Annotated in this window: 51 protein-coding genes (2 of these 51 only partly in view); 29 read left to right on the top strand and 22 right to left on the bottom strand. The window is 59.9% G+C overall.

Features of this window, described 5'->3' with window-relative positions:
- Both rhlB and PPUTUW4_RS22610 read right to left on the bottom strand, forming a co-directional pair.
- A protein-coding gene (gene rhlB / locus PPUTUW4_RS22615; RefSeq protein ID WP_015096727.1) for an ATP-dependent RNA helicase RhlB crosses the window boundary here: on the bottom strand, nt 1–1,430 show its 5' portion. Its footprint begins 61 nt before the window's first position; 1,430 of the gene's 1,491 nt are visible here — the first part of the coding sequence; its start codon is at nt 1,428–1,430; its stop codon lies off the left edge, out of view.
- 109 nt (nt 1,431–1,539) lie between these two features.
- On the bottom strand, nt 1,540–2,196 hold the full coding sequence (locus PPUTUW4_RS22610; protein ID WP_015096726.1) for an alpha/beta fold hydrolase: 657 nt from the start codon (nt 2,194–2,196) through the stop codon (nt 1,540–1,542).
- A gap of 468 nt (nt 2,197–2,664) precedes the next feature.
- On the opposite strand from PPUTUW4_RS22610, the gene PPUTUW4_RS22605 reads away from it, so the two are divergent.
- From PPUTUW4_RS22605 to PPUTUW4_RS22580, 6 genes are all read left to right on the top strand, one after another.
- The gene (locus PPUTUW4_RS22605) at nt 2,665–3,696 is read left to right on the top strand and encodes an amino acid ABC transporter substrate-binding protein (protein ID WP_015096725.1); all 1,032 of its coding nucleotides are present in this window, start codon (nt 2,665–2,667) and stop codon (nt 3,694–3,696) included.
- Between the two features lie 65 nt (nt 3,697–3,761).
- Nucleotides 3,762–4,943 carry an amino acid ABC transporter permease gene (locus tag PPUTUW4_RS22600; RefSeq protein WP_015096724.1) on the top strand — a complete coding sequence of 394 codons (1,182 nt, stop codon included), beginning with the start codon at nt 3,762–3,764 and terminating at the stop codon, nt 4,941–4,943.
- 10 nt (nt 4,944–4,953) lie between these two features.
- Nucleotides 4,954–6,051 (top strand): amino acid ABC transporter permease, encoded by a 1,098-nt coding sequence (locus PPUTUW4_RS22595; RefSeq protein WP_015096723.1) that lies wholly within the window; start codon nt 4,954–4,956, stop codon nt 6,049–6,051.
- Between the two features lie 10 nt (nt 6,052–6,061).
- Nucleotides 6,062–6,826, top strand: coding sequence for an amino acid ABC transporter ATP-binding protein (locus PPUTUW4_RS22590; protein WP_007972685.1), 765 nt, complete (start codon nt 6,062–6,064; stop codon nt 6,824–6,826).
- A 276-nt stretch (nt 6,827–7,102) separates the two neighbouring features.
- Nucleotides 7,103–7,762 (top strand): FadR/GntR family transcriptional regulator, encoded by a 660-nt coding sequence (locus PPUTUW4_RS22585; protein ID WP_015096722.1) that lies wholly within the window; start codon nt 7,103–7,105, stop codon nt 7,760–7,762.
- On the top strand, nt 7,752–9,056 hold the full coding sequence (locus PPUTUW4_RS22580) for a CynX/NimT family MFS transporter (RefSeq protein WP_015096721.1): 1,305 nt from the start codon (nt 7,752–7,754) through the stop codon (nt 9,054–9,056). Before PPUTUW4_RS22585 ends, PPUTUW4_RS22580 begins: the two co-directional genes overlap by 11 nt.
- Before the next feature lie 14 nt (nt 9,057–9,070).
- Here PPUTUW4_RS22580 and PPUTUW4_RS22575 read toward each other — a convergent pair whose 3' ends face one another.
- The 5 genes from PPUTUW4_RS22575 to PPUTUW4_RS22555 form a co-directional block, all read right to left on the bottom strand.
- A complete protein-coding gene (locus PPUTUW4_RS22575; protein WP_015096720.1) occupies nt 9,071–9,721 on the bottom strand; it encodes a DUF1120 domain-containing protein in 651 nt (216 codons plus the stop codon).
- An 85-nt stretch (nt 9,722–9,806) separates the two neighbouring features.
- A complete protein-coding gene (locus PPUTUW4_RS22570) occupies nt 9,807–10,418 on the bottom strand; it encodes a DUF1120 domain-containing protein (RefSeq protein ID WP_015096719.1) in 612 nt (203 codons plus the stop codon).
- Nucleotides 10,419–10,504: 86 nt separating this feature from the next.
- A complete protein-coding gene (locus tag PPUTUW4_RS22565) occupies nt 10,505–11,647 on the bottom strand; it encodes a DUF1120 domain-containing protein (protein ID WP_015096718.1) in 1,143 nt (380 codons plus the stop codon).
- Between the two features lie 10 nt (nt 11,648–11,657).
- Complete coding sequence (locus PPUTUW4_RS22560) at nt 11,658–14,141, bottom strand: fimbria/pilus outer membrane usher protein (RefSeq protein WP_015096717.1); 2,484 nt, start codon at nt 14,139–14,141, stop codon at nt 11,658–11,660.
- Between the two features lie 110 nt (nt 14,142–14,251).
- Nucleotides 14,252–14,980 (bottom strand): fimbria/pilus chaperone family protein, encoded by a 729-nt coding sequence (locus tag PPUTUW4_RS22555; RefSeq protein WP_015096716.1) that lies wholly within the window; start codon nt 14,978–14,980, stop codon nt 14,252–14,254.
- Between the two features lie 471 nt (nt 14,981–15,451).
- Here PPUTUW4_RS22555 and PPUTUW4_RS22550 point away from each other — a divergent pair, with 471 nt between their 5' ends.
- From PPUTUW4_RS22550 to PPUTUW4_RS22535, 4 genes are all read left to right on the top strand, one after another.
- Nucleotides 15,452–16,075: a response regulator gene (locus PPUTUW4_RS22550; protein WP_015096715.1), complete on the top strand. Its 624-nt coding sequence runs from the start codon at nt 15,452–15,454 to the stop codon at nt 16,073–16,075.
- 110 nt (nt 16,076–16,185) lie between these two features.
- Entirely contained in the window at nt 16,186–16,656 is a 471-nt protein-coding gene (locus PPUTUW4_RS22545) for a nuclear transport factor 2 family protein (protein ID WP_015096714.1), read from the top strand.
- Nucleotides 16,657–16,696: 40 nt separating this feature from the next.
- Complete coding sequence (locus PPUTUW4_RS22540) at nt 16,697–16,981, top strand: GIY-YIG nuclease family protein (protein WP_015096713.1); 285 nt, start codon at nt 16,697–16,699, stop codon at nt 16,979–16,981.
- A gap of 84 nt (nt 16,982–17,065) precedes the next feature.
- Nucleotides 17,066–18,001, top strand: a complete 936-nt coding sequence (locus PPUTUW4_RS22535) for a glutathione S-transferase family protein (protein ID WP_015096712.1) — start codon at nt 17,066–17,068, stop codon at nt 17,999–18,001.
- A 107-nt stretch (nt 18,002–18,108) separates the two neighbouring features.
- Here PPUTUW4_RS22535 and PPUTUW4_RS22530 read toward each other — a convergent pair whose 3' ends face one another.
- Together PPUTUW4_RS22530 and yejK are read right to left on the bottom strand one after the other, a co-directional pair.
- Nucleotides 18,109–18,459, bottom strand: coding sequence for a glutaredoxin family protein (locus PPUTUW4_RS22530; RefSeq protein WP_015096711.1), 351 nt, complete (start codon nt 18,457–18,459; stop codon nt 18,109–18,111).
- A complete protein-coding gene (gene yejK / locus PPUTUW4_RS22525; RefSeq protein ID WP_008018580.1) occupies nt 18,459–19,463 on the bottom strand; it encodes a nucleoid-associated protein YejK in 1,005 nt (334 codons plus the stop codon). Before yejK ends, PPUTUW4_RS22530 begins: the two co-directional genes overlap by 1 nt.
- Nucleotides 19,464–19,859: 396 nt before the next feature.
- Between yejK and PPUTUW4_RS22520 the strand changes: the two genes are divergently transcribed.
- Nucleotides 19,860–20,141: an HU family DNA-binding protein gene (locus PPUTUW4_RS22520; protein WP_007905514.1), complete on the top strand. Its 282-nt coding sequence runs from the start codon at nt 19,860–19,862 to the stop codon at nt 20,139–20,141.
- Nucleotides 20,142–20,268: 127 nt separating this feature from the next.
- Nucleotides 20,269–21,291: an IS110 family transposase gene (locus PPUTUW4_RS22515; protein WP_015093890.1), complete on the top strand. Its 1,023-nt coding sequence runs from the start codon at nt 20,269–20,271 to the stop codon at nt 21,289–21,291.
- Between the two features lie 276 nt (nt 21,292–21,567).
- Here the strand turns inward: PPUTUW4_RS22515 and rlmF are convergent, their stop codons facing one another.
- From rlmF to ccsA, 5 genes are all read right to left on the bottom strand, one after another.
- Nucleotides 21,568–22,596, bottom strand: coding sequence for a 23S rRNA (adenine(1618)-N(6))-methyltransferase RlmF (rlmF, locus tag PPUTUW4_RS22510; RefSeq protein ID WP_015096710.1), 1,029 nt, complete (start codon nt 22,594–22,596; stop codon nt 21,568–21,570).
- 264 nt (nt 22,597–22,860) lie between these two features.
- Nucleotides 22,861–25,707, bottom strand: coding sequence for a valine--tRNA ligase (locus PPUTUW4_RS22505; RefSeq protein WP_015096709.1), 2,847 nt, complete (start codon nt 25,705–25,707; stop codon nt 22,861–22,863).
- Between the two features lie 239 nt (nt 25,708–25,946).
- Nucleotides 25,947–27,263, bottom strand: a complete 1,317-nt coding sequence (locus PPUTUW4_RS22500) for an MFS transporter (protein WP_015096708.1) — start codon at nt 27,261–27,263, stop codon at nt 25,947–25,949.
- Nucleotides 27,264–27,524: 261 nt separating this feature from the next.
- Nucleotides 27,525–28,757, bottom strand: coding sequence for a transporter associated domain-containing protein (locus PPUTUW4_RS22495; RefSeq protein WP_015096707.1), 1,233 nt, complete (start codon nt 28,755–28,757; stop codon nt 27,525–27,527).
- A 12-nt stretch (nt 28,758–28,769) separates the two neighbouring features.
- Nucleotides 28,770–29,582 (bottom strand): cytochrome c biogenesis protein CcsA, encoded by an 813-nt coding sequence (gene ccsA, locus PPUTUW4_RS22490; protein WP_015096706.1) that lies wholly within the window; start codon nt 29,580–29,582, stop codon nt 28,770–28,772.
- Nucleotides 29,583–29,792: 210 nt separating this feature from the next.
- On the opposite strand from ccsA, the gene ffh reads away from it, so the two are divergent.
- The 11 genes from ffh to PPUTUW4_RS22435 all read left to right on the top strand — a co-directional run bounded on the left by ffh (nt 29,793) and on the right by PPUTUW4_RS22435 (nt 40,240).
- The gene (ffh, locus tag PPUTUW4_RS22485) at nt 29,793–31,169 is read left to right on the top strand and encodes a signal recognition particle protein (RefSeq protein WP_015096705.1); all 1,377 of its coding nucleotides are present in this window, start codon (nt 29,793–29,795) and stop codon (nt 31,167–31,169) included.
- Between the two features lie 408 nt (nt 31,170–31,577).
- Complete coding sequence (gene rpsP, locus PPUTUW4_RS22480; RefSeq protein WP_007972721.1) at nt 31,578–31,829, top strand: 30S ribosomal protein S16; 252 nt, start codon at nt 31,578–31,580, stop codon at nt 31,827–31,829.
- 5 nt (nt 31,830–31,834) lie between these two features.
- Nucleotides 31,835–32,371 (top strand): ribosome maturation factor RimM, encoded by a 537-nt coding sequence (rimM, locus tag PPUTUW4_RS22475; RefSeq protein ID WP_007972729.1) that lies wholly within the window; start codon nt 31,835–31,837, stop codon nt 32,369–32,371.
- 2 nt (nt 32,372–32,373) lie between these two features.
- The gene (gene trmD, locus PPUTUW4_RS22470; RefSeq protein ID WP_007897583.1) at nt 32,374–33,126 is read left to right on the top strand and encodes a tRNA (guanosine(37)-N1)-methyltransferase TrmD; all 753 of its coding nucleotides are present in this window, start codon (nt 32,374–32,376) and stop codon (nt 33,124–33,126) included.
- A gap of 45 nt (nt 33,127–33,171) precedes the next feature.
- Entirely contained in the window at nt 33,172–33,522 is a 351-nt protein-coding gene (gene rplS, locus PPUTUW4_RS22465; protein WP_003175895.1) for a 50S ribosomal protein L19, read from the top strand.
- Between the two features lie 98 nt (nt 33,523–33,620).
- Nucleotides 33,621–34,517, top strand: a complete 897-nt coding sequence (gene xerD / locus PPUTUW4_RS22460) for a site-specific tyrosine recombinase XerD (RefSeq protein WP_015096704.1) — start codon at nt 33,621–33,623, stop codon at nt 34,515–34,517.
- 153 nt (nt 34,518–34,670) lie between these two features.
- On the top strand, nt 34,671–35,402 hold the full coding sequence (gene dsbC, locus PPUTUW4_RS22455; protein WP_015096703.1) for a bifunctional protein-disulfide isomerase/oxidoreductase DsbC: 732 nt from the start codon (nt 34,671–34,673) through the stop codon (nt 35,400–35,402).
- A gap of 133 nt (nt 35,403–35,535) precedes the next feature.
- A complete protein-coding gene (locus PPUTUW4_RS22450) occupies nt 35,536–36,840 on the top strand; it encodes a homoserine dehydrogenase (protein ID WP_008053502.1) in 1,305 nt (434 codons plus the stop codon).
- A 66-nt stretch (nt 36,841–36,906) separates the two neighbouring features.
- Nucleotides 36,907–38,316, top strand: a complete 1,410-nt coding sequence (gene thrC, locus PPUTUW4_RS22445) for a threonine synthase (RefSeq protein WP_015096702.1) — start codon at nt 36,907–36,909, stop codon at nt 38,314–38,316.
- Nucleotides 38,317–38,435: 119 nt separating this feature from the next.
- Nucleotides 38,436–39,791 carry a transporter substrate-binding domain-containing protein gene (locus PPUTUW4_RS22440; RefSeq protein ID WP_015096701.1) on the top strand — a complete coding sequence of 452 codons (1,356 nt, stop codon included), beginning with the start codon at nt 38,436–38,438 and terminating at the stop codon, nt 39,789–39,791.
- Between the two features lie 161 nt (nt 39,792–39,952).
- Complete coding sequence (locus PPUTUW4_RS22435; RefSeq protein WP_015096700.1) at nt 39,953–40,240, top strand: DUF3509 domain-containing protein; 288 nt, start codon at nt 39,953–39,955, stop codon at nt 40,238–40,240.
- 170 nt (nt 40,241–40,410) lie between these two features.
- Here PPUTUW4_RS22435 and PPUTUW4_RS22430 read toward each other — a convergent pair whose 3' ends face one another.
- Both PPUTUW4_RS22430 and PPUTUW4_RS22425 read right to left on the bottom strand, forming a co-directional pair.
- Nucleotides 40,411–41,379: a TIGR02285 family protein gene (locus tag PPUTUW4_RS22430; RefSeq protein ID WP_041474950.1), complete on the bottom strand. Its 969-nt coding sequence runs from the start codon at nt 41,377–41,379 to the stop codon at nt 40,411–40,413.
- Nucleotides 41,333–42,532 carry a CaiB/BaiF CoA-transferase family protein gene (locus PPUTUW4_RS22425; protein WP_015096698.1) on the bottom strand — a complete coding sequence of 400 codons (1,200 nt, stop codon included), beginning with the start codon at nt 42,530–42,532 and terminating at the stop codon, nt 41,333–41,335. Before PPUTUW4_RS22425 ends, PPUTUW4_RS22430 begins: the two co-directional genes overlap by 47 nt.
- Before the next feature lie 147 nt (nt 42,533–42,679).
- On the opposite strand from PPUTUW4_RS22425, the gene PPUTUW4_RS22420 reads away from it, so the two are divergent.
- From PPUTUW4_RS22420 to PPUTUW4_RS22410, 3 genes are all read left to right on the top strand, one after another.
- Entirely contained in the window at nt 42,680–43,222 is a 543-nt protein-coding gene (locus tag PPUTUW4_RS22420) for a YaeQ family protein (protein WP_007971297.1), read from the top strand.
- A 66-nt stretch (nt 43,223–43,288) separates the two neighbouring features.
- Entirely contained in the window at nt 43,289–44,998 is a 1,710-nt protein-coding gene (gene recJ, locus PPUTUW4_RS22415; RefSeq protein WP_015096697.1) for a single-stranded-DNA-specific exonuclease RecJ, read from the top strand.
- Nucleotides 44,999–45,278: 280 nt separating this feature from the next.
- On the top strand, nt 45,279–46,385 hold the full coding sequence (locus tag PPUTUW4_RS22410; protein WP_015096696.1) for an NADH:flavin oxidoreductase/NADH oxidase: 1,107 nt from the start codon (nt 45,279–45,281) through the stop codon (nt 46,383–46,385).
- Between the two features lie 67 nt (nt 46,386–46,452).
- Here PPUTUW4_RS22410 and glpD read toward each other — a convergent pair whose 3' ends face one another.
- From glpD to PPUTUW4_RS22390, 4 genes are all read right to left on the bottom strand, one after another.
- Nucleotides 46,453–47,991 carry a glycerol-3-phosphate dehydrogenase gene (glpD, locus tag PPUTUW4_RS22405; protein ID WP_015096695.1) on the bottom strand — a complete coding sequence of 513 codons (1,539 nt, stop codon included), beginning with the start codon at nt 47,989–47,991 and terminating at the stop codon, nt 46,453–46,455.
- Nucleotides 47,992–48,283: 292 nt separating this feature from the next.
- Complete coding sequence (locus PPUTUW4_RS22400) at nt 48,284–49,039, bottom strand: DeoR/GlpR family transcriptional regulator (RefSeq protein ID WP_007971301.1); 756 nt, start codon at nt 49,037–49,039, stop codon at nt 48,284–48,286.
- Nucleotides 49,040–49,134: 95 nt separating this feature from the next.
- Entirely contained in the window at nt 49,135–50,640 is a 1,506-nt protein-coding gene (gene glpK / locus PPUTUW4_RS22395; protein ID WP_015096694.1) for a glycerol kinase GlpK, read from the bottom strand.
- A gap of 74 nt (nt 50,641–50,714) precedes the next feature.
- Nucleotides 50,715–51,566 (bottom strand): MIP/aquaporin family protein, encoded by an 852-nt coding sequence (locus PPUTUW4_RS22390; protein WP_015096693.1) that lies wholly within the window; start codon nt 51,564–51,566, stop codon nt 50,715–50,717.
- A gap of 348 nt (nt 51,567–51,914) precedes the next feature.
- On the opposite strand from PPUTUW4_RS22390, the gene ybaK reads away from it, so the two are divergent.
- Nucleotides 51,915–52,385, top strand: coding sequence for a Cys-tRNA(Pro) deacylase (ybaK, locus tag PPUTUW4_RS22385; protein ID WP_007971306.1), 471 nt, complete (start codon nt 51,915–51,917; stop codon nt 52,383–52,385).
- A gap of 94 nt (nt 52,386–52,479) precedes the next feature.
- On the top strand, nt 52,480–53,262 hold the full coding sequence (locus tag PPUTUW4_RS22380) for a PhzF family phenazine biosynthesis protein (RefSeq protein ID WP_015096692.1): 783 nt from the start codon (nt 52,480–52,482) through the stop codon (nt 53,260–53,262).
- Between the two features lie 114 nt (nt 53,263–53,376).
- Here the strand turns inward: PPUTUW4_RS22380 and PPUTUW4_RS22375 are convergent, their stop codons facing one another.
- Nucleotides 53,377–54,486: an ABC transporter ATP-binding protein gene (locus PPUTUW4_RS22375; RefSeq protein WP_015096691.1), complete on the bottom strand. Its 1,110-nt coding sequence runs from the start codon at nt 54,484–54,486 to the stop codon at nt 53,377–53,379.
- Nucleotides 54,483–55,403 (bottom strand): ornithine carbamoyltransferase, encoded by a 921-nt coding sequence (gene argF, locus PPUTUW4_RS22370; RefSeq protein ID WP_015096690.1) that lies wholly within the window; start codon nt 55,401–55,403, stop codon nt 54,483–54,485. The genes PPUTUW4_RS22375 and argF overlap by 4 nt, the downstream gene beginning before the upstream one ends.
- A 562-nt stretch (nt 55,404–55,965) precedes the next feature.
- Here argF and PPUTUW4_RS22365 point away from each other — a divergent pair.
- Nucleotides 55,966–56,344 carry the 5' end (the start) of a molybdopterin oxidoreductase family protein gene (locus PPUTUW4_RS22365; RefSeq protein ID WP_015096689.1) on the top strand. It continues 1,730 nt past the right edge of the window, so only the first 379 of its 2,109 coding nucleotides appear in the window; it begins with the start codon at nt 55,966–55,968; the stop codon falls past the right edge of the window.

The raw sequence follows: 56,344 nt of genomic DNA, 5'->3' as shown, positions 1-56,344 counted from the left end.
ATCTTGCGCCCCAGTTTTTCCTCGATGGACGGTAACTGGTAGGAGTCGTCTTCACCGGCAAAACTGATGGACACACCGTCGGCGCCAGCACGACCGGTCCGTCCGATGCGGTGCACGTAGTCGTCCGGCACTTCCGGCAGGGTGAAGTTGATCACGTGACTGATGCCGTCGATGTGGATACCGCGACCGGCCACGTCGGTGGCGACCAGGACGCGGATCTTGCCTTCGCGGAAACCTTCGAGGGTCTTGATGCGCTTGTGCTGCGGCACGTCGCCGGACAGTTGCGCAGCGTTGATGCCGTCGCGCACCAGGCGTTCTTCGATGCGTCGCACTTCATCCTTGCGGTTGGCGAACACGATCACCCGTTCCCAGCCATTGTCGTTGACCAGGTTGTAGAGCAGCTTGTACTTGTCGGCAGCGGCCACGGCGTAGATGTGCTGTTCGACGTTTTCGTTGGCCACGTTGGTGACTTCGATTTCGACGATGGCAGGGTCGGTGGTCCATTGCTTGGCCAGGTTCATCACGTCTTCGGTGAAGGTCGCGGAGAACAGCAGTGTCTGGCGCTCGGCCTTCGGCGGCGTCTGGCGAATGATCTGGCGCACTTGCGGGATGAAGCCCATGTCGAGCATGCGGTCGGCTTCGTCCAGCACCATCACTTCGACCATGTCCAGATGCACGTCGCCGCGCTGGTTGAAGTCCAGCAGGCGGCCCGGCGTGGCCACCAGGATGTCGCAGTGGCGGGCTTCGAGGTGTTTGAGCTGCTTGTCGAAGTCCATGCCGCCGACGAAGGTCATGACGTTGAGGCCGGTGTACTTGGTCAGGTCGGCGGCGTCCTTGGCGATCTGCACCACCAGTTCGCGGGTCGGCGCGATGATCAACGCCCGTGGCTCACCCATGTAGCGCTCTTTCGGCGGCGGGGTTTGCAGCAACTGGGTGATGATCGAGATCAGAAAGGCAGCAGTTTTACCGGTACCGGTCTGGGCGCGGCCGATGGCGTCTTTGCCGGCGAGGGTGAAACCCAGCACCTGTGCCTGGATCGGCGTGCAATACGGGAAGCCCAGGTCCTGGATGGCGTGCATCAGTTCAGGAGCCAGCTTGAAATCGTGGAAGCGGGTTTTGCCTTCCTGTGGCTCGACAACGAAGTCTTCGAGTTTCCATGGGATGACCGGCGCCTTGGGCTTGGGTTCGCGGCGCGGTTTGGCGGGTTTCGGTGTTTCGCTGAGCGGCTGTTCCGGGGCTGCTATCGCCACAGGCTGGGCAGCGGGTGCGGGCTTGGGCTCATGCTTGGGTGCCGTCGTGGTGGCGGTCCGTTCAGGCTGATTACCGTCGGTGCGGTGGCTGGGAGCGTGAGACGGAGCGCTGGGGACTGGCGCGAGTTGCTCAGTCTCGCTTTTACCGAACATTTTCTTGAGTGCTTTGAGCACGGTCATCTCATCAATTGGTTAAGGAATGTACGCCGGCCAGTGTAATGCAAGAATCGGGCGCGGCGTAGTGGGATGGATCAAAGGGACCTTTAAACAAAGAAAGGAACCTGAAGGATTAACGCAAGCGCTCGGTGAGCCAGGTGCCGATGTCGCGAATTTCCTCGGGTAACACTTCGTGGCCCATTGGGTATTCCTGCCATGTCACGGTGACACCACTATGCTTCAAGTGCTCGTAGGCGCTGCGTCCCATCGAGTTCTGCACCACGTCGTCGTATTGGCCGTGCATCGACAGTACCGGAATGCGCTGCTGGCTGGCGGACAGTTGCAGTTCGTCGCTGAAGGTCGGTGCATAAGTAGAAAGGGCAACGACGCCACCCAGCGGTCCCTGCCACTTCAGAAACGCGGTGTGGAACACCACGGCACCGCCCTGGGAAAAACCGGCCAGGAAAATCCGCGAGGCGTCTATTCCGCTGGCCTTCTGCGATTCGATCAGTTCGATGATCCAGTCGGCAGACTCTTCCAGTTGCTCGCGGTTGATCGCGCGCGCGGGGCTCATGGCCAATATGTCGTACCAGCTCGGCATCTCGTATCCGCCGTTGATGGTGACGGCGCGGCTCGGCGCCTGGGGCAAAACAAAGCGGGTGCTCAACAGGGATTCCTGCAGGGCTTCGGCCACTGGCAGGAAGTCGTAGCGATCGGCACCCAGGCCGTGCAGCCAGATAACGCAGGCGTCTGCGGTCTTGACGGGTTCAAGAATCAAGGGGTTGGTCATGGCTGCTCCAAAAGTGTGCGTGCGCTCTCATTGAGTGCGAGGGCTGAGTGCGTGTGTGGTTGATCAGTTACGAAGATGTCGCAAGGTTACAAGTTTTGCTATTGACCTGCAGCTGAACCGCTTCGGCGAGCGGTGTGGTACGGGCTTTGCTATGGCGAACTCTGTATGAAAAATCCTACGCCTGTCGGTAACACTATCAGGCCGAGGTTGTTAGTGGGATTGAAAAGAATCCGGTGATGGATGTTCGCCAAAGGCCGATACGGGGCTTCGCGAACGTGAAAGGGCTACAGCCCGTTCGGCCGACTGGTGAGAGCGAGTTTTCCATGACGTGGATTTTCTCCTACTAGACTCATAGCTAACGTCTTACGTCGGTTGACCCAAAAACAAGCCAACACGGGTCGACTACGCCTCAAAAGGGTGCGACAGGACTCACGCTCCGACACAACAAGAGCAAAACTGGAGGTTTGAATGAAGATGTTGAAATCCACCCTGGCTATCGTGACTGCAGCTGCAGCGCTCGGTGTCAGCGGGTTTGCCCAGGCGGGCGCAACCCTGGATGCAGTGATGAAGAAAGGTTTCGTGCAGTGTGGCGTCAGCGATGGCCTGCCAGGCTTCTCGGTTCCGGATTCCACCGGCAAGATCGTCGGTATCGATGCTGACTACTGCCGTGCAGTGGCGGCGGCTGTCTTCGGCGACGCGACCAAGGTCAAGTTCAGCCAGTTGAACGCCAAGGAGCGCTTCACCGCGCTGCAGTCCGGCGAAATCGACATTCTGTCGCGCAACACCACAATGACCAGCTCCCGTGATGCGGGCATGGGCCTGAAATTCCCGGGCTTCATCACTTACTACGACGGCATCGGCTTCCTGGTAAACAACAAGCTGGGCGTGAAAAGCGCTAAAGAGCTGGACGGTGCAACCATCTGCATCCAGGCCGGTACCACTACCGAGCTGAACGTTTCCGACTACTTCCGCGGCAACGGCCTGAAATACACCCCGATCACCTTCGACACCTCCGACGAAAGCGCCAAGTCGCTGGAATCCGGTCGTTGCGACGTACTGACCTCCGACAAATCCCAGCTGTTCGCCCAGCGCAGCAAGCTGGCTTCGCCGAAGGACTACGTGGTTCTGCCGGAAACCATTTCCAAGGAGCCTCTGGGCCCGGTCGTGCGTAATGGCGACGACGAGTGGCTGGCCATCGCGCGCTGGACTGGCTACGCCATGCTCAACGCTGAAGAAGCCGGCATCACTTCGAAGAACGTCGAAGCCGAAGCCAAGGGCACCAAGAACCCGGATGTTGCCCGTCTGCTGGGTACCGACGGTGAATACGGCAAAGACCTGAAAGTGAAGAAAGACTGGGTCGTGCAGATCGTCAAGCAAGTGGGTAACTACGGCGAAGTGTTCGAGAAAAACCTCGGCAAGAGCACTCCGCTGGAAATCGACCGCGGGCTGAACGCTCTGTGGAACGCTGGCGGCATTCAATACGCACCACCAGTGCGCTGATGGTTCTATCACCCGGTGGGCCAACCACCGGGTGATGTTCTGTTCCATTATTTCCGGGGCACTTCATGCAAAATTCAATCGGCGCACCTAAGCAGAGGCTCAGCCTCAGCGATCCACGAGTGCGTGCGTGGGTATTCCAGATCATCACGATTATCGGGGTGGTCTCGCTGGGCTGGTATCTGTTCGATAACACCCAGACCAACCTGCAGCACCGGGGCATTACCTCCGGTTTCGACTTTCTCGAGCGCAGTGCCGGTTTCGGCATCGCTCAACACCTGATCGACTACACCGAAGCGGACACATACGCCCGGGTGTTTGTCATCGGCCTGCTCAACACGCTGCTGGTGACCTTCATCGGCGTGATCCTGGCGACGATCCTGGGTTTCATCGTGGGTGTGGCGCGGCTGTCGAAGAACTGGATCATCGCCAAAGTGGCGACGGTGTACGTGGAAGTCTTCCGTAACATTCCGCCGCTGCTGCAGATCCTGTTCTGGTACTTCGCGGTGTTCCTGACCATGCCTGGGCCGCGTAACAGCCACAACTTCGGCGATACCTTCTTCGTCAGCAGCCGTGGTCTGAACATGCCGGCCGCGCTGATGGCGGATGGGTTCTGGGCGTTCATGATCAGCATCGTCGTGGCCATCGTCGCCATCGTGCTGATGTGCCGCTGGGCCAACAAGCGCTTCGAAGCCACTGGCGTGCCATTCCACAAGTTCTGGGTCGGCCTGGCGATGTTCCTGGTGATCCCTGCGCTGTGCGCGCTGGTTTTCGGCGCACCGGTGCACTGGGAGATGCCGAAGCTGCAGGGCTTCAACTTCGTCGGCGGCTGGGTACTGATCCCGGAACTGCTGGCCTTGACCCTGGCGCTGACGGTGTACACCGCAGCGTTCATCGCCGAGATCGTGCGTTCGGGCATCAAGTCGGTCAGCCACGGCCAGACCGAAGCGGCGCATTCCCTCGGCCTGCGCAATGGTCCGACCCTGCGCAAGGTGATCATCCCGCAAGCCCTGCGCGTGATCATTCCACCGCTGACCAGCCAATACCTGAACCTGGCGAAGAACTCCTCGCTGGCGGCCGGTATCGGTTATCCGGAAATGGTCTCGCTGTTCGCCGGGACCGTGCTCAACCAGACCGGCCAGGCGATCGAGGTGATTGCGATCACCATGAGCGTGTACCTGGCGATCAGTATCAGCATTTCCCTGCTGATGAACTGGTACAACAAGCGCATTGCGCTGATCGAGCGGTAAGGAAAAGCGCATGAGCACTCATACTTTCAAACCTGACATGCCCCCACCGAGCAGCAGCATTGGTGTGGTGGCGTGGATGCGCGCGAACATGTTCTCCAGCTGGCTCAACACGCTGTTGACCCTGTTTGCGTTCTATCTGATTTACCTGGTTGTCCCGCCGATCCTGCAGTGGGCGATCCTCGATGCCAACTGGGTTGGCACCAGCCAGGCCGACTGCACCAAGGAGGGCGCCTGCTGGGTGTTCATCCAGCAGCGCTTCGGCCAGTTCATGTACGGCTACTACCCGCCGGAACTGCGCTGGCGCGTCGACCTGACCGTGTGGCTGGCGATCGTTGGCGTGGCGCCGTTGTTCATCTCGCGCTTTCACCGCAAGGCCGTGTATGGCCTGAGCTTCCTGGTGCTGTACCCGATCATTGCCTGGTGCTTGCTGCACGGCGGCGTCTTCGGCCTGACCCAGGTGGCGACCAGCCAATGGGGCGGCCTGATGCTGACCCTGGTGATCGCCACCGTCGGCATCGCCGGTGCGCTGCCGCTGGGGATTGTCCTGGCCCTGGGGCGTCGTTCCAACATGCCGGCGATTCGGGTGGTCTGCGTGACCTTCATCGAGTTCTGGCGCGGCGTGCCGTTGATCACGGTGCTGTTCATGTCCTCGGTGATGCTGCCGCTGTTTCTGCCTGAAGGCATGAACTTCGACAAGCTGCTGCGGGCACTGATCGGCGTGATCCTGTTCCAGTCGGCCTACGTGGCCGAGGTGGTGCGCGGTGGTCTGCAAGCAATTCCCAAGGGGCAGTACGAAGCGGCTGCAGCAATGGGCCTGGGCTACTGGCGCAGCATGGGCCTGGTGATTCTGCCGCAAGCCCTGAAGCTGGTGATCCCCGGCATCGTCAACACCTTCATCGCGCTGTTCAAGGACACCAGCCTGGTGATCATCATCGGCCTGTTCGACCTGCTCAACAGCGTCAAGCAAGCCGCCGCCGATCCGAAATGGCTGGGCATGGCCACCGAAGGCTATGTGTTCGCCGCCCTGGTGTTCTGGATTTTCTGTTTTGGTATGTCGCGCTATTCCATGCATCTGGAACGCAAGCTCGACACAGGCCACAAGCGTTAGGAGTTCTTTTATGAGCGAAGCAAATAAAAAGCCTGTGAGCCCTGAAGGCATTATTCAGATGCAGGGCGTGAACAAGTGGTACGGCCAGTTCCACGTGTTGAAAGACATCAACCTCAACGTCAAGCAGGGCGAGCGTATCGTGTTGTGCGGCCCGTCGGGTTCCGGCAAGTCCACCACTATCCGTTGCCTCAACCGCCTGGAAGAACACCAGCAGGGCCGCATCGTGGTCGATGGCGTGGAACTGACCAACGACCTCAAGCAGATCGAAGCGATCCGCCGCGAAGTCGGCATGGTGTTCCAGCATTTCAACCTGTTCCCGCACCTGACCATCCTGCAGAACTGCACGCTGGCGCCGATGTGGGTGCGCAAGATGCCCAAGCGCAAGGCCGAGGAAATCGCCATGCACTACCTGGAGCGAGTACGCATTCCGGAGCAGGCGCATAAATACCCGGGGCAGTTGTCCGGTGGTCAGCAACAGCGTGTGGCGATCGCCCGCGCGCTGTGCATGAAGCCGAAAATCATGCTGTTCGACGAGCCAACGTCGGCACTCGACCCGGAGATGGTGAAAGAGGTACTGGACACCATGATCGGCCTTGCCGAAGACGGCATGACCATGCTCTGCGTGACCCACGAAATGGGCTTCGCCCGCACCGTGGCCAACCGCGTGATCTTCATGGACAAGGGCGAAATCGTCGAACAGGCCGCGCCGAACGACTTCTTCGACCACCCACAGAATGATCGCACCAAGCTGTTCCTGAGCCAGATCCTGCATTGATCGAGCCCAGGAACTGAAATAAACCCGGACTGAGTTCCGGGTTTATTTTTGTCCGGAATTGAACATTCGATGGTCTTGCCACAGTCCCTGTGGGAGCGAGCTTGCTCGCGATGAGGCCGCCACCTTCAACACTGATGGTGACTGATCCGCCGCTTTCGCGAGCAAGCTCGCTCCCACAGGTTTCGCGTTGCCAAATCCCCGGTGGTTGCTCTATGGAAACAAGCTGACTAAAATGTCAGAAAATTCATCCTATGATTGGATGAAAGGGCGAATTCCATGTCACAAATCTCTCCGTTGGTAAAACGATCCCTGGTCGATCAGGCTCTGGACCAACTGCGCCAGCGTATCAACCAGGGTATTTGGGTCGTCGGCCAGCGTTTGCCCACCGAGCCCGAGTTGTCGGCGGAACTGGGCATCAGCCGCAACACCGTGCGCGAAGCCATGCGCGTGTTGGCGTTTTCCGGGTTGATCGAAATCCGCCAGGGTGACGGCAGTTACCTGCGGGCGGTGGTCGATCCGCTCGATACCCTGAAGGCGTTGTCCCGTTGCTCCCTTGAGCAGGCCCGGGAAACCCGGCACATCCTCGAAGTCGAGGCCATCGGCCTGGCAGCCATGCGCCGCACCGATGAAGACCTGGTGGCATTGCGCGAGGCGCTGGGTGTCAGCGGCAGTCACTACCACGGCGATCTCGACACCTACATCGCCTGCGATCTGGTGTTCCATCGTCGCCTGGTGGACGCCGCGCACAACCCGACTCTCAGCGAGTTGTATCGCTATTTCTCCAGCATCGTCGGCGCGCAGTTGCGCCAGACACTGAGCATCGTCCCGCGCCGTCAGGAAGTGTTCGACCTGCACATCGATTTGCTTGATGCCGTCGAACAACGCGACCCGGAACGGGCCAAAGCCCTGTCGAGGCAGTTGATCAATGAACCTTGAAACCGGGAAGTCGATACCGCGCGGTGACTTATCCACAGCTGCAAAACGTTCGGCAGAGCTGGAAGAGCTGCTGATCGATGCCGAGGCCGATGACGAACAGGTTCAGCAAACCCACCCGGTTCTGCGCCGGCCGTGGCTGTTGCTGCTGGGCCTGATTCTGGTGGCACTGAACCTGCGCCCGGCGCTGTCGAGCATGGCGCCGATGCTCAGCGAGGTCTCGAAGTCCCTCGGCTTGTCGGCGTCAGCGGCAGGATTGCTGACCACGTTGCCGGTGCTTTGCCTTGGCCTGTTTGCTCCGCTGGCACCGCTGCTGGCAAGACGGTTTGGGGCTGAGCGGGTGGTGCTGGGCATTCTTCTGACCCTGGCTGGCGGGATCATCCTGCGCAGTTCATTCGGTGGGATCGGCCTGTTTGCCGGCAGTGTGCTGGCCGGTGCCAGCATCGGCGTGATCGGTGTGTTGCTGCCAGGCATCGTCAAGCGCGATTTCCCGAAACAGGCCGGGACCATGACCGGCGTCTACACCATGGCCCTTTGCCTGGGTGCGGCGATGGCGGCGGGTGCGACCGTGCCGCTGAGCGAGCACTTCGACAAGCGCTGGGAGCTGGGCCTCGGTTTCTGGGTTGTTCCGGCATTGGCGGCGGCGCTGTTCTGGCTGCCGCAAGTCGGCCAGAAACACGGCGCGCACAACGTTGCCTACCGCGTTCGAGGCTTGCTGCGCGATCCGCTGGCCTGGCAGGTGACCTTGTACATGGGCCTGCAATCGTCCCTGGCCTACATCGTGTTCGGCTGGTTGCCGTCGATCCTGATCGGTCGCGGCTTGACCCCGACCCAGGCCGGGCTGGTGCTGTCGGGTTCGGTGATCGTGCAACTGGTCAGCTCCCTTGCGGCACCCTGGCTGGCGACTCGCGGCAAGGACCAGCGCCTGGCAATCGTGATCGTGATGATCCTGACCCTCGGTGGTCTGTTCGGTTGCCTGTATGCGCCGATCGAAGGCTTGTGGGGTTGGGCGATCGTGCTGGGGCTGGGGCAGGGCGCCACGTTCAGCCTGGCCTTGACCTTGATCGTGTTGCGTTCGCGGGACTCCCACGTCGCCGCGAACCTGTCGAGCATGGCCCAGGGTTTTGGTTACACCCTGGCGTCCATGGGACCGTTCGCGGTCGGTATCGTGCATGACTGGACCGGTGGCTGGACGGCGGTGGGATGGATCTTTGGCGTCATCGGCCTGGGTGCGATCATCGCCGGTCTCGGCGCCGGGAGGGCGCTGTATGTGCAAGTCAGCAGTGAGAAAATTTAAATGCAATGGAGCGTCTACAAATAGACAACCACCAGAGTCGCCGAGCCATCGAGTGTTGCATCGTCAGTCAGGTCCAGCGTTGAGGTGGGTGCAATGACTGTGACAAGCGTGACCTGACTGCTCAGGTTCTGAATCGCGACAGGACCTGCGGTGCTGCCCGCCACATCAGTGAAGCCTAGATAGCCTTTGGCGCCGATCGGTATGGGGTTGGACCTGGAGGTGCTCCACGCCCGCCCCCCGGTGGTGGAGTCGGTTCGATACACTTGAGCCAGTGCGTCCACTACGGTTCTGGCGGGATCGAAGTTCAGTGAATACAGACCGATCTTGTTGCCGCTGCGGTCGAACTTCAGGCCGTAAAAGATCTCACTGTTGACAATGGCCGAGCCTTCCCGGTTGTCCCGCATGATCAAGGCGAAACGGGTAGGTGCCGTGCAGTTGATGTTGAGGTCGAGGGATTTGTCACGCAGTTGTGTCCGATTATCGACGCTCAGGTCCTGCCGGGAGATTTTTCCGTAGTCGACAAGACCGTTGTTGGAGAAAGTCGGGGTGCAGGCGACCGGAGTGATGATGCCGTTGACTGTCAGGTCTGCGGTAGACGCAGCAAGGGCGCTAGTCGTCGTGCTCACCAGCAGCGCTACAGTCAGGGCTATAGGGATACGCTTCATCGGTAAATTCCTTTTCGAGAAGAAGGTATGGGTGCTGAACCCCTCGTTCATTCAGGCAACGAACGGTTCAGCACCTTGGCCCTAATTAGTAAACAATTTCGAACGTCGCGGAGCCGTCAATGTTGACTTCGTTGGTCAGGTCCAGCCCGTCGGCGCGGGCAATGTATGTATCAACCTTAAAGTCCATGGTGACAACCTGTGCTTCGATCGGATTGGTATCGCCAGTATTGGCAACGGACAGCCAATATCCCGGTTGAGCAGAGTCGGCTTTCGCCCAGGTGGTTCCTCTGTCGTTTGATTCGATAGGATCAGCCGCGGATGCATCTGCTGTGGCTCGCAGAATTTCTGGGTAAAAGAATCCCAGCTTTTTTCCGTCATCGGTCAGGCCAAGGCCAAACCAATCGCCAATTGTCGTACCGGGATTATTGTCGATTGGATTGATGGAGAACGTAACAGCTGCACTGCAGTTCACGGTCAAAGTAAGCGGATGACTGCCAACCAGAGTGTTCTGGTCCTGATTGAGGTCTCCTGACGAGATCCTGCCGAGATCAATGTCACCACCGCCATTGAAGGTCGGCGTGCAAGCGACAGGCGTGATGAGGCCAGTAACCGTCAGGTCAGTGCTCGACGCTGCGAGAGCAAAAGGAGCGGCGCTGATCAGTGCCGTTGTGGTGAGTGCTGCGAAGTACTTTTTCATGGGTGAAACTTCCTTTCTTTAGTTGTTGGCCTTGAATGTTCCGAGGGGCGTAAGTCCCCCGCGGCTTCAACAAGGCAGGGTGGGTGTTACGGGTATAGAATTTCGATCGTCCCCGAGCCGTCGAGGTGAACGGCAGTGCTCAAGTCCAGGCTATTGGTGGGGGCAATGACGGCCTCGACCGTCACCATAGTGGTGAGGTTCTGGATAAAGGCCGGGCCTGCGGTGCTGCCGGCCCTGTCGGTAAAGCCCAGGTAACTTCTCTGGGCGAACGGAATCGGGTTCGAACTGGAGGTTCTCCAGGCCGCGCCCTGGGTGGTGGAGTAGGTTTGATACAGGCGGGCGAAGCTGTCGGCGCTGGCGTTAGCGGGATCGACATTGAGTGAGTACAGGCCGATCTTGTTGCTGCGGTGATCCAGACCCAGTCCGTAGTAAATCTCGCTGTTGTCCGTTGCCGAGCCAGGGCGGTTGTCATGCATGACCAGGGCAAACTCCGTCGGGGCGTCGCAGTCAACCCGCAGGGTCAAATCCTTGGGTGGCAGTGAGGTGTTTTTGTCAGCGTTCAGATCGTTTTTCGTTAGCTGACCGAAGTTCACCTGGCCGCCATTGGACAGTTCCACTTTGCACGCGGTGGGGGCGAAACTGGCGCGCAGGGTTATCTCACTTGAGCGGCCCGTCGCGACCGCGTCGAACAGGCCGGTGGTTTCCCAGGTTACGGCGTCACGTACCTGCAGCGCTTTCTCCGACGCCCAGGCTGTCAGCTCCAGTTGTGCTGAAAGATTTTGCCCTTGCGCCGCCACACCGCCCCGAACCGGAACGATGGCCTGCTGCGGTTGCCAAAGCAGACTCGAAGTGGTTGCTTCAGGTACTTGGTCGACGGCAGAAATCAGGCCCAAGTCCACCGGTTGCCCATCGAGCACGGCGTCACTCATGCGCACGGCATAGCTGCCGTGTTCGGCAAAGCGAAAGCGCTCGGCGGTCGCGGCCATGGCACGGTAGAACAGGGTCATGTCAGTGGGTTGGGGGCAGCTCAGGTTCAGGCTCAGGCGGCGCTCGCCCAGGGGGCGCTCTGCGGAGCCATTGGCGCGTATGGCCCGATTCGTCAAACCGTAATCGAGTACCGGCTGACTCAGGGTGAGCTTGCATTCATCGGCGAGGGCCCAGGCGTGCGGCGCAAGTCCGCTCAACATCAACGTGCCGAGTGTTAACAACAGAGTGTGGGGCAGCTTCATGGGGAGATCCTCAAAGTGTGTGGCACCGGGCGTCGGCGGTCTCGTAATACACCTGGGTATTGGCCTTGGCCGGCAGTTCGAAACGCAGCTCGCAGCGCTCCAGCCCTGGTGCGGTTATCCAGAGGTCGCGGGTGTTCAGTGCGTTGGGCAGAAACACCAATCCACCTTCTTGAGCGAGCGTGATGAACTCACCGTCTGCGCTGCTTACCGTCGCGCCACGGGGCAGGGGGGCACCGTCGTCCGTGGTGACTTTGAGCAGGGCACGGCGGGTCAAGGTGACGCCGAACTCGACCTTGTCGACGGCCCCGCGTCCGGCGGAAACCACGGCCAGTCCGTTGTTGATATCGAGGTTGCGCGGCAGCGAGCGGGTGTCGACTTCTACCGGGCTGCGCCCATAGGCGCTCACTTGAGGCACCACGGCCTGACCTTTCCAGTCGGTCCAGACCGGACCGCTTGGAGTCGAGACTTTGATGGCGCTTTCGTCGCCAACCGAAAGCAGCGCGAAGGTGTCCCGTACGGCGTATGGCGATAACGTCAGGCCGTCGCCGTGCAGAACGGCACCGCCACGCGCGCCAATCTGGTAGCTGGAGCGTTCGGCATCGGAGCGGGTGTAGTTCAAGTCCAGTTGGCTGTAGCGCGGCAGCAGGGAAATCCCCGCCGAGGACTGCACTTGTTTGTCTCGTGTGTCGTGCTCAACACCGACCCGGTAGCTCAACTGGTCGTTGATCTGCTCGTTCAAGCCGACACCGCTGCGGTATTCGCCAGCGGAATGGCGTACCCAGGTGCGCGCCCGGCGACGTTCACCCAGTGGAATGCTGAGGCTCAGATAAACACTGTCGTCGCTACGTTGGGTGCCGCTGACCTGCCATTGCGCGGTGGCCGACACCGACACGTCGCCAATCCGGGTGCCCCAGGACGCCAAGGCGCGGCTGCTGTTTTGCCCGTCGAATGTCGTTGAGCGATTGAAGCCGCTGCTGAACGCGCCAAACCCGGGGTGTGACCAGGTCAGCGACAGGCTCTGCTGATCGCGGTAGCGCGACGGGCTACGCTCCGACTGAGTATCGAACACCGCCTCGGACAAGTCGCGATAGCCGAAAGTCCGGTTCGAGGTTGCGGCATTGATCGACCACTGTTCACCCAAACGTTGCGAAACATTCAGATCGACCTGAAGCCCCCTGTCGGCCTGACGGGTGCTGGTGTCGGCCGCTTGCAGGGTGGTCCGGATCTGTGTGGCGGGCCCTGGCAGCAGGCTCAGGCCAGCGCCCGTAGCACGGTAATCGGCGGTGCCGGTGGCACCGGTGCTGAGCAGGACATTCGGGTTGAGTGCTCCACTCCAGCCACCGCTGATCACCCAGGGGTCACCGCTCCGGGCAACGCCGAGACTGCGTACCTGGCCGGCGGCCAACGAAAAGCCGGGAGCCGGCAGGTCAACGCCGAGCATGGCGACGGGGACTGTGAAGCGTTGCTCGCTGCCATCCGCTTCCTTGACGGTGACTTCAACATCGGAGCGACTGTCGAGCCGACGTACGTTACTCAGGGAAAACGGTCCGGCCGGTACCACTGTCGAGTGGATCAGCGAACCGTTCTGGCGTATTTCGACCTGGGCCTGGCTGCGGGCAATCCCTTCGATGGGATTGCCTTGGCCTTCAACCTGGAGCGCCTGCTCGGTCATGAGCTGAACGCCGGTGATCTGCGCGCCGGCCAGTACCGGGTTGTAGAGATTGACCTGACCGGCTTGAAGCACTGTTTCGTGGCTGGCAAAGGTGCGCTGGGCGTAAGCCGCCAGGTGAGTGGTGCGCGACACATCGTTCTGCCAGCTCTGCACCTGACGGCTGCGTACAATCCAGTCGCCGGCATTGAAGCCGACTTCGGTGTTGGCTGAGAGGTAGCGGTTCGATCGATTGCCGTATTGGCTGTGGAGGCTGTTGATGTCGTAATTGAGTAACCCGGCGATACCGCCGGTTTGATAACCGGAGATATCCCGGACCACCGGACGTATCGCCTGGGTGGGCACTATCAATGAAAGGCCGAGATTGGCCGGATCCTGTTCGATTCGGGCCTGCGGCCAAGTGGCGAGTACATCGAAACAGCCTTTGTCGTTGGCTGGAGTCGATGGCTCGCTCAGGTTTGCCGCATCAAGCAGGGAACGGTCAAAGCACAAGTCGCTCTCCCGGTTGAACGTGACGTCGACCCGGCCGCGACGCTGGCCATTGACCGTGAGGGTGATCGGATGTCGGCCAGCGGTGAAGCTCGGGGCGGCCAATAGTTGAGTTGCGAGACTGGGGTCGATACCACGTTGGCTCAGCGTTTTCTGGTCGAACGAAGTCAGCAACGAAGCAGCCTCGAGGTCGTCGGCATTGGCTTCGAGCCCTATCAGCATGTTGCCAAGCAGCAACACCATGCCGGTCCGGACCCGCGACAGATGGGGGGGTGTGCTGGCCGGCCGAATCGCAGGCATGGCTTCGCCATCACGGTATTTCAATACGGTGTTCATGAGATTCACTTGGGTTATGCCAGGGTGTCGGCTTGATCCGCTTCGGATTCCGTCACGCTGAAATGTCGACGCCTGCTTTTCCCTGCGCGGCGCTATCGATGATGTCCGCCCTAGAAGGCGAGCGGCGCGTCATAGGGAGGCACGGCAAAGCCATAGACGGTCGCCGGATTGATTCGAACCTGGGTGGCAGCCTTTGCAGGGACCGAAACGTTGATCTGCTCACCGGGCAGTACGTAGGTTCGCGGTAGCATCGCGGCGCTTCCGGAAGGCAGTAGTTGAACTTCCTGAGCCAGGCGTACGACATAAGGTGTTTCGTTGCGTACGGTCAGTTGCCCTTCCTGCAGCGACCACTTCAGGTCGGTCCATGGTGTGCGGTTGGGCGCCAGGCCAGCGGGATGAAGGATGATCGGCAGGTTCTGGCGTACCGTCATACCCACACGGGCATGCCCGGCTTCGGAAACCGGTCTGCCTTGGGGGATACCTTCAAAAATCACCCGCTTCAAACGCTGGGTGAGCAGGGGCTTTTCCGATTGCAGGATGAAACGCACCAACTGTGTCCTGGAGGCCTCAACGCGTGCCAAGGGTGGCGTCACGAACACCAAGGGTTCGGTGTCTTCGGGAATGTTTTCGATGGTGACGTGTAGCAATGCCAGGCTGGCGTCGGTATTGGTCACGGATACGGCGGTTTCCCCGTTGGCTTCATTGACGATGATCACGGAGGTATCAGGCACCATGCCGTCGGCGTGGACCTGTACGGCCCATATCAGCGCGCACGCACCGATACCCGTGTGGGTCAGGCGGCGCAACTGCTTCAAAAATATTGTCTTGATGTCGCTCATTGAATTTCCCGGATAAAAGATTGTTGGCATGGCTCGCAATACGGGTAACGCAGGGATTCCGTGAACAAGCAGGCAGTGCTCAGGGGCGTAGGCGTCTTCTTCATGTAATGGGTCGTCAGGCAAAGAGTGAGCGCAGTTCCGGGCAGGGGGGCCGGACTGCTTGGCAGGCGATAACTTAGCGAGCAAGGGGGCGTTGGAGGAATGCAACTAATACGAAAAGAGAGCGGGCGTGTATGAAAGAGTGTTGCGTACGATGCAGCATTTTCTGACGAGGAGCTTTTTTCTGTAGTCCTCCTGCGTAGTCTCCAGCGCGCCGCTATGTAGGAACCATCTATTTGTTAGATGGGCAAAGAGTTAGCCCATTGAATACATTGGGGCCGCAGCGTCAGAGGTTTTTTCGAAGCGTTGTGAACGGTGCAGGAACGGCGCTACTTTCCGCGCTTTTGCGCCACCCGCAGGAGGTTTCCCACAATGCGAGTCATTATTGCTGACGACCATTCAGTCGTTCGTGTCGGGCTGCGCATACTCGTCAACGCCAGTCGACGATGCGTGATCGTCGGCGAGGCCGACGGTGTCGACAACTTGATGAATCTGCTTTCAAGTACCTCCTGCGAACTGCTGATCACCGACTTCTCCATGCCGGGAGGGCAGCAGGCCGATGGCTTGAAAATGTTGAGTACGATTCAGCGCCATTACCCGACCTTGCCGATCATTCTGGTGACGATGTTTACCAGTGTGGTGACGGCGAGGGCTGCACTGGCGCAAGGGGTGATGGCCATCGTTGCCAAAACCGCATCGGCGACGGAGTTGCCCCTGGCAATCAATGCGGTGCAGGAAGGGCGCCATTACCTCAGCAAGTCCCTGCGCACGCTGTTGGCCAACACCCGCGATCAGTTTCACGAATCATCCTTGTCAGCCAAGGAGTACGAAGTGGTCCGAATGCTTGCCAGTGGCATGACCGTCAGCGAAATCGCCGTTCACTTCAATCGCAGCGTGTCGACCATCAGTAAACAAAAGAAAATGGCCATGCACCGGTTAGGTGTTTGCACGGATGTTGATCTTTTTTCCTACGCCCGGGACAGCGGAATGATGTGAATAGTCATCGCGTTATTTTCGTCGTGAATGCCGATAGTGTTCGATGCATTTGCAGACTATCGTGCAGGCACTCTTTCGAAGTCACTATGCAAACCCAGGGGAACCCGCAGATGAGTGAAGCCCATAGCGCCTTGATCACCCGTTTCTACCAGGCTTTCCAGCGCCTGGATGCCGAAGCCATGGCTGCCTGCTACACCGATGATGTGGTGTTCAGTGATCCGGCGTTCGGTGAGCTTCGCGGTCGCGATGCCGGTGACATGTGGCGCATGCTGACGACTCGAGCCAAGGATTTTTCCCTGACCTTCGATCATGTTCACGCCGACGGGCGCACCGGTGGCGCCCATTGGGTGGCGACCTACCTGTTCAGCCAGACCGGCAACACCGTGGTCAACGACATCCAGGCGCGCTTCGTCTTTCGTGACGGCAGGATTTGCGAGCATCACGACAGCTTTGATCTCTGGACCTGGTCACGACAGGCATTGGGTTTCAAAGGTCTGCTGCTGGGCTGGACGCCACTGGTGCGCAACGCCGTTCGCGCCCAGGCATTGAAGGGGCTGAAGGCATTTCAGGCCGGTCGCTGATAAGATCGCGGCTCGTCTCCTTTCAAGCCTTGATCGTGCCGTGACCACCCCAAGCGAGTCTCCCGTCAGCAAGCCCTGGTTCGTCTACCTCGTTCGCGCGGCCAATGGTTCGCTGTATTGCGGGGTCAGCGATGATCCCGTGCGCCGCTTCGCCAAGCATCAAAGTGGCAAGGGGGCACGGTTCTTTCTGTCCAGTCCGGCCATGGCGCTGGTCTACACCGAACTTTGTCGCGACAAAAGCGAAGCGCTGCGCCAGGAACGGCTGATCAAGAAACTGCGCAAAAGCGCCAAGGAATGTCTGGTCGCGTCTTATCAATCTGGCTGATCGGCTCCCATCAGGCACATCTGTAGGCTGCCAACCGATTGCGCGCTAAGCTGCGGATTCCTAATTTGTGCGGCGGAGCCGAGCATGTCCGAGTTGATTCTGCATCATTACCCGACGTCCCTCTTTGCCGAGAAGGCCCGCCTGCTGCTGGGCTTCAAGGGCTTGTCATGGCGCTCGGTGAAGATCTCGCCAGTGATGCCCAAACCGGACCTTACGGCATTGACCGGTGGCTACCGCAAGACACCGGTGCTGCAAGTCGGTGCAGATATTTATTGCGATACGGCATTGATTGCCCGGCGACTGGAGCAGGAAAAAGCCTTGCCGGCGTTCTTTCCGCAAGGTCAGGAAATGATCACCGCGTCGTTTGCAGCCTGGGCTGACTCTGTTGTGTTCCAGCACGCGGTCAGCCTGGTGTTCCAGCCGGAATCGATAGCGGTGCGTTTTGGCAATTTATCGCCGGAAGCGATCAAGGCGTTTCTGGCCGACCGTGCCGGTTTGTTCAGTGGTGGTAGCGCGACAAAATTGTCTACCGAGCAGGCCAAGCATCAGTGGCCAACGATCATGTCGCGGCTGGAGCTGCAGTTGCAGCGTGAAGAGGGTGATTTCCTGTTCGGTGAGCCGTCGATTGCCGACTTTGCCCTGGCCCATTGCCTCTGGTTCCTCAAGGCCACACCGGTGACGGCTCCGCTGGTCGAGGCTTACCCGGCAGTCAATGCGTGGCACTCTCGGGTATTGGGCTTTGGTCATGGCGCCTCCAGCGAGATGACGTCCGAAGAGGCGCTGGAGGTGGCGCGCAGGTCCACGCCAGCGGCATTGCCGGATGAGCAGTTCGTCGATCCCAACGGATTCACGGCGGGTCAGCAGGTGGTCATCGCGGCCACGGACTATGGCGTTGATCCGGTCTTGGGAGAGCTGCTGTTTGCCGGCAGCGAAGAGTTGATTGTGCGGCGCAAGGACGAACGTGGCGGCGTGGTGCATGTGCACTTCCCGCGGTTTGGTTTCCGTATCGAAGCCATCTGACCTTTGTAGGAGCGAGCTTGCTCGCGAAGATCGTGAACGATAACGCGTAAAGCCGGATGCCCAGCGGCGCCCATGGTTTTTTCGCGAGCAAGCTCGCTCCTACAGGGTTACTTCAACGCCGCCAGAATCGCATCCGGGTCATACCCGCGAATCAGGGTTCCGTTCACATCGATGATCGGAATTCCGCCACCACCCAAGGCCTCATAGTCCTTGCGCGCGACGGCATCCTTCTCGATATCGAATTCCTTGTACGGAATGCCTTTCTGATCGAGAAACCGCCGGGTCAGTTTGCAGTAACCACACCATTCGGTGGCGTAGAGCACGACGTTGGCCTTTGTCTGCGTCTGCTCTGACACCACTTGCGAAGGGTTGAAGACCCGCTCGATCTTGCCCCAGTTCTGGTAAGCCACAACCACCAGCAGGATCAGCAGGAACTTTTTCAGGACGCCGCCGAGCATCAGTTGCGACGCTTCAGCTGATCGGTGAGCGAAGTGGGCAGGCCCTTGATGATCAACGTGCCGGCTTCTTCGTCGTACTCGATCTTCGAACCCAGCAGGTGTGCTTCGAAACTGATCGACAAGCCTTCGGCGCGGCCGGTGAATCGACGGAACTGGTTCAGGGTGCGTTTATCGGCCGGGATTTCCGGCGACAGGCCGTAGTCCTTGTTGCGAATGTGGTCGTAGAAGGCCTTAGGGCGTTCCTCGTCGATCAGCCCCGACAATTCCTCCAGGCCCATCGGCTCACCGAGCTTGGCCTGGCTGCTGGCGTAATCCACCAGGGTCTTGGTCTTCTCGCGGGCGTCGTCTTCCGGCAGGTCTTCGCTTTCAACGAAATCACTGAAGGCCTTGAGCAGGGTGCGGGTTTCACCCGGACCGTCGACGCCTTCCTGACAGCCAATGAAGTCGCGGAAATACTCCGAAACCTTTTTGCCGTTCTTGCCTTTGATGAACGAAATGTACTGCTTGGATTGTTTATTGTTCTGCCACTCGGAAACGTTGATCCGCGCCGCCAGGTGCAATTGGCCCAGGTCCAGGTGACGGGACGGGGTCACGTCCAGTTCATCGGTCACGGCCACGCCTTCGCTGTGGTGCAGCAGGGCGATGGCCAGGTAGTCGGTCATGCCTTGCTGATAGTGTGCGAACAGCACATGTCCGCCGACGGACAGGTTCGATTCTTCCATCAGTTTTTGCAGGTGCTCGACCGCCACGCGGCTGAACGCCGTAAAATCCTGGCCGCCCTCGAGGTACTCCTTCAGCCAGCCGCTGAACGGAAATGCACCGGATTCCGGATGGAACAAGCCCCAGGCTTTGCCCTGTTTGGCGTTATAGCTTTCGTTGAGGTCGGCGAGCATGTTCTCGATGGCCGCGGACTCAGCCAGTTCGGAGTCGCGGGCATGGAGAACTGCAGGTGTGCCGTCGGGTTTTTTGTCGATCAGGTGGACGATGCAATGACGGATCGGCATGGGCTTCTCGGCTGAATGAGGAGAGGAGGGCGTGCTCCCCCGAAAAAGCGCTCAGTGTACCGCAACCACTGGTTTTGGCGCGGTGCGAAGGGCAATTGGCAGGCGACCGACGGTTCTTATGCGTTTTTTTCCTGTTTTAGCGCAATAAAGCTGACCAAATGGGTAGCTAGAGGCGGATATTTCCACGTCTGTGTGCTAGCTTTGCCCGGTCTTGCGCGAAGTCACTGCGTTAAGCGTGCAGTCAGCATTTGTCAGGTCGAACCAAACCCTGATTTCGGTATCTATAACCCCGATCCCGAGGTTATTTGGCCGAGGGTGCCAGATCCAGAAGATCGGGCTCGATGGCTGACATTGCACTCTGCAATCCATATGAATTTGATAGGGAAGGAACACTAAATGGCTCTTACTAAAGACCAACTGATCGCCGACATCGCTGAAGCTATCGACGCGCCGAAAACCACCGCGCGTAACGCTCTGGACCAACTGGGCCAAATCGTTGCCGATCAGCTGGAAAACGGCGGCGAAATCACGCTGCCAGGTATCGGCAAACTGAAAGTGACTGAGCGTCCTGCCCGTACCGGCCGTAACCCTTCGACTGGCGCTGCCATCGAAATCGCTGCCAAGAAAGTGATCAAGCTGGTTGTGGCCAAAGGCCTGACCGACGCTGTTAACAAGTAAGACTTGTTAAGAAAAACCGTGCGCCGGAGCGATCCGGGCACGGTTTAATGAGATGGTCAGCCTGACCGAGAAGCCCTGCAGGTTTACGCTTGCAGGGCTTTTCTCGTTTTCGGCCGGAGGATCTCTCATGAACACGATGACGCTTCTCGGTATCGACATCGGCAAACACAGTTTCCACTTGCATGGCCAGGACTCTAAAGGCCACCAGGTCTTGCGCAAAAAAACCAACCGCGGCCAATTGCTCAGTACATTGGCCCAGCTACCGGCCTGCACGGTGGTGATGGAGTCGTGCGGCGGCGCCCACTGGCTGGCTCGACAGATCGGTGCGTTGGGCCACGAGGTGAAGCTGATCGCCCCGCAGTACGTCAAACCATTCGTCAAAGGCAACAAAAACGACTTCATTGATGCCGAAGCGATTTGCGAGGCGGCGAGCCGCCCCGCCATGCGCTTCTGCTCGATCAAAACCGCAGAGCAGCAAACGCTTTCAGCCCTGCATCGGGTCCGTGAATCATTGATTGGCCATCGCACAGTGGCGACCAACCAGATTCATGGCTTTCTGCTGGAGTTCGGGATCAGCCTGCCTATTGGAGTCACTGCGTTGCACCGCGTGCCAGCGCTGCTGGACGATCCACAACACCCCGTTCCAGTACGCCTGAAGGGTGTGGTGATGCGTCTTCATCGTCAAATTCAACAGCTCAATGATGAAATCAAGGACATCGAGTCCGACCTGAAACAGCAGTTGAAAGAAGATGATGCCGGGAGTCGTCTGCAGAGTATTCCAGGTATTGGTCCCATCACCGCCAGCGCGGTATTGGCCGATGTGGGCGATGCGTCGAACTATCGAAGTGGTCGTGATTTTGCCGCTTCACTAGGGCTGGTGCCGAAACAGTACTCAACGGGTGGCAAGACGGTGCTGCAGGGGATCAGCAAACGTGGCGACAAGCACATACGCCAACTGCTGGTGCAGGGCGCGCGGGCCCTCATGCAGCATATCGATAAGCGGGAAGATGCCCTTGGGCCTTGGGTTCGAGAACTGCTAACGCGTCGACACGCCAATGTTGTCGCCTGCGCGCTGGCGAACAAACTGGCGCGAATCGTGTGGGCGGTACTGGCCAAAGGCGGCCAGTACGCCCCACATCCGAACGTTTGAACCTACAGCTTTACCACCGGCTTTTGCGACGTCACTGACTGATGACAGTAAACGGCATATGGCCCGACTGAGAACCTGGCACAAAAATCAGCTTTAGAGGCTGACGGTTTTTTCAGGACAGTCGGGAGCGGCTACTCATCGAGGGCCGAGCGTTGTTACAGCAACGCTCACAACGAGCCCGAATACATTAGCGCAAGCCAGCTTTACCGAAAACAGCCAAAGAGGTTGCAGGAGACGGGCTGACCATACATTTTTATGGGCGCGATAAAGCGCTCGCTACGCTTGAGCGTTGCTCCATCGTGCCTGACGCCAGGCCTGTTGCTGCGCTTTGGTCTGGAAGGTCCAGGCGACGAAGCGGCTCTGCTTCTGCCCTTGGGACATTTCCACTACCTGGCTTTCCAGGGCGCCGGCCTTTTTCAGGGCGGTCTGGATCGCCGGCAGGTTGGATGCCTTTGACACCAATGTACTGAACCACAGCACCTGTTGAGCGACCTGCACGCTTTCGCTGACCAGTTGGGTCACGAAGCGTACTTCTCCGCCTTCGCACCACAACTCGGCCGACTGGCCGCCAAAGTTCAACACCGGCAGCTTGCGTTTCGGATCGGCTTTGCCCAGGGCGCGCCATTTTCGCGTGCTGCCCCGCGTAGCCTCGTCCAGCGAGGCGTGGAATGGCGGGTTGCACATGGTCAGGTCGAAGCGCTCTGCGCTCTCCAACAGGCCTGTGAGGATCTGCTTGGGGTTGCTCTGCTGGCGTACCTGGATCGCTTTGTTCAGGCCATTGGATTGAACGATGGCCTTCGCCGCGGCGATGGCGGTCGCATCGATATCGGAACCGAGGAACTGCCAGCGATAGTCGCTGTAACCGATCAGCGGATACACGCAGTTGGCGCCCATGCCGATGTCCAGCACCTTCACGGCGGCGCCACGGGGGATCACGCCGTCATTGCCACTGGCCAGCAGGTCGGCGAGGAAGTGCACGTAATCGGCACGGCCTGGCACCGGCGGGCACAGGTAGTCGGCGGGAATGTCCCAGTGAGCGATGCCATAGAACGACTTGAGCAGCGCCCGGTTGAACACCCGCACGGCCTCCGGGCTGGCGAAGTCGATGCTTTCCTTGCCGTACGGATTGATGATCACGAATTTTTTCAGTTCCGGCGTGCTTTTGATCAGCGCCGGAAAGTCGTAGCGACCCTGATGGCGATTGCGCGGGTGCAGGCTGGCCTTCTCCTTCGGAGCGACGGCCGTGGCCGGGGTCTTCGGGGCAGGCTTTTTGCGCGCAGGCTTGGGGGAGCGGGGGGCGGTCATGGCGGTGGTCGATTCGGGTATGGCTGAAAGTGGCGGGCATTGTCCCACATCCGGCCAATGTGAACCCAACTGTAGCAATCAGCACATAACCCTGTGGGAGCGAGCTTGCTCGCGATGGCGGTGTGTCAGACAACACATATGTTGGATGTGATGGCCTCATCGCGGGCAAGCCCGCTCCCACAGGGATCTTCTTTGGTTAGTCGGGAAGTGGCAGGCAAAAAAAGGGAGGCCACTTGAGCCTCCCTTTTTCATTGCGATCCGCCGTTACAGGCTGGCAATCCGCGCATGCTGCTCGGCCAACTTGCCCAGGGCCTGTTCAGCCTCGGCCAGTTTGGCGCGTTCTTTCTCGATGACTTCGGCTGGCGCCTTGTCGACGAAGCCGGCGTTGGACAGCTTGCCGCCGACACGTTGCACTTCACCTTGCAGACGCTGGATTTCCTTGTCCAGACGCGCCAGCTCCGCACCTTTGTCGATCAGGCCGGCCATTGGCACCAGCACTTCCATCTCGCCGACCAGTGCGGTGGCGGACAGTGGTGCTTCTTCGCCGGCAGTCAGCACGGTGATCGATTCGAGGCGCGCCAGCTTCTTCAGCAGGGCTTCGTTTTCGGCCAGGCGACGCTGATCCTCGGCGCTGACGTTCTTCAGGAACAGCGGCAGCGGTTTGCCCGGGCCGATGTTCATTTCGCCACGGATGTTACGGGTGCCGAGCATCAGGCCCTTGAGCCATTCGATGTCGTCTTCGGCCGCCTGATCGATGCGGGTTTCGTTGGCCACTGGCCAAGGTTGCAGCATGATCGTCTTGCCTTCGATGCCGGCCAGCGGCGCGATGCGCTGCCAGATTTCTTCGGTGATGAACGGCATGAACGGGTGCGCCAGGCGCAGGGCGACTTCCAGTACGCGCACCAGAGTGCGACGGGTGCCGCGCTGGCGTTCAACCGGAGCGTTTTCGTCCCACAGCACAGGCTTGGACAGTTCCAGGTACCAGTCGCAGTACTGGTTCCAGATGAACTCGTACAGCGCTTGTGCCGCCAGGTCGAAACGGAATTGGTCGAGTTGGCGGGTCACTTCGGCTTCGGTGCGTTGCAGCTGCGAAATGATCCAGCGGTCAGCCAGGGACAGCTCATAGGCTTCGCCGTTCTGGCCGCAGTCTTCGCCCTTGTCCAGCACGTAACGTGCGGCGTTCCAGATCTTGTTGCAGAAGTTGCGATAGCCCTCGACGCGGCCCATGTCGAACTTGATGTCGCGACCGGTGGACGCCAGCGAGCAGAAGGTGAAGCGCAGGGCGTCGGTGCCGTAGCTGGCGATGCCTTCGGCGAACTCGTCGCGGGTCTGCTTCTCGATCTTCTTCGCCAGTTTCGGCTGCATCATGCCGGAGGTGCGCTTCTGCACCAGGGCTTCGAGCTCGATACCGTCGATGATGTCCAGCGGGTCCAGGACGTTGCCCTTCGACTTGGACATCTTCTGCCCCTGGCCGTCACGCACCAGGCCGTGAACGTAAACGGTCTTGAACGGAACCTGTGGCGTGCCGTCTTCGTTTTTCACCAGATGCATGGTGAGCATGATCATCCGGGCAACCCAGAAGAAAATGATGTCGAAGCCAGTCACCAGGACGTCGGTGGAGTGGAATTTCTTCAGGAATTCGGTTTTTTCCGGCCAGCCGAGGGTGGAGAAGGTCCACAGGCCCGAGCTGAACCAGGTGTCGAGAACGTCGTTGTCCTGTTGCAGCGCAATGTCCGGGCCGAGGTTGTGCTTTGCACGCACTTCGGCTTCGTCGCGACCGACGTAGACCTTGCCCGACTCGTCGTACCAGGCCGGAATGCGGTGGCCCCACCAGAGTTGACGGCTGATGCACCAGTCCTGGATGTCGCGCATCCACGAGAAATACATGTTTTCGTACTGTTTCGGCACGAACTGGATGCGGCCGTCTTCAACGGCGGCGATCGCAGGTTCGGCCAAAGGCTTGGTGGACACGTACCACTGGTCGGTCAGCCACGGTTCGATGACGGTGCCGGAACGGTCGCCTTTCGGCACTTTCAGGGCGTGATCGTCAACGCTGACCAACAGGCCGGCAGCGTCGAACGCAGCCACGATCTGCTTGCGTGCTTCGAAGCGGTCGAGACCGGCGTATTCGGCCGGGATCTTGCCGTCGATGGTTTCGTTCAGCGTGCCGTCGAGGTTGAACACCTGGCAAGCCGGCAGGACCGCTGCGTTCTTGTCGAAGATGTTCAGCAACGGCAGGTTGTGACGCTTGCCGACTTCGTAGTCGTTGAAGTCGTGGGCCGGGGTGATTTTCACGCAGCCGGTGCCGAATTCAGGGTCGCAGTAATCGTCGGCGATGATCGGGATGCGGCGGCCAACCAGTGGCAGCTCGACAAATTTACCGATCAGGGCTTTGTAGCGTTCGTCGTTCGGGTTCACCGCGACGGCGGAGTCGCCGAGCATGGTTTCCGGGCGAGTGGTCGCGACGATCAGGAAATCGTTGCCTTCAGCCGTCTTGGCGCCATCGGCCAGCGGGTACTTCAGGTTCCACAGGAAACCTTTCTCGTCGTGGTTTTCCACTTCGAGGTCGGAAATCGCCGTGTGCAGCTTGGTGTCCCAGTTGACCAGGCGTTTGCCGCGGTAGATCAGGCCGTCTTCGTGCAGGCGTACGAAAGCTTCTTTAACAGCTTCCGAGAGGCCGTCGTCCATGGTGAAGCGCTCGCGGCTCCAGTCGACGGACGAACCGAGGCGACGGATCTGGCGGCTGATGTTGCCACCGGACTCATCCTTCCATTCCCAGACTTTCTCGAGGAATTTTTCGCGGCCCAGGTCGTGGCGGCTCTGGCCCTTGGCTTCGAGCTGACGCTCGACCAGCATCTGTGTGGCGATACCGGCGTGGTCGGTGCCCGGCTGCCACAGGGTGTTGCGACCCTGCATGCGGCGGAAACGGATCAGGGCGTCCATGATCGCGTTGTTGAAGCCGTGACCCATGTGCAGGCTGCCGGTGACGTTCGGCGGCGGGATCATGATGGTGTAGGACTCGCCCGCGCCTTGCGGGGCGAAGTAATTCTCTGACTCCCAGGTGTTGTACCAGGAAGTTTCAATGGCGTGCGGCTGGTAGGTCTTATCCATGCGCGGCGGGACCCTATTGGCATTTATTCAGGAAAAGCCGGGAAGTATAGCGGGGATGAGCCGATGCGCGTAGAGCGAGGTGACAATGGGCTTGGGAAAAGTTGTGGTTTATCGAGGGGCGTTTTGTCTGCAATGACGCCATCGCGGGCAAGCCACGCTCCCACAGGATCAGTGTCGATCACAAAATAGTGGTTCGACAAAAGACCTGTGGGAGCGGGCTTGCCCGCTAAAGCGATCTGTCAGGCGACCTGATTCAAATCGTTATGCCGCGTTTCCTTCAGGCACAGCACCGCAATCAAACTCAGCACCGCCGCCCCGGATACATAACCGCCGACATAGCTCAGTCCACCCATCGCCACCAGTTTCTGGGCGAAGAAGGGCGCCGCGGAGGCGCCCACGATACCGCCCAGGTTGTAGGCCGCCGAGGCACCGGTGTAGCGCACGTGGGTGGGGAACAGTTCCGGCAGCAGCGCGCCCATGGGCGCAAATGTCACGCCCATCAGAAACAGTTCGATGCACAGGAACAGCGCCACACTCCAGGTGGAACCTTGGGTCAGCAGCGGTTCCATGAGGAAGCCGGACAGGATCGCCAGCACGCCACCGACGATCAGTACCGGCTTGCGCCCGTACCGGTCGCTGGCCCAGGCCGACAGCGGGGTGGCGGCAGCCATGAACAGCACCGCGAAGCACAGCAGGCCGAGGAAGGTTTCGCGGCTGTAGCCGAGCGTTGCTACGCCGTAGCTCAGGGAAAACACCGTAGAGATGTAAAACAGCGCATAGCACACCACCATCGCGCCGGCGCCCAGCAAGACTGGCATCCAGTATTGGCCGAACAGCTCGAACAGCGGGATCTTCACCCGTTCCTGGCGCGCCATGGCGTTGGCGAATACCGGGGTCTCATGCAGCTTGAGGCGCACGTACAGGCCGACCATCACCAGTGCGGCGCTGAGCAGGAACGGAATACGCCAGCCCCATGAGCGGAACTGTTCATCGTCCAGCACCACGGCCAGGGTCAGGAACAGGCCGTTGGCCGCCAGGAAGCCAATGGATGGACCCAGTTGCGGGAACATGCCGAACCAGGCGCGCTTGCCTTTCGGCGCGTTCTCCGTGGCCAGCAATGCCGCGCCACCCCATTCACCGCCCAGCCCCAGGCCCTGGCCGAAGCGCAGGATGCACAGCAGGATCGGTGCCCAGGCGCCAATGCTGTCGTATCCCGGCAGCACGCCGATCAGCGTGGTGCACACGCCCATCAGCAGCAACGAGGCGACCAGGGTCGACTTGCGGCCGATACGGTCGCCAAAGTGGCCGAAAAGGGCCGAACCCAAGGGGCGGGCGAGGAAGGCGATGCCGAACGTGAGAAACGCTGACAGCATCTGGGCGGTGCCAGATGTCTGCGGAAAGAACACCGGGCCAATCACCAGCGCCGCGGCGGTGGCATAAACATAGAAATCGTAGAACTCGATGGCGGTACCGATGAAGCTTGCAGTGGCCACGCGGGTGGCGGAGTTCGTCGGTTGTGCAGGTGTGGAGTCGCTGTAAGTCGTGCTGGTCGTCATGCGGTGATCCCTGACAGTCATGTGCTCCAGTGGAGCGAATTATTATGGTCGAGAACCCTGGGATGTGGGTGGAGGCACGGTCGCTGTTCAAGGTAGGAACAGTCGTCGGTTCGTTGCGGGCTTTGCGGGTGGACAGGCCGGAAGCTGCGAGGTGCGGGGTAAGCACGGGGCCGGCGAGGCTTGGGTAAGCGCTTCGATTATAGGAAGGTGGCTAACTATCGAACAAGTGGCTTGAGTGGCCATGGGGATTTGTGTCGGGTTTTAGATAACCACAGGCATCGAGCTAGTCTGCCAGATCAGCACCCGCGTGACACGGTTGTCCTCGGTCTCGAGAATTTCCAGGCGATACCGGCCGATCTTCAGGCACACCGCACTATCGGGAATAGTCTCCAGGGCCTCGGTCACCAGGCCGTTCAGGGTTTTCGGGCCATCGCTGGGCAGGTGCCAGCCGAGGCTCTTGTTCAGTTCGCGGATGGACGCGGCTCCGTCGATCACCAGGCGTCCGTCTGCTTGCGGGTGAATGTGCGGGTTGTCCAGGCTGTGCTGGCTTTCGAACTCGCCGACGATTTCTTCGAGAATGTCTTCCAGGGTGACGATGCCCAGCACTTCGCCGTATTCATCGACCACCATGCCCAAGCGTCGCTGCTGTTTGTGGAAGTTGAGCAGTTGCAACTGCAGCGGGGTGCTTTCCGGCACGAAGTACGGCTCGTGGCTGGCCGCCAGCAAGGCTTCCCTGGTCAGGCTTGCGTCGGGCAACAAGTGCAGGATATGCCGGGTGTTGAGGACGGCTTCGACCTGGTTGATATCACTGTGAAACACCGGCAGGCGCGTACGCTTGTTGTGGCGCAATTGTTCGATGATTTCTTCGATGGAGTCATCGAGATTGATGCCGTCCACATCGCTGCGCGGTACCAGGATGTCATTGACGGTGATGTTGTCCAGTGCGTGGATGCCTGGCAGCGCGTGAGGGCGGCTTACGGTTTCGGAGGGCGCATGCCGTTCCGTCAGCGCTTCGTCCTCACTTTGTTGCACCACTTTGGCTTTACGGACAAATGGACGCGTCAGCAAGCGGCTGATGCTGGTGAGCAGCCATGCCGCGGGATAGATGATTTTCAGCGGCAACCGTAGCAGGTTGTTGCCCTGGGCCAGGATCGCATCCGGATAGCGAGCGGCGAGGGTGCGCGGCAAGTAGTCGGAAAACACCAGTAGCATGGCGCCCGCCCCGAGGCAGGCGACCCACGGGCCGTTTTCGGCCCAGGTGAAAATGGCCAGCAAGGTGCTGATGACCACCACGAGTGCACGGCACAGTGTGTTGCAAAAAATCAGGCTGGCCAAGGGGAAGCTGAGTTTCGCCACCGGTTTGTCGCTGGAACGCGTTGCGGTACGCTGGGCCAGCAAATGCTGGTGCGCCGCCTCGATGGCGGTAAACAGCCCCGACCATAAAACCAGCAGGGTCACTACCGCGAGCATCGGCCCTATGGGCAAGTCGTCCATTAATGCCGCCCGTCAGATATGCAGGATGTATTCACGAACCAGCTTGCTGCCGAAATACGCCAGCATCAGCAGGCAAAAGCCGGCCAGGGTCCAGCGAATGGCTTTGTGCCCGCGCCAGCCCAGGCGATTGCGCCCCCACAGCAGCACGCTGAACACGACCCAGGCCAGGCAGGCCAGCAGGGTCTTGTGCACCAGATGCTGGGCGAACAGGTTCTCGACGAACAGCCAGCCGGAAATCAGCGACAGCGACAACAGCGTCCAGCCGGCCCAGAGAAAACCGAACAGCAGGCTTTCCATGGTTTGCAGCGGCGGGAAGTTCTTGATCAGCCCGGAGGGGTGCTTGTGCTTGAGCTGGTGGTCCTGGACCAGCAGCAGCAAGGACTGGAACACCGCGATGGTGAACATGCCATAGGCCAGAATCGAAAGCAGGATGTGGGCGAGGATGCCCGGCTCCTCATCGATGACCTGTACCGTGCCGGCGGGGGCAAAGTGCGCCAGCATCACGGTCAGGGCCCCAAGCGGGAACAGCAGGACCAGCAGGTTCTCTACCGGAATCCGCGAGCAGGCCAGCAGGGTCAGTGCGATGACTGCTACGGCAATCAGGCTGGCGGCACTGAAGAAGTCCAGGGCCAGGCCGGTCGGGGTCAGCAGGTGGGTGAGCAGGCTGACGCTGTGGGCCAAGACGGCGAGCACGCCGAGCATGACCAGCAGGCGTTTGTTGACCTTGGCGCCGGACGCCAGGTGAGTGCCCTGGTAAATGGTCGCAGCGGCATACAAGCAGGCGGCGGCGAGGGTCGTTAGCAAGCTGGGTGACAAGGGGAGCATAAATCCTGTTAGGCAAGCCCGAAAGTCGCTGAGTTTGGCATAGAACCCCTGCCACACGAAAGACCGCGCAACCCGACGGCGAGGTGTCCGCCGGCCACAGTCTTCGCTATAATCCGCGACCTGCCCACGCCGCAGGCTCGCCGAGCACACGTTTAGTCCGGTCCGGGCCGCCATTATCCCGGTCTACACAGGGCCTGAAAGGATCGCGCAATGTTTGAAAACTTAACCGACCGTCTCTCGCAGACGCTGCGCCATGTCACCGGCAAGGCCAAGCTGACTGAAGACAACATCAAAGACACCCTGCGTGAAGTGCGCATGGCGTTGCTCGAAGCCGACGTCGCCCTGCCGGTGGTCAAGGACTTCGTCAATTCGGTCAAGGAACGCGCCGTAGGCACCGAGGTGTCGCGCAGCCTGACGCCGGGCCAGGCCTTCGTGAAGATCGTCCAGGCCGAACTCGAAAGCCTGATGGGCGCGGCCAACGAAGACTTGAACCTGAGCGCAGTGCCGCCAGCGGTCATCCTCATGGCCGGTTTGCAGGGCGCCGGTAAGACCACCACCGCCGGCAAGCTCGCGCGCTTCCTTAAAGAGCGCAAGAAGAAGTCGGTCATGGTCGTGTCCGCCGACGTTTACCGTCCGGCGGCGATCAAGCAGCTGGAAACCCTGGCCAACGACATCGGCGTGACGTTCTTCCCGTCGGATCTGAGCCAGAAGCCGGTCGACATCGCCAATGCGGCTATTAAGGAAGCAAAACTCAAATTCATCGACGTGGTCATCGTCGATACCGCCGGTCGTCTGCACATCGATGAAGAGATGATGGGCGAGATCAAGGCGCTGCATGCCGCGATCAACCCGATCGAAACCCTGTTCGTGGTCGATGCCATGACCGGCCAGGACGCCGCCAACACGGCCAAGGCCTTCGGCGATGCATTGCCGCTGACCGGCGTGATCCTGACCAAGGTCGACGGCGACGCCCGTGGTGGTGCCGCGCTGTCGGTGCGCGCCATCACCGGCAAGCCGATCAAGTTCATCGGTATGGGCGAGAAGAGCGAAGCGCTCGATCCGTTCCACCCTGAGCGTATCGCCTCGCGCATCCTCGGCATGGGCGACGTGCTCAGCCTGATCGAGCAGGCGGAAGCGACCCTCGACAAGGACAAGGCCGACAAGCTTGCTAAAAAGCTGAAGAAGGGCAAGGGCTTCGACCTCGAAGACTTCCGCGATCAGCTGCAACAGATGAAGAACATGGGCGGCCTCGGCGGGCTCATGGACAAGCTGCCGAACATGGGTGGCGTGAACCTGGCGCAAATGGGCAACGCCCAGGGTGCGGCAGAGAAGCAATTCAAGCAGATGGAAGCCATCATCAACTCCATGACCCCGGCCGAACGCCGCGATCCCGAGATGATCAGCGGTTCGCGCAAACGCCGGATCGCCATGGGTTCCGGTACCCAGGTGCAGGACATCGGCCGCTTGATCAAGCAGCACAAGCAGATGCAGAAGATGATGAAGAAGTTCTCCGCAAAAGGCGGAATGGCCAAGATGATGCGCGGCATGGGCGGTATGTTACCCGGCGGCGGCATGCCCAAAATATAGTGTCCTTTCACGCCAATACTGCTCACTTTTGGCGGCGTCTGGTGCCCTCATGCGGCGTTGCCGCTCCTCGCCATAGCGGGCTATGACTCGTCGCGGCGCCTTGCCTGAGGGCACCAGTCACTCGCCAAAATGTGAGCGTATTGGCGAGAAAGGACACACGAATCCGCGCCGGCCATCAGGTCGGCGCAGCCCCACACGGACGTGGGATACACAGCAAACCCGCACTTGGCGGGAGCTGACCGGCCGTTTTCAACGACGGCTCTATAGCAAATCTGCATGGCGGCCGATAGACCGCCGGAAAAAGTCATTTGCAAAAGTCCGGATATTCCTTAGAATATGCGGCCTTTCGGGCACCCATGCCCGCTGTGCCTTTAGATTTGCAGCACCGACTACAGGAACGATGTTCACATGCTAACAATCCGTCTTGCCCTTGGCGGCTCCAAAAAGCGCCCGTTTTACCACTTGACCGTAACCGACAGCCGCAACCCGCGCGACGGTTCGCACAAGGAACAGGTTGGCTACTTCAACCCTGTTGCCCGTGGTCAGGAAGTTCGTCTGTCCGTGAACCAAGAGCGCGTAGCCTACTGGCTGAGCGTTGGTGCACAACCTTCTGAGCGCGTTGCTCAGTTGTTGAAGGAATCTGCTAAGGCTGCGGCCTGAGCAATATGAACGCGACGCCAGCTGTTGCTGATGATTTGATCGTTATCGGCAAGATTTATTCTGTTCACGGCGTTCGCGGCGAAGTGAAGGTGTACTCCTTTACTGATCCGATTAAGAACCTGCTGGATTACAAAACCTGGACGCTCAAGCGTGACGGCAATGTAAAGCAGGTAGAGCTGGTCAGCGGACGCGGGAATGACAAGTTCCTGGTCGCAAAGCTCAAGGGTCTCGATGATCGCGAAGAAGCTCGTCTTCTGGCCGGTTATGAGATCTGCGTGCCGCGCAACCTGTTCCCTGAACTGACCGACGGCGAGTACTACTGGTACCAGCTGGAAGGTCTCAAGGTCATCGACACCCTCGGGCAACTGTTCGGGAAGATCGATCACCTGCTGGAGACCGGCTCGAACGATGTCATGGTGGTCAAGCCTTGCGCTGGCAGCCTGGATGATCGCGAACGCCTGTTGCCCTATACCGAGCAATGCGTGTTGGCTGTCGACCTGGCGGCAGGCGAGATGAAGGTGGATTGGGACGCGGATTTCTAAGCGTGGCTAACTTGCGCGTAGAAGTGATCAGTCTGTTTCCCGAGATGTTCTCTGCCATCAGCGAGTACGGCATCACCAGTCGTGCGGTGAAACAGGGGCTCTTGCAGCTCACCTGTTGGAATCCGCGAGACTACACGACGGATCGACATCACACTGTGGACGATCGCCCGTTTGGCGGTGGTCCGGGCATGGTGATGAAGATCAAGCCCCTGGAAGATGCTCTGGTTCAGGCCAAGGCAGCAGCCGGGGAGGCGGCGAAGGTAATTTACCTGTCGCCCCAAGGCCGCCAGCTGACTCAGTCGGCGGTACGCGAGTTGGCGAATCTGGATGCATTGATCCTGATTGCCGGCCGCTATGAAGGCATTGACGAGCGTTTTATTGATGCTCATGTCGATGAAGAGTGGTCGATTGGCGACTATGTACTGTCTGGCGGCGAGCTGCCGGCGATGGTCCTGATCGATGCGGTTACACGACTGCTGCCTGGAGCTTTAGGGCATGCGGACTCCGCCGAGGAAGATTCCTTTACGGATGGTTTGCTGGATTGCCCGCACTACACCCGACCGGAGGTGTATGCGGATCAGCGTGTTCCCGACGTATTGCTAAGTGGCAATCACGCGCACATCCGGCGTTGGCGTTTACAGCAGTCCCTTGGTCGGACCTTTGAACGACGCGCCGATCTTCTGGAAAGCCGCTCGCTTTCTGGAGAAGAGAAGAAGCTGCTCGAGGAATACATCCGCGAGCGGGACGATAGTTAACAACGTATCGATGGTAGATCCGACGATTTACCTTAGGAGCACAGCATGACTAACAAAATCATCCTTGCACTCGAAGCAGAGCAGATGACCAAAGAGATCCCTACCTTTGCCCCGGGCGACACAATTGTCGTTCAGGTGAAAGTGAAGGAAGGCGACCGTTCGCGTCTGCAAGCGTTCGAAGGTGTTGTTATCGCCAAGCGTAACCGCGGCGTAAACAGTGCATTCACCGTTCGTAAAATCTCCAACGGTGTTGGCGTAGAGCGTACTTTCCAGACCTACTCCCCGCAAATCGACAGCATGGCTGTCAAGCGTCGCGGTGACGTACGTAAAGCCAAGCTGTACTACCTGCGCGACCTGTCGGGTAAAGCAGCTCGCATCAAGGAAAAACTGGCTTAAGTCCAGCTTCCGATGCAAAAAAAGCAGCCTGCGGGCTGCTTTTTTGTTGTCTGCGATTTATCTTCGTTGACCGTGTTGCCGGTTTTGCCTGAGCCTTTATGCCTGCCATTGATCATCCCCTGATAGACCAGTTCCTCGACGCCCTCTGGCTGGAGAAAGGCCTTTCCGACAACACCCGCGATGCCTATCGCAGTGACCTGGCTCTGTTCAATGGCTGGCTGCAGGAAAAAGGCCTGGAGCCGATCAACGCCGGACGCGAATTGATCCTCGATCACCTGGCCTGGCGCCTGGAGCAAAACTATAAGCCTCGTTCAACGGCAAGGTTTCTCTCTGGCGTGCGTGGCTTCTATCGCTATCTGCTGCGGGAAAAGCTGATCGTCGTCGATCCGACCCTGCGCATCGATATGCCGCAACTGGGTAGGCCATTGCCCAAATCCTTGTCGGAAGCAGACGTAGACGCGCTGTTGGCTGCACCGGACCTCAGCGAAGCCATCGGCCAGCGTGACCGGGCGATGCTCGAAGTGCTTTATGCCTGTGGTCTGCGGGTGACGGAGCTGATCAGCCTGACCCTGGAGCAGGTCAACCTGCGCCAGGGGGTGCTGCGCGTGATGGGCAAGGGCAGCAAGGAGCGGTTGGTGCCGATGGGCGAGGAGGCGATTGTCTGGATCGAGCGCTACATGCGTGATGCCCGCAGCGAACTGCTTGGCGGACGTCCCAGCGATGTGCTGTTTCCCAGCCAGCGTGGCGAGCAGATGACGCGGCAAACTTTCTGGCATCGGATCAAGCACCAGGCCAAGGTCGCCGGGATTGGCAAGTCGCTGTCGCCGCACACGCTGCGCCATGCCTTTGCTACGCACCTGCTCAACCACGGCGCAGACCTGCGGGTGGTGCAGATGCTCCTTGGCCACAGCGATCTGTCGACCACCCAGATTTACACGCACGTCGCCAGGGCGCGGTTGCAGGATCTGCATGCCAAACACCATCCACGGGGGTGATTCAGTGCTTCAAGCCTGTGGCGATCCGACAAGCCCCCTCGCCACAGGAATCTTATGTGATAGGCTTGACCGGTTTGCACGATGGGCGGTTATGACCCGGTGTTTCGGCACGGGCGTTCTGATCGTCCCATATGTTCGCCTTCAGGAGTTCTCATGCGTCTGACCCAGATTTTCGCCGCCGCAGCCATTGCGTTGGTCAGCACCTTTGCCGTCGCCGATGACGCGGCCGACAAAGCCATTCGTAAAAGCCTGGAAAACCTCCAGCTCGAAGTGCCGGTAGAGACTATCACCGCCAGCCCGATGCCCGGTCTGTACGAAGTCAAGCTCAAGGGCAGCCGTGTGCTGTACGCCAGCGCCGACGGCCAGTACGTGGTGCAGGGCTACCTGTTTGATCTCAAGGACGGCAAGCCGGTCAACCTGACCGAGAAGACCGAGCGCCTGGGCATCTCCAAGCTGATCAACGATATTCCGGTTGCAGAAACCGTGGTGTACCCGGCCATTGGCGAAACCAAGTCGCACATCACCGTATTCACCGATACAACCTGCCCGTACTGCCACAAACTCCACGCCGAAGTGCCGGAGCTGAACAAGCGCGGCATCGAAGTGCGTTATGTCGCATTCCCTCGCCAGGGCCTGGGCTCGCCGGGTGACGAGCAACTGCAAGCCGTGTGGTGCTCGAAAGACAAGAAAGCGGCCATGGACAAAATGGTCGACGGCAAGGAAATCAAGGCCGCCAAGTGCGATAACCCGGTTTCCAAACAGTACGCACTCGGCCAGTCGATCGGCGTGAACGGCACACCGGCCATCGTTTTGGCCGACGGACAGGTCATTCCGGGCTACCAGCCTGCGCCACAAGTCGCCAAACTGGCGCTGGGCGCGAAGTAAATTCGCATCGTCACGGGCAGCCATTGACGATCATGGTCCGGCAGCGACATCGCCGGGCCATTAATAGAGAGCCGCGAGCATGCGGCTGTTTTCACGGCCGGCCTTGAGTCGGCCGTTTTATGGGGAGTTCACAGTGAAACCGGTCAAAGTAGGCATCTGTGGGTTAGGGACCGTCGGTGGCGGTACCTTCAACGTACTTCAGCGCAACGCCGAGGAAATTGCTCGTCGTGCCGGGCGTGGGATCGAAGTGGCACAAATTGCCATTCGCACGCCAAAGCCTCAGTTCCAAACGACCGGTATTGCGATTACCAACGATGTCTTCGAAGTGGCCACGAACCCTGAGATCGACATCGTTATAGAGCTGATGGGCGGCTACACCGTTGCCCGCGAGCTGGTACTCAAGGCCATCGAGAATGGCAAGCATGTGGTCACCGCGAACAAGGCGCTTATTGCTGTTCACGGTAATGAAATTTTCGCCAAGGCACGCGAGAAAGGCGTGATCGTTGCGTTCGAAGCGGCGGTGGCTGGTGGCATCCCGGTGATCAAGGCGATCCGCGAAGGCCTGTCCGCCAACCGTATCAACTGGGTGGCCGGCATCATCAATGGCACCGGCAACTTCATCCTGACGGAAATGCGCGAGAAGGGTCGCACCTTCGAGGACGTATTGGCCGAAGCCCAGGCTCTGGGTTACGCCGAAGCCGATCCGACCTTCGACGTTGAGGGGATCGACGCTGCTCACAAGCTGACGATCCTGGCCTCCATCGCGTTCGGCATCCCGCTGCAATTCGACAAGGCCTACACCGAAGGCATCACCAAGCTGACCACCGCTGACGTGAACTACGCCGAAGCGCTGGGTTACCGCATCAAGCACCTGGGCGTGGCGCGCAGCACCGCGGCCGGTATCGAACTGCGCGTGCACCCGACGCTGATTCCGGCCGATCGCCTGATCGCCAACGTCAACGGCGTGATGAACGCGGTGATGGTTAACGGCGATGCTGCCGGTTCGACCCTGTTCTACGGCGCTGGCGCCGGTATGGAGCCGACCGCTTCGTCGGTGATCGCCGACCTGGTGGACGTGGTTCGCGCCATGACGTCCGATCCGGAGAACCGCGTGCCGCACCTGGCGTTCCAGCCGGATTCGCTGTCGGCTCACCCGATCCTGCCGATCGAAGCCTGTGAAAGCGCCTATTACCTGCGCATTCAGGCCAAGGATCATCCGGGCGTATTGGCTCAGGTCGCGAGCATCCTGTCGGAGCGCGGCATCAATATCGAGTCGATCATGCAGAAGGAAGCCGAGGAGCACGACGGCCTGGTGCCGATGATCCTGCTGACCCACCGCGTGCTGGAACAGCACATCAACGATGCCATCGCTGCTTTGGAAGCCTTGGCGGGTGTGGTCGGTCCGGTTGTTCGGATCCGTGTCGAGCACCTGAACTAAGCCGATATCGTTGACCGGGCTCGCGTGCGGGTCCGGCACTACGAACACTGTCCATTGGAGTCAGTCATGCGTTACATCAGTACCCGCGGCCAGGCACCGGCCCTGAATTTCGAAGACGTCCTGCTGGCAGGCCTTGCCACCGACGGCGGTCTGTACGTCCCGGAAAACCTGCCACGCTTCACCCAGGAGGAAATCGCGTCCTGGGCCGGCCTGCCGTATCACGAGCTGGCCTTCCGCGTCATGCGCCCGTTTGTCACCGGCAGCATTCCGGACGCCGATTTCAAAAAGATCCTTGAAGAAACCTACGGCGTGTTCGCCCACAGCGCCGTCGCGCCACTGCGTCAGCTGAACGGTAACGAATGGGTGCTGGAGCTGTTCCACGGCCCGACCCTGGCGTTCAAGGACTTCGCCCTGCAACTGCTCGGTCGTTTGCTCGACTACGTGCTGGAAAAGCGCGGCGAGCGCGTGGTGATCGTCGGCGCTACCTCCGGTGACACCGGTTCGGCCGCCATCGAAGGCTGCAAGCACTGCGAAAACGTCGACATCTTCATCCTGCACCCGCACAACCGCGTGTCCGAGGTGCAACGTCGGCAGATGACCACCATCTTCGGTGAGAACATCCACAACATTGCCATCGAAGGCAACTTCGATGACTGCCAGGAAATGGTCAAGGCCAGCTTTGCCGACCAGGGCTTCCTCAAGGGCACTCGCCTGGTCGCCGTGAACTCGATCAACTGGGCGCGGATCATGGCCCAGATCGTTTACTACTTCCATGCGGCCCTGCAACTGGGCGGCCCGGCGCGCTCGGTGGCGTTCTCGGTGCCGACCGGCAACTTCGGCGACATCTTCGCCGGTTACCTGGCACGCAACATGGGCCTGCCGATCAACCAGTTGATCGTCGCCACCAACCGCAACGATATCCTGCACCGCTTCATGAGCGGTAACCAGTACGTCAAGGAAACCCTGCACGCCACGCTGTCGCCGTCCATGGACATCATGGTGTCGTCGAACTTCGAGCGCCTGCTGTTCGACCTGCATGGCCGCAACGGCGCGGCTATCGCCGGACTGATGGATTCATTCAAGCAGGGCGGTGGTTTCAGCGTCGAGCAAGAGCGCTGGACCGAAGCCCGCAAGTTGTTCGACTCGTTGGCCGTGGATGACGTGCAAACCTGCGAAACCATCGCCGAAGTCTACGAGCAGACCGGTGAGGTGCTGGACCCGCACACTGCCATCGGGGTGAAAGCTGCACGCGAATGTCGTCGTAGCCTGGACATTCCAATGGTGATCCTGGGTACCGCCCACCCGGTCAAATTCCCGGACGCCGTGGAAAAAGCCGGTGTAGGAAAAGCTCTCGAACTGCCTGTACATCTTTCTGATTTGTTTGAGCGAGACGAACGTTGCACCGTATTGCCAAATGACCTGAAGGCCGTGCAGGCCTTTGTCAGCCAGCATGGCAATCGTGGCAAGCCGCTGTAACCGGTCAGCGCTGTAACATTTTGAAGCCCGTCTCCTGACGGGCTTTTTCATTTCTGCATGCACACTTGTCGTGTTCTCGCCGCGAAGGGACAGGCGAGTGGATCACCAAGGACATGGGAATGCGGTTTACAAGTGTGTTCAAGTCAGTCGCGCGCTGGCTGGTTTTATTCGGCATCCTGGGAGTCGCCGAATGGGGAGGGGCAAGCCCTGCATCGATTCAGGAGCGTGGGAAGACTGTTGCACGTTCAGCGGTCGTGCTGGATGACCAGGAGCTGCAGTGGATAGCCAGCCATCCACGGGTCGTGGTCACGGCACTGGAATACCCGTTGTACCTCTTCAAGGATGAGCATGGTCAATGGACGGGCCTGAACAGTGACATGCTCAAGCGCATCAGTGACATGACGGGGTTGCAGTTTGTTTACGAAGAGTCTTTTTCCGTTGATCAGATGCTGGCTCGTCTGGAAAGCGGCGCGGCGGATTTGAGCACCATGCTGTCAATGAATGACGAACGCCGGGCGTTTCTCGATTTCAGCCATGCATACGGTGGTGCAGGATGGGTCTTTGTCGGGTTGGCCGGGGCACCGCCGGTGCAGTCGCTGGAGGATCTGGCGAAGCGGGTGCTGGTGCTGCCGACCCGGCATGCACTGGAAGCGATGATCCGTCGCGATTTTCCGTCCATCGAATTGCGTTCGGTCAAGACCTACGCCGAAGCCCGTGCCTGGGTTGAAAGCGGAGAAGCCTATGCCACCATCGAGAGCGAAATCGGCGCCCAGCTTTTTCCGTCGGGCCGGCTGCAGATCGGATCTGTGGTGCCGTACAAATGGGATGCGGATTATCTGGCGGTGCGCAAGGGGCAGCCGCAGTTGCTGAGCATCCTCAACAAGGCGCTCGAGGCCTTTCCTGCTCAGGAGCTGCACGATCTTCGCCGCAAGTGGTTCGGTGGCGCTACCACGGCACAGGCGCCTGGCCTCTGGCAGCGGCTTGACCAGTGGGTCTGCTGGGGCATGTTTGTGCTCAGCCTGTTCGGCCTGTTGTCCCTGCTCTGGAACCGGCGGTTGGCGGTGGTCGTCAGGCAGCGGGTCGAGGCCCAAAGGAACCTGCACGATCAGCTCACATTCCAGCATGCCCTGATGGATGCCATGCCTGACCCGATGTTTGTCCGTGATCTGCAAGGGCGTTTGATCATGTGCAACAAAAGTTATGAGGACGCCTTGTCGACACGTTTTGACCGAATGCAGGGACGGCAGTTGATCGAGGTCGATGTCATGCCCAGACAAACCGCGGAACTGCTGCATGCCGAGTTCATGGCGCAGTTGAGTACGCGCAGGGCACGTTTCTTCGAACGTCAATTGCTGTTCAAGGAGGGTGTCAGGGATATCTACCAGTGGACAGTGCCGTTTTACACGGCGGATGGCCAGATGAAAGGCTTGTTGGGAGGCTGGGCCGACATCGCCCGGCGCACCCGACAAACGTGACGGCCGGGTTTTTTCTCTGTCATGTTCGCCGTGCATGCTCTCTTGACTGCACGGCAGGTTCGCCTGCGGTCAGTCTCCAGAACTTTCTTCTCGGGCAAGTGGTCATCTGTTGCAGGCATGCCCCAGGCACGTTGTTTTCGGACTATTGAGTGGTGATCGGGATGGAAAGTATCAGTCTGTTGCTCGGTGAAGCGCTGAGCCCGTATCAGGTGACATTGACCCCGTCAGGCATTCATGGCGAATGTCGGGTGACCCTGAAAAATGCTATCGGCGCGACCGTGGTCGAGCGCGAGTTCAATCAGGCCCAGTTGAATGACAAGCGCCTGCTGACGGATGTGGTTGACGGTTTGCATCGCGACGTGCTGATCGCTGAAGGACGCCTTGAGCCTTGTGTCATCGCGGCATTGCGTAATGCTGCCCGGGACAGGCTTCTGGCCAGCCGCAATTGAACGGATTTTTGTGGGAACCTTCCCGCGCCCAGGTCAGTCAGATTTCGTAACAGCAGGATCAAGCATTGTGCTCCGGTGCTTGTAGCTTGCTGCTACTGGTCTTCAAGCAGGCCACGTTTAACCCCGAGTCGTTTCCCCACTTCTCGGGGTTTCTTTTTGCCCGGGATTGATCATGGCTGCGTCAGATTGTCGAAAAACGCCTTGCTGTCTTTCAGGTACTCGCTGCGGCTTTGCGGATCCAGCCAGGCGGCATAAGCCTCGTCCAGGCGCTCGCGGGGCAGGGTACGCAGCACCTGATTGATTTCGGCAATGGCCTGTCGGCCCTTTGGCGTGTCGGTGCAACCGATGTAGCCGGACAGGTATTTGCCCGTGCCACGGATTGGATAGAACTGCAATTCTTCCTCGGCGATGCCTTGCAGCGAAGCCTGGTAGCGGATTTCCGGGCGATAGCCCAACAGCAGGCGCAAACGCCCAAGGCGCTGCATTTGCAGGAGGCTGCCCAAGGCGTCGTCGCCGTAATGAGGTGTCAGCACGTCGGCGGGTGCTTGCTTGAGCAGCCCGTCGAGGTACTCGCCGTAATTGCGCTCGGCGATGATCCCCAGTTTTTCGTTGCCGCTGGCGAGCAACTTTGCGAGGTCCACTTCGCCATCCTTGATAAATGGGGCCAGTACCTTCTGGTCAGCGCGCCGCACGGCCAGGCCATTGCTCATGGCACGGAAGACCGGGATGGAAAAGGCGATCCACTGTTCCCGTTCCTTGCTCCAGTTCAGCGCCGCGTCGCAGACGAGGGACGGTTCGTGAAGCATTTGCAGGCCACGCGCGCGATTGACCCTCATCACGCTGTGCTGGTACTGCGGCATGCCGGCAATCAATAGGGGAAGCAGTTGATCGATAACGCCCAGGCCCTTTTTCGGTCCGTCGAAGATCGTCAGTGGCGGCAGGTCGCGTTTTAGCCAGATCAGGTTTTCCCTGGATTGCGCCAGGGCTGACGGGACCGGTTCAATGAGCAGGAGCAAGGTCGCCAGCACGCAAAGCAAGCAGCCGGCCCGAGACCGGCAGTACCGAATGACCCGTGCAGGCAGGCGCCTCAGCTCAGATGGCTCCGTCTTTGCGTAACTGTGCGATCTGCGTCGCGTCATAGCCAAGTTCCTGGAGTACCTGTGCGTTGTGCTCACCCAGTTGTGGCCCGACCCATTCACATTCACCGGGTGTCTCTGAGAGTTTCGGCACGATTCCCGGCATCTTGAAGTCTTTACCGTCCGGCAGTTTGGCCTGCAGGAACATTTCACGGGCCAGGTACTGAGGGTCATTGAACATGTCTTCGGCGCTGAAGATCCGGCTGGCCGGCACGTCGGCCTGATTGAGCAGCGACAGCACCCTGTCCAGCGGCAGTGAATTGACCCAGCGATCGATGACGCCATAGATCTCGTCGCGCCGCGCATCGCGGCCATCGTTGCTGGCAAGCAGAGGGTCGTTGGCGAGGTCTTCCCGGCCGATGATCAGCATGAAACGTTTGAAAATTGCGTCGCCATTGGCACCGATCTGCACGTGCTTGCCGTCGGCACTGGTGTGGATCGAGGACGGGGTGATGCCCGGCATGATATTGCCCGTGCGTTCGCGGATGAAGCCGAACACGTCGAATTCCGGGACCATGCTTTCCATCATGGCGAAAATGGCTTCATACAGCGCCACGTCCACCACTTGCCCCTGGCCGCCATTGACCTCGCGATGACGCAGGGCCATCAGCGCGCCGATCACGCCCCAGAGCGCGGCAATCGAGTCACCGATGGAAATGCCGGTGCGCACCGGTGGCCGGTCTTCGAAGCCGGTAATGTAGCGCAGGCCGCCCATGGACTCACCGACCGCGCCAAAGCCGGGCTGATCTTTCATCGGGCCGGTCTGGCCGAAACCCGACAGCCGCACCATGACCAGTTTCGGGTTCAAGGCGTGCAGGACGTCCCAGCCCAGGCCGAGTTTTTCCAGGACGCCGGGACGAAAGTTCTCGATCAGAATGTCGGCTTCACCGAGCAACTGTTTCAGGATTGCCTGACCGTCGGGGTGCTTGAGATTGAGGGTCAGGGACTTTTTGTTGCGCGCCTGGACGAACCACCACAACGAAGTGCCTTCATACAACTTGCGCCATTTGCGCAATGGATCACCGCCGTCCGGGGATTCGATCTTGATCACATCGGCACCGAACTCAGCGCAAATGCGCGAAGCAAACGGGCCGGCGATCAAGGTACCCAATTCGATGACTTTCAGACCGGAAAGCGGTTTGGCGGTGAACGGCATGCGGGATCCTGCTGGGCAAGGGATGGGCGAGTACAGTGTTTTAACATAGCCGACTGTCAGGCGCTTCAGGTTGATCACCTTCGATTCGTGGATTGCCCGCCGCATCGGTTAGACTTGCCGCCTTTCCTCGTATCAAGAAGCCCGTTCATGGCCCAGCCGTCCACGACCTACAAGTTTGAACTGAACCTCACCGACCTCGACCGCAGCGTCTATGAGAGCGTGAAGCAGACCATCGCCCGTCACCCTTCGGAAACCGAGGAGCGCATGACCGTGCGCCTGCTGGCCTACGCCCTCTGGTACAACGAACAGCTGTCGTTCGGCCGTGGTCTGTCGGAAGTGGATGAACCTGCCTTGTGGGAAAAAAGCCTGGATGACCGCGTCCTGCACTGGATCGAAGTCGGCCAGCCGGATGCCGAGCGCCTGACCTGGTGCTCGCGCCGCACCGAGCGCACCAGCCTGCTGGCCTACGGCAGCCTGCGCGTTTGGGAAGGCAAAGTGGTGCCCGCGGTGAAAAACCTGAAAAACGTCAACATCGCTGCCGTGCCTCAGGAAGTCCTGGAGACCCTGGCCAAAGACATGCCACGCGTCATCAAGTGGGACGTGATGATCAGCGAAGGGACGATCTTCGTCACCGACGACCGTGGTCAGCACGAAGTTCAGTTGCAGTGGCTGGCCGGTGAGCGCGGCTGATTTTTCGCCGCTTTACCGCGTCACCCGGTTTTATCCTACGTATTGAAGAGAAGCATCTTTCACCCCATGCGCATTGAACCTCGCCTGCTGCCCGACACCCTGCCATTCCTCGGTGATATTCCGCCACTGCTGACCCGCCTGTATGCGGCGCGAGGTGTGCAATCCGAGGCGGAACTGGACAAGAGCCTGGCGCGACTGATTCCGTTCCAGCAGCTCAAGGGCATTGATGCCGCCGTGGATTTATTGGTGACGGCGCTCGAACAGCGCCAGCGCATCCTGATCGTCGGCGACTTCGATGCCGACGGCGCGACGGCCAGTACCGTGGGCACCCTGGGTTTGCGCCTGTTGGGTGCGGCACATGTCGATTATCTGGTGCCGAACCGTTTCGACTACGGCTACGGCCTGACCCCGGAGATTGTCGCGGTCGCGCTGGAGCGCCAGCCGCATTTGCTGATTACCGTGGATAACGGCATCTCCAGCGTCGAAGGCGTGGCTGCGGCGAAAAAGGCCGGGCTCAAGGTGCTCGTCACCGACCACCACTTGCCCGGTGAGGAGCTGCCGTTGGCCGATGCCATCGTCAATCCGAACCAGCCAGGTTGCGAGTTTCCGAGCAAGGCCCTGGCCGGCGTCGGGGTGATTTTCTATGTGTTGATGGCCCTGCGTGCGCGTTTGCGCGAGCTCGGCTGGTACGCCAGCAAGCCGCAGCCGAATATCGGCGAATTGCTCGATCTGGTGGCCTTGGGCAGCGTGGCCGACGTGGTGCCGCTGGATGCCAACAACCGGATTCTGGTGCATCAGGGCCTCGAGCGGATTCGTGCCGGACGTGCCCGGCCCGGGATCAAGGCGATCCTCGAGGTGGCCAAGCGTGACCATGCGCGCATCACCTCCACCGACCTGGGTTTTATCGTCGGCCCACGCCTGAACGCCGCAGGGCGCCTGGATGACATGAGCCTGGGCATCGAATGCCTGTTGACCGAAGACGCAGGTCTGGCCCGTGAGATGGCGGCTCAACTGGACGGCATGAACCAGGATCGCAAATCCATCGAGCAGGGCATGCAGCGCGAAGCGCTGGCCCAGCTCAAGGATCTGCCGGTGGAGTCGATGCCGTTCGGCTTGTGCCTGTTCGATCCCGAGTGGCATCAGGGCGTCATCGGTATCCTCGCATCACGGATGAAAGAGCGTTATTTCCGCCCGACCATCGCCTTTGCCGATGCCGGTGACGGCCTGCTCAAGGGGTCTGGGCGTTCGGTCCAGGGCTTTCACATCCGCGACGCCCTGAGTGTGGTGGCGGCGCAGCATCCGAATCTGATTACCAAGTATGGTGGCCACGCAATGGCGGCCGGCCTGACGTTGCCGGAAGCGAACTTCCCCCTGTTCGCCGAGGCCTTTGACGCTGAAGTGCGCCGGCAACTGCGCGAAGAGGATCTGACTGGCCGCTTGTTGTCGGACGGCACCCTGGCAGTGGAGGAGTTTCACCTGGAACTGGCTCGCGCCCTGCGGCATGCCGGCCCTTGGGGGCAGCACTTCCCGGAACCGTTGTTTCATGGGGTGTTCCAGTTGGTCGAGCAGCGCGTGGTGGGCGAACGGCATCTCAAAGTGGTGCTCAAAAGTGAATGTGGTTCGGTGAAGCTCGACGGTATTGCCTTCGGGATCGACCGCGACATCTGGCCGAATCCGACCATCAAGTGGGTGGAACTGGCCTACAAGCTCGACCTCAACGAGTTTCGTGGCAACGAAACGGTTCAACTGATGATTGCCCACATCGAACCGCGTTGACCCCACACCTGTAGGAGCGAGCTCGCTCGCGATGGACGTGAACGATGGCGCTGGGAACCTGATACCCCGCGTTGTCCTGTCGTCCATCGCGAGCGAGCTCGCTCCTACAAGGGGGCGACATCCGTCGATGTCGACTAGGCTCTAATCACTGCTTGATTTTGGTCTTGTGACGTCTCGTCGAATTTTTTGCCCGCGGGGGCGGGTGTTGTACCTTTTTCCTGTCACTCGTCGACTATTCAAACAGAACCTGGAGCCTGCCCACTGATTCGAGAGGTGCCCCATGAGTCTGCTGCTTGAACCCTTTACTCTTCGCCAATTGACCCTGCCCAACCGTATCGCGGTATCGCCGATGTGCCAGTATTCCAGTGCCGATGGCCTGGCCAATGACTGGCACCTGGTCCACCTCGGCAGCCGTGCTGTCGGCGGGGCCGGGCTGGTGTTTACCGAAGCCACGGCGGTCACCGCCGACGGGCGTATCACCGCTCAGGACCTCGGTCTGTGGAATGACGAGCAGATCGAACCCCTGCAACGCATCACCCGCTTCATCAACGCCCAGGGTGGCGTTGCCGGCATTCAACTGGCCCATGCCGGGCGCAAGGCCAGTACCTACCGGCCATGGCTTGGCAAGCACGGCAGCGTCAAACCCGACGAAGGCGGCTGGGTGCCGGTCGGACCTTCACCGATTGCATTCGATCCACAGCACACCCAACCCAGGCAACTGGATGACGGCGAGATCGCCAAGGTGATCCAGGCCTTTGTCGATGCGGCAAAGCGCTCTCTGACGGCCGGTTTCAAGGTGGTCGAAGTGCACGCCGCCCATGGCTACCTGCTGCATCAGTTCCTGTCGCCGTTGAGCAATCAGCGTCGCGATCAATATGGCGGTTCGTTCGAAAATCGCATTCGACTGGTGCTGCAGGTCACCGAAGCGGTGCGTGCGGTGTGGCCTGAGGAGTTGCCTGTGTTTGTCCGGGTGTCGGCCACCGACTGGGTCGAAGACGGCTGGAACCCCGATGAAACCGTGGAACTGGCGCGTCGCCTCAAAGCCTTGGGCGTGGACCTGATCGACGTCTCGTCGGGCGGAACGGCGGTGAATGCCGAAATTCCCACAGGCCCCGGTTACCAGACCCGTTTCGCCGAACGTGTGCGCAAGGAGTCGGGCATGGCCACCGGCACGGTCGGCATGATCACCGAGCCGGCCCAGGCCGAGCACATCCTGCGCACCTGCCAGGCGGACATCATCTTCCTGGCCCGTGAATTGTTGCGCGATCCGTACTGGGCGCTGCATGCCGATGATGACCTGGGCGGGCACAAGGCCGTGTGGCCGGCGCAGTATCAGCGGGCGACTCACCGTGAGCAGCCGATTCACGAATCGGATTTGCGCGACTGAAATCCATCGATACGAAAAAGCCCCTGAATCGCGAGATCCAGGGGCTTTTGTTTATGCCGGTGACCGATCAGGCCGCTTCGATCTTGCTGCGGTTCTGTTCGACCTGGTTCAGGTAGTTCTTGAGCTTGTCCTGCTCGGCCACTGTCGTGAACAAGCCGAGCTTGCTGCGACGCCAGAGGATGTCGTGGGCGCTGGTGGCCCATTCTTCGCTGCACAGGTAGTCGACTTCACGGGTGTAGAGACCGCCGCCGATATGCTCGCCCATGTCGCTGAGGTCCTGTACACCTTCGAGCATGCGCCAGGTGCGGCTGCCGTAGGTGGTGGCCCAGCGGCGCGCGATCTCGCTCGGTACCCAGTCGAACTTGTCGCGGATACGCGAGCTCAAGGCTTGCGGGGTGGTCATGTCTTCACCGCCCGGCAGCGCGGCGCCGGCGGTCCAGCTCGGTTTGATGTGCTTGAAGTACGGGGCCAGTTGCGCCAGCGCCGACTCGGCGAGCTTACGGTAAGTGGTGAGCTTGCCACCGAACACCGACAGCAACGGCGCTTCTTCGCCACTGCCCGACAGCGCCAGGGTGTAATCGCGGGTGACGGCCGACGGGTTGTCGGATTCGTCGTTGCACAGCGGGCGCACACCGGAATAGCTGTGCAGGATGTCGTCGCGGCTGATCTGCTTTTTGAAATGGGCGTTGACCACGTTCAACAAGTAATCGGTTTCGCCATCGGTGATTGCAACGGCAGCCGGGTCACCGGTGTACTCGCGGTCCGTAGTGCCGATCAGGGTGAAGTGGTTCAGGTACGGAATGGTGAACACGATGCGCTGATCTTCGTTTTGCAGGATGTGCGCGTGTTCGCCTTCATACAGCTTCGGCACGATCAGGTGGCTGCCCTGGATCAGGCGGATGCCGTAAGGCGATTCCATCTTCAAATCGTCGCGAATGAACCTGGCGACCCATGGCCCGGCCGCATTGACCAATGCCTTGGCGCGAATCGAAAACAGGCTGCCATCGCTGCGTTCCAGGTGCAGGTGCCACAGGCCCTTGGTGCGACGCGCGCTGACGCAGCGGGTTTGGGTGTGAACGTGGGCGCCTTGTTCCCGGGCGGCCATGGCGTTCAACACCACCAGGCGCGCGTCGTCGACCCAGCAATCGGAGTATTCGAAACCCTTGGTGATCTCGCTTTTCAGCGCGCTGTCGGGCCCGAACTTCAGGCTTTTCGAACCCTGGAGTTGTTCACGCTTGCCCAGGTTGTCATAGAGAAACAGCCCGGCGCGGATCATCCATGCCGGGCGCAGGTGCGGGCGGTGTGGCAACACGAAGCGCATTTGCTTGACGATGTGCGGTGCCTTGGCCAGCAGCACTTCACGCTCGGCCAGGGCTTCACGCACCAGGCGAAATTCGTAATGTTCGAGGTAGCGCAGGCCGCCGTGGATCAACTTGCTGCTGGCCGACGAAGTATGGCTGGCCAGGTCATCCTTTTCACAAAGGAACACCGAGAGACCGCGACCGGCGGCATCTGCTGCGATGCCCACGCCATTGATCCCGCCACCGATGACGGCGATATCGTAGACCTCGGCTAGAGGGGGCGTAGGCAAGGTGGAAGTGGGCATCGGCACGGCCTCGGAATTCTTGATGTTCTGTATTTGAATTCGAACATTAATGTTCATTTGCGAAAATACTAGCCCATAAAGACGCGCACAGCCAGTCAGCTTCGATTGAAAATACTCATCGAAGGGCCGTTAAAGGAAAATTTACGAACATTACGATGCGCGTTATGGCGCAAGAGGGATGCTGTATGTGCGATCGTCTTCGCGGGCAAGCCCGCTCCCACAAGGATCACACGGGCCTGTGGGAGCGGGCTTGCCCGCGATAGCGCCAGTGTAGGCACTGGAGATGGTGGGGTTAAACGACTTCCAGCCGAACCTTGTGCTGGTTCAACAGTTGCGCCAGCGCCGGGGAAGGCTGCTGATCGGTGACCAGGCAATCGACCAGGCTGATCGGTCCCAGGCGAATCATGGCGTTGCGCCCGAACTTGCTCGAGTCGGCTGCGAGTATCACTTGTCGGGCATTGGCGATGATCGCCTGGGATACCCGCACTTCCTGATAATCGAAGTCCAGCAGGCTGCCGTCCTCATCGATACCGCTGATGCCGACCAGGGCGAAATCGACCTTGAACTGGTTGATGAAGTCGACACTGGCCTGACCGACCACGCCGCCGTCGCGCCGCACGTTGCCACCGGTCAGCAGCACGTCGAAGTCGTCCTTGGCGCTGAGCATGGAGGCCACATGCAGGTTGTTGGTGATGATCTTCAGGTGACTGTGGTTGAGCAGCGCCCGGGCGATGGATTCGGTGGTGGTGCCGATGTTGATGAACAACGAGGCATGGTCGGGAATCTGCGCGGCAATGGCTTCGCCGATACGCTGTTTTTCATCGCGCATCTGATCGGCGCGCATGGCGTAGGCGGTATTTTCGACACTGGAGTCGTAGGCGGCGCCACCGTGGTAGCGACGCAACAGGTTGGCTTCCGCGAGCTGATTGATGTCGCGGCGGATGGTCTGCGGTGTAACGACGAACAAGGTGGCCATTTCCTCGATGCTGACATAGCCGCGTTCGCGAACCAGCTCGAGGATTTGCTGCTGACGGGGAGGCAGATTCATGGGGCGTCCTTTGGGCTGCCGTGCAAAATTTGCCCATGATGCCGCAGGAATCCGCTCCCGACCAGTTACATACAGAGACGAGCCTGTGTCTTGGCTTATTCAGCCTCGTCTTCAACCGCCCAATCGCGGGTGCGGCTGACCGCTTTTTTCCAGCCGGCGTAGAGTTTTTCCTTCGCCGCTTCATCCAGCGTCGGCTCGAACCGGCGCTCAATCACGGCCTTGCCACGCAACTCTTCCAGGCTGCCCCAGAAGCCACAGGCCAGGCCTGCCAGGTAAGCGGCGCCGAGTGCTGTGGTTTCGCGCATTTGCGGGCGCTCGACCTGCGTGCCGAGGATGTCGGCCTGGAACTGCATGAGGAAATTGTTGGCCACCGCGCCACCGTCCACGCGCAGGGCCTTGAGACGTTCGCCGGAGTCCTGCTGCATGGCGTCCAGCACGTCGCGGGTCTGGTAGGCAATCGACTCCAGCGCGGCGCGAATGATGTGGTCCACGCGTACGCCGCGGGTCAGGCCGAACAATGCGCCACGGGCGTACGGGTCCCAGTACGGTGCGCCAAGTCCGGTGAAGGCCGGCACCAGGTACACGCCGTTGCTGTCCTTGACCTTGTTGGCAAAGTATTCGGTGTCGTGGGCGTCATTGATGATTTTAAGTTCGTCACGCAGCCACTGCACGGTGGAGCCACCGTTGAACACCGCGCCTTCCAGCGCGTAGGCCACTTCGCCGCGAGGGCCGCAAGCGATGGTGGTCAGCATGCCATGCTTGGATTTCACCGCTTTGTCACCGGTGTTCATCAGCAGGAAGCAGCCAGTGCCGTAGGTGTTTTTTGCCTGGCCTGGCTCGACGCACATCTGGCCGAACAGAGCGGCTTGCTGGTCACCGGCGATACCGCCGATGGCGATGCCGCTTTTGGTATGGCCGTAGATTTCCGAGGACGATTTGACTTGCGGGAGCATTTCGCGCGGGATATCCAGCAGCTCCAGCATCTTCGCGTCCCACTCCAGGGTGTGGATGTTGAAGAGCATGGTGCGCGAGGCGTTGGTGTAGTCGGTGACGTGCACCTTGCCGCCGGTAAATTTCCAGATCAGCCAGCTGTCGACGGTGCCGAATAGCAGTTCGCCGTTGCGCGCACGTTCGCGGCTGCCTTCGACGTTGTCGAGGATCCACTTCAGCTTGGTGCCGGAGAAGTAGGGGTCGGTGACCAGGCCGGTGGTGTCGCTGATGTATTGCTCGTGGCCATCGCGCTTGAGCTGCTGGCAGATCTCGGTGCTGCGCCGGCACTGCCAGACGATGGCGTTGTAGATCGGGCGACCGGTGTTCTTGTCCCACACCACGGTGGTTTCGCGCTGGTTGGTGATGCCGATGGCGGCTACCTGGTCGTGGTGCAGGCCGGCTTGTGCCAGGGCCTCGACCATCACGGCGCTTTGGGTGGCGAAGATCTCCATCGGGTCATGCTCGACCCAACCGGCTTGCGGGTAATGCTGGGCGAACTCCCGTTGGGCGGTGCAGACCACGTTCGCGTCGCGGTCGAAAATGATCGCGCGGGAGCTGGTCGTACCCTGATCGAGGGCAATGATGTAGTTCTTATTCTGTGTGTCGGTCATGTCGATTGCCTTGGACGAAAAAAGGGAGTGAGGTCTGGCGCGCGATCAAGGGGCAGGGGCACGCGCCAACGGTATCAGGATGTTCTGGGTTTGCCGTCAATGGCAGGTAGCTCATCCTTTGTAGCAGCTACGGAGCTGGGCAGATGGCGGGCAATCAGCCCGCGATAGGCGGCGGCGCCGAGGCAGGCACCGACAATCGGTGCAAAAACAGGAATCAGGAAGTACGGAATATCGCGTCCGCCAGTGAGGGAAATTTCACCCCAGCCAGCGAAGAAAGTCATCAGTTTAGGGCCGAAGTCCCGCGCAGGGTTCATGGCAAAACCGGTCAGCGGTCCCATCGAGCTACCGATCACTGCAATCAGCAGGCCGATCAGCAGCGGTGCCAACGGGCCTTTGGGCAGGCCATTGTTGTCGTCGGTCAGGGACATGATCACGCCCATCAGGATGGCCGTAATGATCACCTCGACCAGAAATGCCTGGGCGGTGGTGAGTGCAGGATTCGGGAAGGTGGAGAACACGGAGGCCAATTCAAGGCTGGCTTGCGTGCCACGAACCATATGCTGCGTTTGTTCGAATTCGAAGAATAGATTGCTGTAGAGCGTGTAAACCAATAACGCGCCACAGAAGGCACCCGCCACTTGGGCGAGTACGTAGAAAGGCAATTTGCGCTTTTCGAAGTCCGCGAAAATGCTCAGGGCAATGCTGACGGCAGGGTTCAGATGAGCCCCGGAAACCCCGGCGGTGAGGTAGATCGCCATGCTGACGCCGACGCCCCAGATAATGCTGATTTCCCACAAGCCAAAACTGGCACCCGCGACCTTGAGCGCGGCAACACAACCGGTACCAAAAAAGATCAGCAGCGCCGTACCCAGAAACTCGGCCATGCATTGGCTCGAGAGCGACGGTTGTTGTAAAGCAGTAGTCATTGAAACCTCAATTTTTTTGTTGTCTGGCGCGTTCTTGCCTTCATGGTCAACGCGCGTTTTTCGCCGTGGCAGGATCCCCATCCTGGTCGCGGTTTACTGCCGGGTACAACGGTAGGGCGTTTCGTACAGTTTCAGAAACGAAAAAATATAGACAAGAAACGCTGCTGTCAAAGGTCGAAAGTGAACTGTTGGTCACAAAAAAACTATTCGTTGCATGAATGAATGAGTCATCGCGCAATGGGATGGCCAGGCAATGGCGTCATGGATGCGCCGCCGTAGAGCCTTTTAACGATCAATGTCCTAGAATCCGACGCAGTATTTTCTTCTGCCGCCCAGTCTGGAGCTGCCATGACCCCCGCATTGGATTTATTGAAAAAGGTTCGGGCCGAACATCGTGTACACAGTTATGAACATGACCCGAAGGCCGCTTCCTATGGTCTGGAAGCCGCGGAAAAACTCGGGCTCGACCCGGCGCAAGTGTTCAAGACCTTGCTCGCGGCCAGCGAGAAAGGAGAGTTACTGGTGGCTGTGGTGCCGGTTGTCGGTAGCCTCGACTTGAAAGGGCTGGCCCATGCCGCCGGCGTGAAAAAGGTCGAAATGGCCGATCCGGCGGCAGCGCAGCGCTCTACGGGGTATCTGTTGGGCGGGATCAGCCCGCTGGGGCAGAAAAAGCGTTTGCGTACCTTCATTGATAACTCGGCCCAGCCCTTTGCCAGCATTTTTGTCAGTGCCGGCCGGCGTGGACTGGAAGTCGAACTGGCGCCGGCCGTGCTGGCCGAACACACCCAGGCGAAGTTTGCCGATATCGGCCGAGCGTGAGCGCAGCGCTGTATGGTGAAAATCAGCCGGTTCTGTCACTGGTGCCGGTTCGGTCGGCGCTGCATGCTCGGCGGTCTGACAAAGGGAGATGGGTATGCAGCTTGAGTTTCATCAGGTCGACGCGTTCAGCAATCAGCCATTCAGCGGCAACCCGGCGATGGTCTATCGGCTCGATACCTGGCTCGCCGATGAATTGATGCAGAAGATTGCCGCCGAGCACAACCTCGCCGAAACGGCGTTTGTCGTGCGCGAAGGGCAGGGCTGGCACATCCGCTGGTTTACACCGACCACCGAGGTGCCACTGTGCGGTCACGCGACACTGGCCAGTGCCCATGTGTTGTTTGAGGTCTATAAAGAGCCGGTCGAGCGACTGGACTTTATCTGCAAATCCGGCCCGTTGAGTGTGACCCGTGAAGGTGGACGACTGTGGCTGGATTTCCCGGCGATCACTGCATCGCCGGTGAACCTGATCTCGGACATCGAGCGTGCACTGGGTGTGAAGGCTGTCGAGGTACTGGCTTCGAATGAGCTGTTCGTGGTGCTGGAGTCGGAGCAAGCCGTGCTCGACTGCAAGCCGGACATGGTGGCCCTGGCGAAACTGCCATGGTTGGGCGCCATCGTGACGGCGCGGGGCGAGCAGCACGATTTCGTTTCCCGGTACTTCGCCCCGGCAATCGGCATCAATGAAGACCCGGTGACCGGGTCGACCCATTGCCTTCTGATTCCGTACTGGTCAAAGCGTTTGGGCAAGTCGAGCCTGGCGGCCTGTCAGCGTTCGACCCGGGGCGGGGAGTTGTTCTGCCGGCTGGAAGGTGAGCGGGTGATGATCGGCGGGGATGCGACGTTAGTGGCGAGCGGAATGCTGATGCTGGGTTGACTCAAATCCACTGTGGGAGCGAGCCTGCTCGCGAATGCGGACTGTCAGTCAACATCTTCATTGGCTGACACACCGCCTTCGCGAGCAGGCTCGCTCCCACAGGGGATGTATTGTTCAGTGAGCGGAGCTGTAGCGCCGGACACCCGATTCAACAGCCGGAATCTGCGCCGCCGTGCTGCCGGACGCCTGGAACAGCACCAGGTGTTCCGCCGCGACACGAATGCCCACATCCGCCCCGACCTGACGATCGACATGGCTCGGGAAGATCGACTCCAGCTGCGCACCTGTCGGCAGTTGCAAGCGATACAGGGTCGACGCACCGAGGAACGTCTTGCCGGCGATTCGTGCCTTCAGTGCGCTGTCCGGTGCGTAGACGATATCGTCCGGACGCAGCAGCACGTCCACGGCGCCGCCTACCGGCCAGGTGTAGGCCCGGTTGCCGCGCAACTCACCCAGCTCGGTTTGCACCGACTCCGGGCTGCTCAACTGACCGCGAATGAAATATCCCTGGCCGATGAAGCTGGCTACAAAGGGCGTCAGTGGTTCGTGATACAGGTTATAGGGCGTATCCCACTGTTCCAGTCGACCTTCCTTGAACACGCCAACGTGGTCGCTGACCGCGAAGGCTTCTTCCTGGTCGTGTGTCACCAGAATCGCGCTGGTGCCACGGGCCTTGAGGATGTCGCGTACTTCATGGCTGAGCTTGCGGCGCAATTCGCCATCAAGGTTGGAGAACGGCTCGTCGAGCAACAGCAGTTGCGGTTCCGGCGCCAGTGCGCGGGCCAGGGCGACACGTTGCTGCTGCCCACCGGAAAGCTCGTGGGGGAAACGCTTGCCGAGGTTCTTCAGGTTGACCAGTTCCAGCAGTTCTTCGGTGACGCGATCCTTTTGCGGATGCTTGCGAATGCCGAAGGCGATGTTGTCGGCCACGCTCAAGTGCGGGAACAGCGCGTAGTCCTGGAACACCATGCCGATGCGGCGTTTCTCTGGGGCGAGGGTGAAGCCGGCGCTGGAGATGGTTTCGCCGGCCAGCTGGATTTCGCCTTCGTGTACCGGTTCGAAACCGGCAATCGCTCGCAGTGTGGTGGTCTTGCCACAGCCGGAAGAGCCCAGCAGGCAACCGATGTCACCGGCGTTCAAATGCAGGTTCAGGTTCTGCACCACGCGTTGGTCTTGATAGCCGCAGGCGAGGTTGCGCAGGTTAAGCAGTAATGGCTGGCTCATGCGTGGTGATACGCCGGTTCGACGAGGAACTCGAGCAGGGCTTTTTGCGCATGCAGGCGGTTTTCCGCTTGATCCCAGGCCACCGAGCGTTTGTCGTCGAGCAGGTCGACGCTGATTTCCTCGCCACGGTGCGCCGGCAGGCAGTGCATGAACAGCACGTCTTCAGCGGCCAGGTCGAGCAGGGCGCGGTTGACCTGGTACGGTGCGAACAGTTGCAGGCGCTTGGCGGTTTCCTCTTCCTGGCCCATGGAGGTCCAGACGTCGGTGCTCACCAGGTGTGCACCACGCACGGCATCTTTCGGGTCGCGAACGATGGAGACCCGATCGCCGGCCTTGGCCAGGAACACCGGGTTGGGCTCGTAGCCTTCCGGGCAGGCAACGCGCAACTGGAAGTCGAACTGGATCGCCGCTTCTATATAGCTGTTGCACATGTTGTTGCCATCGCCGATCCAGGCCACGGTCTTGCCCTGGATCGAGCCACGGTGTTCGAGGAAGGTCTGCATGTCGGCCAGCAACTGGCACGGGTGCAGGTCATCGGACAGGCCGTTGATCACCGGTACGCGGGAGTTGGCGGCGAATTCGGTCAGGTTGCTGTGGGCAAAGGTACGGATCATCACCGCGTCGAGCATGCTCGACATGACAATGGCACAGTCGCCGATCGGCTCGCCACGGCCCAGTTGGGTGTCACGTGGCGACAGGAAGATCGCCTGGCCGCCGAGCTGGATCATGCCGGCCTCGAAGGAGATTCGGGTGCGGGTCGAGGATTTCTCGAAAATCATCCCCAGGACGCGGTTTTTCAGAGGCTCGAACAGTACGCCGCGGTTACGCAGGTCCTTGAGCTCAACGCCTCGACGGATCACGCTGACCAGCTCTTCGGGCGTGCAATCCATCAGGGAGAGAAAGTGCCTTGCGCTCATCATTGACTACCTTTTTGCTACAAACCGCAGATGCTCAAAGCCTTGTTTGACGGAACAACGGGCGAGACCTGCGGCGTAAGCCGCACGGGGCGACGAAATAGGGGAAGGCGCGATCTTATAATTAAATGTCGCGTCTTACCAATAGGGCTACGGTTTTTAGGGAGTTTCAGAGGTGCTACGGGTTCACCGAGGTAGCGCTTTTGAAGCCTGTTTCCTGAAAACAGCAGTTCATTTGTACACCGGCCTCTCGGGGCTTGGCAATCAGGCGGGGCGGCAATGGTGCGCTGACAGTCGGTTTCTGACCTGTTATTCATCCCTGCCAGGCTCGACGAACACGGGCGCCTGATCGGTGTGCATGGCCCCCCACGAACCGATTGAACCCCTTCAGCAAATCCACTTGCAGGCGCCGCCCAGGCTGCCTTCGAACTGAGTTCTGGTGGCTATCGGCTGGCCTGATGACCCTCGATTCACAAAACGAACGTCGCTGGCGTGGCGTCGGGTCTGGCGCCATAGTTTTGTTTCCGCGGCCATCGTTGCCCGCCCATAACAAGACAGACTGGCCATGACCAAGACTCTCCATCACCGTGCGTGCCATTTGTGCGAAGCCATCTGTGGCCTGACCATTGAAACCACCGAAGTCGAAGGCGGTAAAGTGCAGATCACGTCGATCAAAGGCGATCCCCAGGACACATTCAGTCGTGGCCACATCTGCCCCAAGGCCGTGGCCCTGCAAGACATCCAGAACGATCCGGATCGCCTGCATCAGCCGATGCAGCGGGTGGGCAATGAATGGCAGCCCATCGAATGGGAAGCGGCATTCAACCTGGTGGCCGAGCGCCTGGCGGCGATTCAGGAGCGTCATGGGCAAAACGCCGTGGCGGTCTATCAAGGCAACCCGAGCGTGCACAATTACGGGCTGATGACCCACAGCAATTACTTCC

Source organism: Pseudomonas sp. UW4, from assembly GCF_000316175.1.
Lineage (GTDB): Bacteria > Pseudomonadota > Gammaproteobacteria > Pseudomonadales > Pseudomonadaceae > Aquipseudomonas > Aquipseudomonas laurylsulfatiphila.
Note: the sequence above shows the minus strand (reverse complement) of the source record. Positions and strands in the feature narration are given on the sequence as shown.

What these genes read in the sequence shown, in the direction of transcription:
- PPUTUW4_RS22500 (WP_015096708.1), bottom strand. Translation starts at nt 27,263, where the DNA reads ATGACGACCAGCACGACTTACAGCGACTCCACACCTGCACAACCGACG.
- PPUTUW4_RS22435 (WP_015096700.1), top strand. Translation starts at nt 39,953, where the DNA reads ATGGAAAGTATCAGTCTGTTGCTCGGTGAAGCGCTGAGCCCGTATCAG.
- PPUTUW4_RS22530 (WP_015096711.1), bottom strand. Translation starts at nt 18,459, where the DNA reads ATGCTCGGCGGCGTCCTGAAAAAGTTCCTGCTGATCCTGCTGGTGGTT.
- PPUTUW4_RS22550 (WP_015096715.1), top strand. Translation starts at nt 15,452, where the DNA reads ATGCGAGTCATTATTGCTGACGACCATTCAGTCGTTCGTGTCGGGCTG.
- PPUTUW4_RS22535 (WP_015096712.1), top strand. Translation starts at nt 17,066, where the DNA reads ATGTCCGAGTTGATTCTGCATCATTACCCGACGTCCCTCTTTGCCGAG.
- PPUTUW4_RS22595 (WP_015096723.1), top strand. Translation starts at nt 4,954, where the DNA reads ATGAGCACTCATACTTTCAAACCTGACATGCCCCCACCGAGCAGCAGC.
- ybaK (WP_007971306.1), top strand. Translation starts at nt 51,915, where the DNA reads ATGACCCCCGCATTGGATTTATTGAAAAAGGTTCGGGCCGAACATCGT.
- yejK (WP_008018580.1), bottom strand. Translation starts at nt 19,463, where the DNA reads ATGCCGATCCGTCATTGCATCGTCCACCTGATCGACAAAAAACCCGAC.
- PPUTUW4_RS22420 (WP_007971297.1), top strand. Translation starts at nt 42,680, where the DNA reads ATGGCCCAGCCGTCCACGACCTACAAGTTTGAACTGAACCTCACCGAC.
- PPUTUW4_RS22555 (WP_015096716.1), bottom strand. Translation starts at nt 14,980, where the DNA reads ATGAGCGACATCAAGACAATATTTTTGAAGCAGTTGCGCCGCCTGACC.
- thrC (WP_015096702.1), top strand. Translation starts at nt 36,907, where the DNA reads ATGCGTTACATCAGTACCCGCGGCCAGGCACCGGCCCTGAATTTCGAA.
- PPUTUW4_RS22380 (WP_015096692.1), top strand. Translation starts at nt 52,480, where the DNA reads ATGCAGCTTGAGTTTCATCAGGTCGACGCGTTCAGCAATCAGCCATTC.
- PPUTUW4_RS22520 (WP_007905514.1), top strand. Translation starts at nt 19,860, where the DNA reads ATGGCTCTTACTAAAGACCAACTGATCGCCGACATCGCTGAAGCTATC.
- PPUTUW4_RS22580 (WP_015096721.1), top strand. Translation starts at nt 7,752, where the DNA reads ATGAACCTTGAAACCGGGAAGTCGATACCGCGCGGTGACTTATCCACA.
- dsbC (WP_015096703.1), top strand. Translation starts at nt 34,671, where the DNA reads ATGCGTCTGACCCAGATTTTCGCCGCCGCAGCCATTGCGTTGGTCAGC.
- rpsP (WP_007972721.1), top strand. Translation starts at nt 31,578, where the DNA reads ATGCTAACAATCCGTCTTGCCCTTGGCGGCTCCAAAAAGCGCCCGTTT.
- PPUTUW4_RS22425 (WP_015096698.1), bottom strand. Translation starts at nt 42,532, where the DNA reads ATGCCGTTCACCGCCAAACCGCTTTCCGGTCTGAAAGTCATCGAATTG.
- PPUTUW4_RS22560 (WP_015096717.1), bottom strand. Translation starts at nt 14,141, where the DNA reads ATGAACACCGTATTGAAATACCGTGATGGCGAAGCCATGCCTGCGATT.
- ffh (WP_015096705.1), top strand. Translation starts at nt 29,793, where the DNA reads ATGTTTGAAAACTTAACCGACCGTCTCTCGCAGACGCTGCGCCATGTC.
- rimM (WP_007972729.1), top strand. Translation starts at nt 31,835, where the DNA reads ATGAACGCGACGCCAGCTGTTGCTGATGATTTGATCGTTATCGGCAAG.
- rplS (WP_003175895.1), top strand. Translation starts at nt 33,172, where the DNA reads ATGACTAACAAAATCATCCTTGCACTCGAAGCAGAGCAGATGACCAAA.
- xerD (WP_015096704.1), top strand. Translation starts at nt 33,621, where the DNA reads ATGCCTGCCATTGATCATCCCCTGATAGACCAGTTCCTCGACGCCCTC.
- PPUTUW4_RS22400 (WP_007971301.1), bottom strand. Translation starts at nt 49,039, where the DNA reads ATGAATCTGCCTCCCCGTCAGCAGCAAATCCTCGAGCTGGTTCGCGAA.
- PPUTUW4_RS22585 (WP_015096722.1), top strand. Translation starts at nt 7,103, where the DNA reads ATGTCACAAATCTCTCCGTTGGTAAAACGATCCCTGGTCGATCAGGCT.
- PPUTUW4_RS22440 (WP_015096701.1), top strand. Translation starts at nt 38,436, where the DNA reads ATGCGGTTTACAAGTGTGTTCAAGTCAGTCGCGCGCTGGCTGGTTTTA.
- PPUTUW4_RS22505 (WP_015096709.1), bottom strand. Translation starts at nt 25,707, where the DNA reads ATGGATAAGACCTACCAGCCGCACGCCATTGAAACTTCCTGGTACAAC.
- PPUTUW4_RS22430 (WP_041474950.1), bottom strand. Translation starts at nt 41,379, where the DNA reads ATGACGCGACGCAGATCGCACAGTTACGCAAAGACGGAGCCATCTGAG.
- glpD (WP_015096695.1), bottom strand. Translation starts at nt 47,991, where the DNA reads ATGCCCACTTCCACCTTGCCTACGCCCCCTCTAGCCGAGGTCTACGAT.
- ccsA (WP_015096706.1), bottom strand. Translation starts at nt 29,582, where the DNA reads ATGCTCCCCTTGTCACCCAGCTTGCTAACGACCCTCGCCGCCGCCTGC.
- PPUTUW4_RS22390 (WP_015096693.1), bottom strand. Translation starts at nt 51,566, where the DNA reads ATGACTACTGCTTTACAACAACCGTCGCTCTCGAGCCAATGCATGGCC.
- rlmF (WP_015096710.1), bottom strand. Translation starts at nt 22,596, where the DNA reads ATGACCGCCCCCCGCTCCCCCAAGCCTGCGCGCAAAAAGCCTGCCCCG.
- argF (WP_015096690.1), bottom strand. Translation starts at nt 55,403, where the DNA reads ATGAGCGCAAGGCACTTTCTCTCCCTGATGGATTGCACGCCCGAAGAG.
- PPUTUW4_RS22515 (WP_015093890.1), top strand. Translation starts at nt 20,269, where the DNA reads ATGAACACGATGACGCTTCTCGGTATCGACATCGGCAAACACAGTTTC.
- PPUTUW4_RS22610 (WP_015096726.1), bottom strand. Translation starts at nt 2,196, where the DNA reads ATGACCAACCCCTTGATTCTTGAACCCGTCAAGACCGCAGACGCCTGC.
- PPUTUW4_RS22575 (WP_015096720.1), bottom strand. Translation starts at nt 9,721, where the DNA reads ATGAAGCGTATCCCTATAGCCCTGACTGTAGCGCTGCTGGTGAGCACG.
- PPUTUW4_RS22375 (WP_015096691.1), bottom strand. Translation starts at nt 54,486, where the DNA reads ATGAGCCAGCCATTACTGCTTAACCTGCGCAACCTCGCCTGCGGCTAT.
- PPUTUW4_RS22545 (WP_015096714.1), top strand. Translation starts at nt 16,186, where the DNA reads ATGAGTGAAGCCCATAGCGCCTTGATCACCCGTTTCTACCAGGCTTTC.
- PPUTUW4_RS22565 (WP_015096718.1), bottom strand. Translation starts at nt 11,647, where the DNA reads ATGAAGCTGCCCCACACTCTGTTGTTAACACTCGGCACGTTGATGTTG.
- glpK (WP_015096694.1), bottom strand. Translation starts at nt 50,640, where the DNA reads ATGACCGACACACAGAATAAGAACTACATCATTGCCCTCGATCAGGGT.
- PPUTUW4_RS22495 (WP_015096707.1), bottom strand. Translation starts at nt 28,757, where the DNA reads ATGGACGACTTGCCCATAGGGCCGATGCTCGCGGTAGTGACCCTGCTG.
- PPUTUW4_RS22570 (WP_015096719.1), bottom strand. Translation starts at nt 10,418, where the DNA reads ATGAAAAAGTACTTCGCAGCACTCACCACAACGGCACTGATCAGCGCC.
- PPUTUW4_RS22600 (WP_015096724.1), top strand. Translation starts at nt 3,762, where the DNA reads ATGCAAAATTCAATCGGCGCACCTAAGCAGAGGCTCAGCCTCAGCGAT.
- PPUTUW4_RS22410 (WP_015096696.1), top strand. Translation starts at nt 45,279, where the DNA reads ATGAGTCTGCTGCTTGAACCCTTTACTCTTCGCCAATTGACCCTGCCC.
- PPUTUW4_RS22590 (WP_007972685.1), top strand. Translation starts at nt 6,062, where the DNA reads ATGAGCGAAGCAAATAAAAAGCCTGTGAGCCCTGAAGGCATTATTCAG.
- recJ (WP_015096697.1), top strand. Translation starts at nt 43,289, where the DNA reads ATGCGCATTGAACCTCGCCTGCTGCCCGACACCCTGCCATTCCTCGGT.
- PPUTUW4_RS22605 (WP_015096725.1), top strand. Translation starts at nt 2,665, where the DNA reads ATGAAGATGTTGAAATCCACCCTGGCTATCGTGACTGCAGCTGCAGCG.